Source organism: Rhizobium mulingense, from assembly GCF_029194105.1.
Classification (GTDB): Bacteria; Pseudomonadota; Alphaproteobacteria; order Rhizobiales; family Rhizobiaceae; genus Rhizobium; species Rhizobium mulingense.
Genome location: NZ_JARFVE010000014.1, coordinates 1 through 55939 on the forward strand (window position 1 = coordinate 1; position 55939 = coordinate 55939).

59 protein-coding genes, 2 pseudogenes and 1 riboswitch (1 of these 62 cut by a window edge) are annotated in these 55939 nt (G+C 61.7%); of the genes and pseudogenes, 35 read left to right on the forward strand and 26 right to left on the reverse strand.

Annotated elements, in window-relative coordinates:
* The 4 genes from PYR71_RS25615 to sugE form a co-directional block, all read left to right on the forward strand.
* On the forward strand, positions 1–726 hold a 726-nt coding region (locus tag PYR71_RS25615), incomplete at its 5' end, for a zinc-binding dehydrogenase (protein WP_275621383.1).
* Positions 726–1199: a GNAT family N-acetyltransferase gene (locus PYR71_RS25620; protein WP_183913657.1), complete on the forward strand. Its 474-nt coding sequence runs from the start codon at positions 726–728 to the stop codon at positions 1197–1199. The genes PYR71_RS25615 and PYR71_RS25620, both read left to right, overlap by 1 nt.
* Positions 1200–1209: 10 nt before the next feature.
* Complete coding sequence (locus PYR71_RS25625; RefSeq protein WP_183913655.1) at positions 1210–1677, forward strand: YaiI/YqxD family protein; 468 nt, start codon at positions 1210–1212, stop codon at positions 1675–1677.
* Positions 1678–1842: 165 nt separating this feature from the next.
* Positions 1843–2157 (forward strand): quaternary ammonium compound efflux SMR transporter SugE, encoded by a 315-nt coding sequence (gene sugE / locus PYR71_RS25630; protein ID WP_275621384.1) that lies wholly within the window; start codon positions 1843–1845, stop codon positions 2155–2157.
* Between the two features lie 48 nt (positions 2158–2205).
* Here sugE and PYR71_RS25635 read toward each other — a convergent pair whose 3' ends face one another.
* The 7 genes from PYR71_RS25635 to crcB form a co-directional block, all read right to left on the reverse strand.
* Positions 2206–2598: a DoxX family protein gene (locus PYR71_RS25635; protein ID WP_275621385.1), complete on the reverse strand. Its 393-nt coding sequence runs from the start codon at positions 2596–2598 to the stop codon at positions 2206–2208.
* 118 nt (positions 2599–2716) lie between these two features.
* On the reverse strand, positions 2717–4249 hold the full coding sequence (locus tag PYR71_RS25640; RefSeq protein ID WP_275621386.1) for an acyl-CoA carboxylase subunit beta: 1533 nt from the start codon (positions 4247–4249) through the stop codon (positions 2717–2719).
* 26 nt (positions 4250–4275) lie between these two features.
* Positions 4276–4734, reverse strand: coding sequence for a calponin homology domain-containing protein (locus PYR71_RS25645; RefSeq protein ID WP_183913647.1), 459 nt, complete (start codon positions 4732–4734; stop codon positions 4276–4278).
* Between the two features lie 75 nt (positions 4735–4809).
* Positions 4810–5586: an ATP12 family chaperone protein gene (locus tag PYR71_RS25650; protein ID WP_275621387.1), complete on the reverse strand. Its 777-nt coding sequence runs from the start codon at positions 5584–5586 to the stop codon at positions 4810–4812.
* Between the two features lie 9 nt (positions 5587–5595).
* Entirely contained in the window at positions 5596–6249 is a 654-nt protein-coding gene (locus PYR71_RS25655) for an HAD-IA family hydrolase (RefSeq protein ID WP_275621388.1), read from the reverse strand.
* Positions 6246–7238, reverse strand: coding sequence for an RluA family pseudouridine synthase (locus PYR71_RS25660; RefSeq protein ID WP_275621389.1), 993 nt, complete (start codon positions 7236–7238; stop codon positions 6246–6248). The genes PYR71_RS25655 and PYR71_RS25660 overlap by 4 nt, the downstream gene beginning before the upstream one ends.
* 94 nt (positions 7239–7332) lie before the next feature.
* A complete protein-coding gene (crcB, locus tag PYR71_RS25665) occupies positions 7333–7710 on the reverse strand; it encodes a fluoride efflux transporter CrcB (protein ID WP_064822084.1) in 378 nt (125 codons plus the stop codon).
* 120 nt (positions 7711–7830) lie between these two features.
* On the opposite strand from crcB, the gene PYR71_RS25670 reads away from it, so the two are divergent.
* Positions 7831–8097, forward strand: a complete 267-nt coding sequence (locus tag PYR71_RS25670) for a hypothetical protein (RefSeq protein ID WP_183913639.1) — start codon at positions 7831–7833, stop codon at positions 8095–8097.
* A 76-nt stretch (positions 8098–8173) separates the two neighbouring features.
* Here PYR71_RS25670 and PYR71_RS25675 read toward each other — a convergent pair whose 3' ends face one another.
* Positions 8174–9172 (reverse strand): DUF1775 domain-containing protein, encoded by a 999-nt coding sequence (locus PYR71_RS25675; RefSeq protein ID WP_275621390.1) that lies wholly within the window; start codon positions 9170–9172, stop codon positions 8174–8176.
* Positions 9173–9245: 73 nt separating this feature from the next.
* Complete coding sequence (locus PYR71_RS25680) at positions 9246–9626, reverse strand: hypothetical protein (protein WP_275621391.1); 381 nt, start codon at positions 9624–9626, stop codon at positions 9246–9248.
* Between the two features lie 159 nt (positions 9627–9785).
* Positions 9786–9878: riboswitch (glycine riboswitch) on the forward strand.
* Positions 9879–10034: 156 nt separating this feature from the next.
* On the opposite strand from PYR71_RS25680, the gene gcvT reads away from it, so the two are divergent.
* From gcvT to PYR71_RS25705, 5 genes are all read left to right on the forward strand, one after another.
* Positions 10035–11171, forward strand: coding sequence for a glycine cleavage system aminomethyltransferase GcvT (gcvT, locus tag PYR71_RS25685; protein WP_275621392.1), 1137 nt, complete (start codon positions 10035–10037; stop codon positions 11169–11171).
* A 23-nt stretch (positions 11172–11194) separates the two neighbouring features.
* Positions 11195–11557: a glycine cleavage system protein GcvH gene (gene gcvH, locus PYR71_RS25690; RefSeq protein ID WP_183913630.1), complete on the forward strand. Its 363-nt coding sequence runs from the start codon at positions 11195–11197 to the stop codon at positions 11555–11557.
* The gene (gene gcvP, locus PYR71_RS25695; RefSeq protein WP_275621393.1) at positions 11557–14421 is read left to right on the forward strand and encodes an aminomethyl-transferring glycine dehydrogenase; all 2865 of its coding nucleotides are present in this window, start codon (positions 11557–11559) and stop codon (positions 14419–14421) included. Before gcvH ends, gcvP begins: the two co-directional genes overlap by 1 nt.
* 207 nt (positions 14422–14628) lie before the next feature.
* Positions 14629–15669, forward strand: coding sequence for a GH25 family lysozyme (locus PYR71_RS25700; RefSeq protein ID WP_275621394.1), 1041 nt, complete (start codon positions 14629–14631; stop codon positions 15667–15669).
* A gap of 136 nt (positions 15670–15805) precedes the next feature.
* Positions 15806–16111 carry a flagellar basal body rod C-terminal domain-containing protein gene (locus PYR71_RS25705; RefSeq protein WP_275621395.1) on the forward strand — a complete coding sequence of 102 codons (306 nt, stop codon included), beginning with the start codon at positions 15806–15808 and terminating at the stop codon, positions 16109–16111.
* Positions 16112–16886: 775 nt separating this feature from the next.
* Here the strand turns inward: PYR71_RS25705 and sufA are convergent.
* The 8 genes from sufA to PYR71_RS25750 form a co-directional block, all read right to left on the reverse strand.
* Complete coding sequence (gene sufA, locus PYR71_RS25715; RefSeq protein WP_004675584.1) at positions 16887–17279, reverse strand: Fe-S cluster assembly scaffold SufA; 393 nt, start codon at positions 17277–17279, stop codon at positions 16887–16889.
* A 96-nt stretch (positions 17280–17375) separates the two neighbouring features.
* The gene (locus PYR71_RS25720) at positions 17376–17756 is read right to left on the reverse strand and encodes an SUF system Fe-S cluster assembly protein (RefSeq protein ID WP_275621396.1); all 381 of its coding nucleotides are present in this window, start codon (positions 17754–17756) and stop codon (positions 17376–17378) included.
* Positions 17757–17768: 12 nt separating this feature from the next.
* A complete protein-coding gene (locus PYR71_RS25725; protein ID WP_275621397.1) occupies positions 17769–19010 on the reverse strand; it encodes a cysteine desulfurase in 1242 nt (413 codons plus the stop codon).
* Between the two features lie 12 nt (positions 19011–19022).
* On the reverse strand, positions 19023–20297 hold the full coding sequence (gene sufD / locus PYR71_RS25730; protein WP_275621398.1) for a Fe-S cluster assembly protein SufD: 1275 nt from the start codon (positions 20295–20297) through the stop codon (positions 19023–19025).
* Between the two features lie 24 nt (positions 20298–20321).
* On the reverse strand, positions 20322–21077 hold the full coding sequence (sufC, locus tag PYR71_RS25735) for a Fe-S cluster assembly ATPase SufC (protein ID WP_183913618.1): 756 nt from the start codon (positions 21075–21077) through the stop codon (positions 20322–20324).
* A 124-nt stretch (positions 21078–21201) separates the two neighbouring features.
* Positions 21202–21471, reverse strand: coding sequence for a hypothetical protein (locus PYR71_RS25740; RefSeq protein ID WP_275621399.1), 270 nt, complete (start codon positions 21469–21471; stop codon positions 21202–21204).
* Position 21472: 1 nt separating this feature from the next.
* A complete protein-coding gene (sufB, locus tag PYR71_RS25745; RefSeq protein WP_064685460.1) occupies positions 21473–22942 on the reverse strand; it encodes a Fe-S cluster assembly protein SufB in 1470 nt (489 codons plus the stop codon).
* Positions 22943–23133: 191 nt separating this feature from the next.
* Positions 23134–24300: a cysteine desulfurase family protein gene (locus PYR71_RS25750; protein WP_183913613.1), complete on the reverse strand. Its 1167-nt coding sequence runs from the start codon at positions 24298–24300 to the stop codon at positions 23134–23136.
* Between the two features lie 217 nt (positions 24301–24517).
* Here PYR71_RS25750 and PYR71_RS25755 point away from each other — a divergent pair, with 217 nt between their 5' ends.
* Positions 24518–25195, forward strand: a complete 678-nt coding sequence (locus tag PYR71_RS25755; protein ID WP_004675601.1) for an alpha/beta hydrolase — start codon at positions 24518–24520, stop codon at positions 25193–25195.
* A gap of 33 nt (positions 25196–25228) precedes the next feature.
* On the opposite strand, the pseudogene PYR71_RS25760 reads toward PYR71_RS25755, so the two are convergent.
* Positions 25229–25764, reverse strand: a pseudogene (locus tag PYR71_RS25760) (GNAT family N-acetyltransferase).
* Positions 25761–26873, reverse strand: coding sequence for an anhydro-N-acetylmuramic acid kinase (locus tag PYR71_RS25765; RefSeq protein ID WP_275621400.1), 1113 nt, complete (start codon positions 26871–26873; stop codon positions 25761–25763). The pseudogene PYR71_RS25760 and the gene PYR71_RS25765 overlap by 4 nt, the downstream one beginning before the upstream one ends.
* 132 nt (positions 26874–27005) lie before the next feature.
* Between PYR71_RS25765 and tyrS the strand changes: the two genes are divergently transcribed.
* On the forward strand, positions 27006–28262 hold the full coding sequence (gene tyrS, locus PYR71_RS25770) for a tyrosine--tRNA ligase (RefSeq protein ID WP_275621401.1): 1257 nt from the start codon (positions 27006–27008) through the stop codon (positions 28260–28262).
* Positions 28263–28325: 63 nt separating this feature from the next.
* On the opposite strand, the gene PYR71_RS25775 is transcribed toward tyrS, so the two are convergent.
* The gene (locus PYR71_RS25775) at positions 28326–28607 is read right to left on the reverse strand and encodes a hypothetical protein (protein ID WP_416340296.1); all 282 of its coding nucleotides are present in this window, start codon (positions 28605–28607) and stop codon (positions 28326–28328) included.
* 192 nt (positions 28608–28799) lie between these two features.
* Here PYR71_RS25775 and PYR71_RS25780 point away from each other — a divergent pair, with 192 nt between their 5' ends.
* The gene (locus tag PYR71_RS25780) at positions 28800–30461 is read left to right on the forward strand and encodes an alpha-amylase family protein (RefSeq protein ID WP_275621403.1); all 1662 of its coding nucleotides are present in this window, start codon (positions 28800–28802) and stop codon (positions 30459–30461) included.
* 12 nt (positions 30462–30473) lie between these two features.
* On the opposite strand, the gene PYR71_RS25785 is transcribed toward PYR71_RS25780, so the two are convergent.
* A complete protein-coding gene (locus tag PYR71_RS25785) occupies positions 30474–33872 on the reverse strand; it encodes a YhdP family protein (protein WP_275621404.1) in 3399 nt (1132 codons plus the stop codon).
* A 125-nt stretch (positions 33873–33997) separates the two neighbouring features.
* Here PYR71_RS25785 and PYR71_RS25790 point away from each other — a divergent pair, with 125 nt between their 5' ends.
* The 5 genes from PYR71_RS25790 (at position 33998) to PYR71_RS25810 (ending at position 38820) form a co-directional block, all read left to right on the forward strand.
* On the forward strand, positions 33998–34471 hold the full coding sequence (locus tag PYR71_RS25790; RefSeq protein WP_183913600.1) for a peroxiredoxin: 474 nt from the start codon (positions 33998–34000) through the stop codon (positions 34469–34471).
* The gene (locus PYR71_RS25795) at positions 34468–35295 is read left to right on the forward strand and encodes a ferritin-like domain-containing protein (protein WP_275621405.1); all 828 of its coding nucleotides are present in this window, start codon (positions 34468–34470) and stop codon (positions 35293–35295) included. The genes PYR71_RS25790 and PYR71_RS25795 overlap by 4 nt, the downstream gene beginning before the upstream one ends.
* A 104-nt stretch (positions 35296–35399) precedes the next feature.
* Positions 35400–36722, forward strand: coding sequence for a peptidoglycan DD-metalloendopeptidase family protein (locus PYR71_RS25800; RefSeq protein WP_275621406.1), 1323 nt, complete (start codon positions 35400–35402; stop codon positions 36720–36722).
* A 157-nt stretch (positions 36723–36879) separates the two neighbouring features.
* Positions 36880–38397, forward strand: coding sequence for a DEAD/DEAH box helicase (locus PYR71_RS25805; protein ID WP_222140103.1), 1518 nt, complete (start codon positions 36880–36882; stop codon positions 38395–38397).
* Between the two features lie 3 nt (positions 38398–38400).
* The gene (locus tag PYR71_RS25810) at positions 38401–38820 is read left to right on the forward strand and encodes an NUDIX domain-containing protein (protein WP_275621407.1); all 420 of its coding nucleotides are present in this window, start codon (positions 38401–38403) and stop codon (positions 38818–38820) included.
* On the opposite strand, the gene PYR71_RS25815 is transcribed toward PYR71_RS25810, so the two are convergent.
* Together PYR71_RS25815 and PYR71_RS25820 are read right to left on the reverse strand one after the other, a co-directional pair.
* Entirely contained in the window at positions 38817–39137 is a 321-nt protein-coding gene (locus PYR71_RS25815; RefSeq protein ID WP_064685448.1) for a TfoX/Sxy family protein, read from the reverse strand. The genes PYR71_RS25810 and PYR71_RS25815 overlap by 4 nt on opposite strands.
* Positions 39138–39169: 32 nt before the next feature.
* Positions 39170–39664, reverse strand: coding sequence for a flavin reductase (locus tag PYR71_RS25820; RefSeq protein WP_183913590.1), 495 nt, complete (start codon positions 39662–39664; stop codon positions 39170–39172).
* Positions 39665–39947: 283 nt separating this feature from the next.
* Here PYR71_RS25820 and PYR71_RS25825 point away from each other — a divergent pair, with 283 nt between their 5' ends.
* The 7 genes and pseudogenes from PYR71_RS25825 (at position 39948) to PYR71_RS25855 (ending at position 45712) form a co-directional block, all read left to right on the forward strand.
* Positions 39948–41030 (forward strand): ABC transporter substrate-binding protein, encoded by a 1083-nt coding sequence (locus PYR71_RS25825; protein WP_275621408.1) that lies wholly within the window; start codon positions 39948–39950, stop codon positions 41028–41030.
* A gap of 61 nt (positions 41031–41091) precedes the next feature.
* Complete coding sequence (rpe, locus tag PYR71_RS25830; RefSeq protein WP_275621409.1) at positions 41092–41769, forward strand: ribulose-phosphate 3-epimerase; 678 nt, start codon at positions 41092–41094, stop codon at positions 41767–41769.
* Positions 41766–42491 (forward strand): DUF2259 domain-containing protein, encoded by a 726-nt coding sequence (locus PYR71_RS25835; protein ID WP_275621410.1) that lies wholly within the window; start codon positions 41766–41768, stop codon positions 42489–42491. The genes rpe and PYR71_RS25835 overlap by 4 nt, the downstream gene beginning before the upstream one ends.
* Before the next feature lie 14 nt (positions 42492–42505).
* Positions 42506–42991, forward strand: a complete 486-nt coding sequence (locus PYR71_RS25840) for a hypothetical protein (protein ID WP_275621411.1) — start codon at positions 42506–42508, stop codon at positions 42989–42991.
* 62 nt (positions 42992–43053) lie between these two features.
* A complete protein-coding gene (purB, locus tag PYR71_RS25845; RefSeq protein ID WP_183934441.1) occupies positions 43054–44361 on the forward strand; it encodes an adenylosuccinate lyase in 1308 nt (435 codons plus the stop codon).
* Positions 44362–44421: 60 nt separating this feature from the next.
* Positions 44422–44824: pseudogene (locus PYR71_RS25850) on the forward strand (transposase); the annotation flags it as partial.
* Between the two features lie 66 nt (positions 44825–44890).
* On the forward strand, positions 44891–45712 hold the full coding sequence (locus tag PYR71_RS25855; protein WP_275621412.1) for an RDD family protein: 822 nt from the start codon (positions 44891–44893) through the stop codon (positions 45710–45712).
* A 35-nt stretch (positions 45713–45747) separates the two neighbouring features.
* Here the strand turns inward: PYR71_RS25855 and PYR71_RS25860 are convergent, their stop codons facing one another.
* A complete protein-coding gene (locus PYR71_RS25860) occupies positions 45748–46227 on the reverse strand; it encodes a low affinity iron permease family protein (protein WP_275621511.1) in 480 nt (159 codons plus the stop codon).
* A gap of 105 nt (positions 46228–46332) precedes the next feature.
* Positions 46333–47136: a DUF2189 domain-containing protein gene (locus PYR71_RS25865; protein WP_275621413.1), complete on the reverse strand. Its 804-nt coding sequence runs from the start codon at positions 47134–47136 to the stop codon at positions 46333–46335.
* 141 nt (positions 47137–47277) lie between these two features.
* On the opposite strand from PYR71_RS25865, the gene PYR71_RS25870 reads away from it, so the two are divergent.
* From PYR71_RS25870 to PYR71_RS25900, 7 genes are all read left to right on the forward strand, one after another.
* Complete coding sequence (locus tag PYR71_RS25870) at positions 47278–47868, forward strand: alpha/beta hydrolase (RefSeq protein WP_416340299.1); 591 nt, start codon at positions 47278–47280, stop codon at positions 47866–47868.
* Between the two features lie 92 nt (positions 47869–47960).
* Entirely contained in the window at positions 47961–50255 is a 2295-nt protein-coding gene (locus PYR71_RS25875) for a putative bifunctional diguanylate cyclase/phosphodiesterase (protein ID WP_275621415.1), read from the forward strand.
* Positions 50256–50504: 249 nt separating this feature from the next.
* Entirely contained in the window at positions 50505–51269 is a 765-nt protein-coding gene (gene purC, locus PYR71_RS25880; protein WP_004676256.1) for a phosphoribosylaminoimidazolesuccinocarboxamide synthase, read from the forward strand.
* 15 nt (positions 51270–51284) lie between these two features.
* Positions 51285–51527, forward strand: a complete 243-nt coding sequence (purS, locus tag PYR71_RS25885; RefSeq protein ID WP_010017683.1) for a phosphoribosylformylglycinamidine synthase subunit PurS — start codon at positions 51285–51287, stop codon at positions 51525–51527.
* Positions 51528–51569: 42 nt separating this feature from the next.
* Positions 51570–52124, forward strand: coding sequence for an RNA 2'-phosphotransferase (locus PYR71_RS25890; protein WP_275621416.1), 555 nt, complete (start codon positions 51570–51572; stop codon positions 52122–52124).
* On the forward strand, positions 52121–52792 hold the full coding sequence (purQ, locus tag PYR71_RS25895) for a phosphoribosylformylglycinamidine synthase subunit PurQ (protein ID WP_183913580.1): 672 nt from the start codon (positions 52121–52123) through the stop codon (positions 52790–52792). The genes PYR71_RS25890 and purQ overlap by 4 nt, the downstream gene beginning before the upstream one ends.
* Positions 52793–52875: 83 nt before the next feature.
* The gene (locus tag PYR71_RS25900; RefSeq protein WP_275621417.1) at positions 52876–53274 is read left to right on the forward strand and encodes a hypothetical protein; all 399 of its coding nucleotides are present in this window, start codon (positions 52876–52878) and stop codon (positions 53272–53274) included.
* A gap of 24 nt (positions 53275–53298) precedes the next feature.
* Here the strand turns inward: PYR71_RS25900 and PYR71_RS25905 are convergent, their stop codons facing one another.
* Positions 53299–53553 (reverse strand): DUF1127 domain-containing protein, encoded by a 255-nt coding sequence (locus PYR71_RS25905; protein ID WP_275621418.1) that lies wholly within the window; start codon positions 53551–53553, stop codon positions 53299–53301.
* An 80-nt stretch (positions 53554–53633) separates the two neighbouring features.
* Here PYR71_RS25905 and PYR71_RS25910 point away from each other — a divergent pair, with 80 nt between their 5' ends.
* From PYR71_RS25910 to purL, 3 genes are all read left to right on the forward strand, one after another.
* Complete coding sequence (locus PYR71_RS25910) at positions 53634–55052, forward strand: aminotransferase-like domain-containing protein (protein ID WP_275621419.1); 1419 nt, start codon at positions 53634–53636, stop codon at positions 55050–55052.
* Between the two features lie 122 nt (positions 55053–55174).
* Positions 55175–55750: an acyloxyacyl hydrolase gene (locus PYR71_RS25915; RefSeq protein ID WP_183913572.1), complete on the forward strand. Its 576-nt coding sequence runs from the start codon at positions 55175–55177 to the stop codon at positions 55748–55750.
* Between the two features lie 121 nt (positions 55751–55871).
* Positions 55872–55939: the 5' end (the start) of a phosphoribosylformylglycinamidine synthase subunit PurL gene (gene purL / locus PYR71_RS25920; RefSeq protein ID WP_275621420.1), read on the forward strand. It continues 2164 nt past the right edge of the window; 68 of the gene's 2232 nt are visible here — the first part of the coding sequence; the start codon lies at positions 55872–55874; its stop codon lies beyond the right edge, outside the window.

Genomic DNA, 55939 nt, shown 5'->3' on the forward strand with positions numbered 1-55939 from the left:
TATATGGGCTGCTCGACCTTCGCCAATTACACCGTGCTGCCGGAGATCGCCCTTGCCAAGGTCAATCCCGACGCCCCGTTCGACAAGATCTGCTACATCGGCTGCGGGGTGACGACCGGCATCGGCGCGGTGATCAACACCGCCAAGGTCGAGATCGGATCGACGGCGATCGTCTTCGGTCTCGGCGGCATCGGCCTCAACGTGCTGCAGGGCTTGCGGCTTGCCGGCGCCGACATGATCATCGGCGTCGATATCAACCCCGACCGCAAGGCCTGGGGCGAAAAATTCGGCATGACGCATTTCGTCAATCCGAAGGAGGTCGGCGACGACATCGTGCCCTATCTCGTCAACATGACCAAGCGGGGTGGCGACCTGATCGGCGGCGCCGACTATACCTTCGACTGCACCGGCAACACCAAGGTGATGCGCCAGGCGCTTGAAGCTTCGCATCGCGGCTGGGGCAAATCGATCATCATCGGCGTGGCCGGCGCCGGCCAGGAGATCTCCACCCGACCGTTCCAGCTGGTGACCGGCCGCAACTGGATGGGCACCGCCTTCGGCGGCGCACGCGGCCGCACCGACGTGCCGAAGATCGTCGACTGGTACATGCAGGGCAAGATCCAGATCGATCCGATGATCACCCACACCATGCCGCTCGAAGACATCAACAACGGCTTCGAGATGATGCACAAGGGTGAAAGCATCCGCGGCGTGGTCGTGTACTGATGGCGGCAGCCAACTACCGGGTCGATGTCAAGCATTTCGATGAGCTCCCCGCGCGGGAGCTCTACGACCTCCTTCGAATGCGCGTCGATGTCTTCGTCGTCGAGCAGAACTGTCCCTATCCGGAACTCGACGGCAAGGACATCGATGCCCTGCATCTGCGGCTGCTGGAGGGCGGTGACCTCCTGGCGGCGGCGCGGATCCTGAAACCGCATGAGCCGCAGGACCCGTCAAAGATCGGTCGCGTCGTTGTCTCGCCTGCCCACCGCGGCAAACGGCTGGGCGATGCATTGATGCGCGAAGCGATCACCGCCTGTGAGCGGCTTTATCCGGCAAATCGGATCGCCTTGTCGGCGCAGGCCCATCTGCGCCGCTTCTACGAATCCTTCGGCTTTGTCGGGACGTCGCAGGAATATCTGGAAGACGGCATTCCCCATATCGATATGATCAGACAACCGGCCATTCAGCCGCCATGAGGACACCGCCATGATCTATGTCGACGCCGATGCCTGTCCGGTGAAACCCGAGGTCCTGAAGGTTGCCGAACGCCACGGCCTCGAAGTCACCTTCGTCGCCAATTCGGGCCTGCGCCCGTCCCGCGATCCGATGGTCCACAACGTTATCGTTTCCAACGCTTTCGATGCCGCCGACAACTGGATCGCCGAGCGCGCCGGCGCGGGCGACGTCGTCGTTACTGCCGACGTGCCGCTGGCCGTGCGATGCGTCGCGACCGGCGCTTTCGTCAGCGGTCCGACCGGACGTGTCTTCGACGAGACCAACATCGGCATGGCGAGCGCCATGCGCGATCTCGGTGCGCATTTGCGCGAAACCGGCGAAAGCAAGGGCTACAACGCCGCGTTCAGCCCGAAGGACCGCTCACGTTTTCTCGAAACCTTCGATCGCCTCTGCCGCCGCGCCAAGAGCCTTTCCGGCGAGGCCGACGGCGGGCCATGACCTCTTTCGGGAGCCGGCAAGAAACGGGTGGCATGGCAGCCATGTCGATTCCTACCTTGAAGACAGCCGTTCCCTCACTGATATAGGCACTATCGCAGACGACTGCGGCGTCCTGAGGATGCAACCGTCGCGGGGACGGCCTCGCTCTTGAACAAGGAGAGGCGTATGGCCTGGTTTCTGCTTTTTCTCGCTGGTCTGTTCGAATGTGGCTGGGCGATCGGCCTTAAATACACCGATGGTTTCACGAGGCCGTTGCCAAAAGCGCTAACCATGTTTTCAATGGTGGTGAGCGTCGTGCTGCTCGGCCTGGCGGTGAAGTACCTGCCGATCGGCACCGCCTATGCGGTCTGGACTGGCATCGGCACGGTCGGCACCGTCCTCCTCGGCATTTGGCTGCTCGGTGATGAGGCAAGTGTTTCCCGTCTTGCCTGCATCGCGCTGATCGTCGCCGGCATCGCCGGCCTCAAGCTCACCGCCTGATTCCGAAATGCTGCGGGGCGCCGAAACGCCCCGCAATCGATGTCTATTTCAAGCCATCTTCCGGTTATCGACGGCAAGAGCGCCGGGACCGGATAAGAATATGTAAAGGAAGACGAAGCAGAACAGGATTGCAGCGTCGCCCTGGTTGACGGCCGGGAAAAAGCTGTTCGGGGCATGCGCCATGAAATAGGCGACCGCCATTTCGCCCGCCAGCAGGAAGGCCACAGGCCGCGTCAGCAGGCCGACGAGAATGAGTATGCCGCCGACCAGTTCCAGCAGGGCCGCAAACAACATCAGCGGCGGTAGCGAACCTGACATTTGTGACGCCGGAAAGCCGAAAAGCTTCATCGTTCCGTGTTCGATGAACAGCAGCGCGGTGATGATTCTGAGAGCGGCCAGCCCATAGGGGCGATAGGCGGAAAGACGCTCGAAACTTGACATTAAACCTCTCCATCAAAGAAAATGCAGCCGAGCGTTAGCCCGTCCCCGGCCGCGATTGAACACACGGATCGCTGACGGCTGTTCACTTTTTCGACAGCGGGCTATACGCGGCCAAATGTCAGAGCGGGATGTTGTCGTGTTTCTTCCAGGGATTGGCGAGATCCTTGTTGCGCAACATCTTCAGGCCCCGCGCCAGCCGCCTCCGGGTCGAATGCGGCATGATCACCTCGTCAACATAACCGCGCTCGGCGGCGACGAAGGGGGACAGGAACCGGTCCTCGTACATTTTCGTATGGGCGGCGATCTTTTCCGGATCGGCGATATCCTTGCGGAAGATGATCTCGACCGCACCCTTGGCGCCCATCACGGCGATCTGCGCCGTCGGCCAGGCATAGTTCAAGTCGCCACGCAAATGCTTCGACGCCATCACATCATAGGCGCCGCCGAAAGCCTTGCGGGTGATGACGGTGAGCTTCGGCACCGTCGCCTCGGCATAGGCGAAGAGCAGCTTGGCGCCATGCTTGATGAGCCCGCCATATTCCTGTGCGGTGCCAGGCAGGAAGCCCGGCACGTCGACGAAAGTGATGATCGGAATGTTGAAGCAGTCGCAGAAGCGCACGAAGCGCGCCGCCTTGCGCGAGGCGTCGCTATCGAGCACGCCGGCCAGCACCATCGGCTGGTTGGCGACAAAACCGACCGTGGACCCTTCGACGCGGCCGAAGCCGCAGACGATGTTTTTGGCGAAGCTCGCCTGGATCTCGAAGAAATCCCCCTCGTCCGCCACCTTCCGGATCAGTTCCTTGATGTCATAGGGCTTGTTGGCGCTCGCCGGCACCAGCGTGTCGAGTGAGGCGTCGGTCTCCGTCACCGACTGGTAACATTCGATCTCGGGCACCGGCGACGTGTTGGAAAGCGGCAGGAAATCGATCAGCCGGCGCACCTGCAACAGCGTATCGACATCATTCTCATAGGCGCCGTCGGCAATCGACGAGCGCACCGTATGCACCACGGCGCCGCCGAGTTCTTCTGCCGTCACCGTCTCGTTGGTGACGGTCTTCACCACGTCTGGACCGGTCACGAACATGTAGGAGGTGTCGCGCACCATGAAGATGAAATCGGTCATCGCAGGCGAATAGACGTCACCACCGGCGCAGGGGCCCATGATCACGGAAATCTGCGGAATGACGCCCGAGGCAAGCACATTGCGCTGAAAGACTTCGGCATAACCGCCAAGCGCGGCGACCCCTTCCTGAATGCGGGCGCCGCCGGCATCATAGATGCCGATGATCGGCGCGCGGTTCTTCAGCGCCATGTCCTGCACCTTCATGATCTTCTCGGCATGCGCTTCGGAAAGCGAGCCGCCGAAGACGGTGAAGTCCTTGGCGAAGACGAAGACCGTGCGGCCATTGACCGTGCCCCAGCCGGTGACGACGCCGTCGCCGGCGATACGGCTCTTGTCTATGCCGAAATCGGTCGAGCGATGTTCGACGAACATGTCGAACTCCTCGAAGGAGCCTTCGTCGAGAAAGAGGTCAATGCGCTCGCGCGCTGTCAGCTTGCCGCGCTTATGCTGAGCCTCGATACGCGCCTTGCCGCCGCCAAGGCGGGCGATGCCGCGGCGGCGTTCCAGTTCTTCGAGAATTTCCTTCATGCAATCTCCCCTTGCCGCGGCTTGCGCTAGCGGCTACGTCCGCTGAGCGAGAAAACCGAGCGTATCCTGGCCGCTACATCCTCGGCGATGATTTCGTCGGCAAGCTTGGGATCGGCGGCCATGCTGGTCACGTCGAAGGCGCTGACGGCGATCACCGACCCATCCTCGACCGAAGCCGCGTCGACGCTGATCTTGGCGACGTTGCGGTCCTTCTGGAAGCCGAGGCCTTTCTGGATGGATATCACCCGGATCGTCAGCACAACTCGCGGTAGCGCGGTATCACGCACTGTGGCATTGATCGCGGCATTGACGCGGTCGTTGATGCCGGAGAGCAGTTCGGCCGGCATGTTCGGTCCGGAGAGAACGACTGCGCTGCGCACATCGTAGAGCGGCGCCGCAGGCTTCGGACCCAAAAGGCTGGCGCAGTCCGTGAGCGCGATACAGACGAGTACGGCCCGGCAAAAACACGACCTCAGCCAATTCATGACAAAATCCCGCACCCACCCCGTTGGAGTCGCAGTTTCGTCATAATGCCTGGGAAGGCAATATGTTTCAGGAGCTTAGGGCGAAAAAACATCCGCCGCCGCCTTGAACTCGACAAAGCGCTTCGCGCGGCGCTCCTCGGCTTCCTCGTCGCGCCCCCAATGCTCGATCGTCCAGTCCTCGTCGAGATGGGCAAGCGACCACACCTCTTCCACCGTCACCCGGCGCTCGGCAAAGGCGAGTGCCAGGATCGCCGAACCGGTCAGCGTCGTGATGGTGTGGAGAGCGGCGAGCGCCATAGGGCTCTGATGCCGCGCCAGCGTGACGGCGAAGGCTGCGGTCGCCTCGCGGGGCTGCTCGTGGTGCATCACCCCCTCGATGAGGATGAAGCGTGCGCCGAGATCATTGGCCGCCCAGTCGATGACCGGATCCCAGCGCTCCCTCTGGCGCTCGACCAACAGTTCGGGTCCGTCGGCGCGGTAGCAGAGGAGGTCGCTCGAGGAAAAGCGCAGGATGTCTTCGAAGATCGCCTGCGCATTGTTGGCTACGCCGTCGAGCGCGGTGTTGACGAGCCGCGTCACCGGCATCGTCACGGGATCGATCTCCTGGCCTTGGGCCTGCCATTCGGCGGCGACAAGCTGCGCGAGCGCCTCGGTCGGCACGGCGAGAACCTGCCGCGCCGGCGTGCGGACCATCTTGCCGTCGAGCGTGATCGCAAACCCGCCCTCGTGCTCTGCAACAGCGACCTCGGCATAGAAGCGCTTCGGCAGCGGTTTCTTCATCTGAATCTGCGCCCGGCGGATGGGATCCGGATGGCTCAGGCCTTCGGAAAGATCGTTCAGCAGATCGCGCATGGGCTCACCTCAGGAAAAATGGCGCAATATCTCGTTCGGATGATAGGCAATCGCATCGGCGCCGTTGGCGATCAGTTCATCCACGCTGGCATAGCCCCAGGCTACGCCGATCGCCTTAGCGCCGGCAGCCTTTGCCATTTGCATATCGTAAACCGCGTCCCCAATGACAATGGCGTCGCGCGCATTCATGCCGGTTTCGTCACAGCATTCCGTCACCATGGCCGGATGCGGCTTGGACGGGCAATCGTCAGCGGTGCGGGCAACGACAAAATGCTGGTCGAAGCCGTGGGTCTCCATCACGAGGTTGAGCCCACGCCGGGATTTGCCGGTCACCGCTCCGATCAGCAGGTCCTCGCGGCCGCTGATCGCGTCGATCATCTCGCGAATGCCGGGAAACAGCGGCTCTCTGAAGTCGAGATCCTGGCGCACGACGGTAAACAGCGATTTATAATGCGCCGTCATCTCGATGTCCTGCTGCTCGACATGGGGCCTGCCCTGCATGCGGGCGATCGCGATATCGAGCGACAGGCCGACAATGGCCTTAGTATCCTCAAATCGCGGCTCCAGCTTGCCGAACTTTTCGAAGGTGCGGCGCATGGTTTCGTGGATCAGGCCGGCGCTGTCGACCAGCGTGCCATCGCAATCGAAGAGCGCGAGTTTCATTCGCTGTCCCTTTCGGCGCCGGCAAGGTCGAGACCGAGAAGGTTCCAGGTCTGCACCATATGCGACGGCAGCGGCGCGCTGACGCGCAGACGGCCGCCGGATGGGTGCGGGATGTCGATGTGACGCGCGTGCAGATGCAGCTTCTTCTGGATGCCGCCCGGAAAATCCCAATTCGGATCGTCGTCGAAATATTTCGGATCGCCGATAATCGGATGGCCGATATGCAGGGCATGGACGCGCAACTGATGGGTACGGCCGGTATATGGTTCCATCTCCAGCCATGCGAGGTTCTGTGCCGCCGTCTCGACGACGCGGTAGAAGGAAATCGCATGATCGGCGCCGTCCTCGCCGTGTTTGGCGATGCGCATGCGGTCGCCATCGGCCGTCGCTTCCTTGACGAGCCAGGTCGAGATCTTGTCCTCGTGCTTGCGCGGCACGCCCTTGACCAGCGCCCAATAGGTTTTCTTCGTGTCGCGCTCGCGGAAGGCGGCGGTCAGCTTCTGTGCGGCGCCGCGGGTGCGAGCGATGACGAGAACGCCCGAGGTGTCGCGGTCGAGGCGGTGAACGAGCCGCGGCTTTTCGCCCTTCGGGCTGGTCCAGGCCTCGAGCATCTGGTCGATATGCCGGGCCACGCCGGAGCCGCCCTGCACCGCAATGCCGGGCGGCTTGTTGAGCACGATCACCTTTTCGTCCTCATGCAGCACCATGCGCGACAGCAGCTCGAAATCTGACGAATGCTTGAGATCCTTGCCGGCGATCGGTCCCGATTTCAGCTTCGCATCGACATCGAGCGGCGGCACGCGCACCGTCTGGCCGGGCTGCACACGCGCATCCGATTTGACGCGGCCGCCGTCGACGCGCACCTGGCCGGAGCGCAGCAGCTTCTGTAGCGGACCGAAGCCGAGCCCGGGAAAATGCACCTTGAACCAACGATCAAGCCGCATGCCGGCTTCGTCGGGTTCAACCTTGATATGTTCTATGCCAGCCATAGTCGATCTTTCGGAAATTGCCGCACGGGCCGAGCCGGCGTTCTTGCCGCAGCCTTTAGAGCATTTTCACACAAAACGGAAACCGGAATCGAAATCAGGCCAAAGCGCGCATGACGGCGAGCCCTGATATGACCGCCGCCATCGAAAGCCCAACACTTGCAGCGATGTAGATCCCGCCGGCGACGGCCTCACCGCGCTCGAACAAGGAGATCGCATCCAGCGAGAAGGCCGAGAAGGTGGTGAAGCCGCCGAGAAAGCCGGTGATGAGCAAAAGGCGCAACTCCATCGAGGCGTTGAACTTGCGCGCGATCAGCTCGGCGAAGACGCCGATGACGAAGCAGCCGACCACATTGACGGCGAGCGTGCCCCAGGGAAAGGCCGGCCCCATGAGTCTCAGCGCCCATTGGCCGACGTAATATCTGAGAACGGAACCGATCGCGCCGCCGAGGGCGACAAGGAAAGCCTGAATCATAAGCCGGATTTACCGCAATTCGGGATCAACTCCAATCGATTCGCACGAAATGCTGCCAGTCGGTAAAATGCCAATGATTTTCTTAGGATAGCGCCAAGATCATGCCGATACCGTGACGGCATGACGCAGCTCCTGTCCATATCGGCCAATACCGCCGCCGTTGCCTTCGAATCACTGAGGATCCCGCAGCGTGTGGCGACGAGCACGGCGGCGCGTGATGCAAAGCGCATTGCCGACCGGCAATTGAAGGCCGAAAACCCGGACCAAGCCGAAGAGCCTTCCAGCATCATTCAATCGACGGAAGTGGCGCTCGACCTGATGACCAAAGGCAACCGCCAGCCCCAGACCGGACTCAGGCAGGCGCTGCAATCCTACGAAGACGTCTGAGGCAGCCGCTTTCCGAACGAAGCCACGCCTGGGTTAAGAGCCCGCAGCCAAGGCCGCGGGCTCTTCGAGTGCGCTGTCACTTGCCCTGGGCTGACACCACCTGCAGCACAAGGTCGACCTTGCCGGCCTTCTCGAAGGTCAACGTCACGGGCACGGTATCGCCCTGCTTGAACGGCGTTTTCACCTTCTGGAACATCAGATGCAGCTTGCCGGGCTCGAGCTTGACGGTTTCGCCCGCAGCGACGGCGATGCCATCCTTCAGCTGCCGCATCCTCATGACATTGTCCTTCGTTTCCATCGCATGGATCTGAACTTCACCTGATACCGGCGAGGTTACCGACAGCAGGCGATCGTCCGTCTGGCCGCTGTTCTTCACCGTGAAGAAGCCGCCACCGACCGGCTGGCCGGGCAGCATCGCCTTGGCAAAACCGCCTGAGATCTCGAGGTCGCCGGCCTTGACCGTCTCGCCGGCCGGCGCCGCAGCCGCCATGCCGCCCATGCCCGTCATATCCATGCCGGCCATGTCGTGGTCGTGACCATGGCTATCCCCCGCGACGACCTTCAGGAGCGGCGCCGGGCTTTTTATCCCATGCGGGTCGCTGCCGTCCTTCGCCACCTGATCCCAGGCGGCGACCGCGTCGCCGCACATCTGGATCACCGGGAAGGCGAGCGAGGTGCCGGCTTCAACTCCCGACACCTTCCCCTGGATGACAAAGGTGTCGTAGAAATCGTCGGAGAGATTGCCGTTCTTCCAGCGGATCTCGACCGCGCCCGACTTCACCTTGTCGCCGTGATTGTCATAGGTCTTCTGATAGTCGCCTTTGATCACTTCGAGTTCCCAGCCGGCCTTCGGCTGCGGCTTGGCGAAGACGAAGCCTTCCGGCAGCTTGACCCGCACTTCGGTGGTCGCCTTGCCGTCGCAGCCATGCGGCAGCTGCAGCGTGGCGAGAATGGTGCTTTCCTGGCTCGCCTCCTTGTCGAGGAAGCTCACATGCGCCTCGGCGCTGGCAAAGGCGGTTGCGGAAACAAGGGCGGCAAGCGGGAATGTCTTGGCAAAAGTCTTGATGGTCTTCATCGGATATCTCCTCGCCGGCCGAAAACTTCTGTTGGGCGGACCGGCATGCTTCATCATCGGGCGCAGGGGCAGCTCAGATGAGAACCGGAGGGGCGCGGGAATTCGGCCGGCTGACGGCGCTGGCGCCGGCAAAGGCGGCGGTCTCGATCGGGGAATTGATGAACGAGGCGAACTTGCGCTCGAGCCAGGAGCCCGCATCCGGCGTCGGCAGGATCACCGAAGCAGACAGCCGGCAGGCTTCGCAATTTCGCTGGAAGGCGACGGTCTTGCCGCCGGTGTCTCTCACGGTGACGCAGAGCGAGGCAAAGCTGCCGTCGGGCAGCACATAGGCGGCGGCGTCATAACCTTCGGAAGCGACAGCCTGCGGCGCTTGGTGGGCAAATCCGAGCAAAGCCAAGCTCAAGGCACAAAACATGCGCAGAAAGAGCGTCGCTTTCAGTCCGGTCCGCCGCATGAGATCCCCTTCAACAGCATGTCGCGATAGCCGGTTTCCCCTTGGATTGCAAAAGCAGATTTGCCGCAGTTTAGGGCCGGACCTGACTATCGCGACAAAAATTTGCTCGGCGACGACATTTGCCGCTTGCCAAGCGCCGCGCCCACCGGATAATTGCGGCCTACCCTGTTGGGAGAATCCGGTGCTTTCGCCACCGGTGCCGAAGGAGCAACCGCCCCGGAAACTCTCAGGCCAAAGGACCAGCAAGGGCAGACGGAACTCTGGAGAGAAGCGTTCTCGAAACGCTCGCCGAAGGGATAACAATCTCAGGCGTCAAGGACAGAGGGGGCTCTGGAGAGAAGTGCGCAGCCGCGCCTTCAGATTTGAGCCCGCGCCTTCGCAACAAGGCGCAAACCCCGGAGGCGTCGTTTGGACGATACTGCTGCCCTGAAGAAAACCCCGCTGCATGCCCTGCATCTTTCGCTCGGCGCCCGCATGGTGCCGTTCGCAGGCTACGCCATGCCGGTGCAATATCCCGCGGGCGTGATGAAGGAACATCTTCATACCCGCACCGAGGCCGGCCTCTTCGACGTCTCCCACATGGGCCAAGTCATCGTGAAGGCCAAGTCGGGCAGCTATGAGGATGCGGCGCTGGCGCTCGAGAGCCTGGTGCCGGTCGATATCCTCGGGCTCTCGGAAGGCCGCCAGCGTTACGGCTTCTTCACCGACGACACCGGCGGCATTCTTGACGATCTGATGATCGCCCATCTCGACGACCACCTTTTCGTCGTCGTCAACGCCGCCTGCAAGGAGGCCGACCTCGCCCATCTGCAGGCCCATATCGGCGACCAGTGCGACATCACCCTCCTGAACCGCGCCTTGATCGCGCTGCAGGGGCCGCGCGCGGTCGAGGTTCTCGCCGAACTCTGGGCCGATGTCGCGGCGATGAAATTCATGGATGTTCGCCACTGCCGCCTGCATGACGTTTCCTGTCTGGTCTCGCGCTCCGGCTATAGCGGCGAGGACGGCTTCGAGATCTCCGTCCCGGTGGACAAGGCCGAGGATGTCACCATGCGGTTGCTCGAACATCCCGACGTCCAGGCGATCGGTCTCGGCGCCCGCGATTCGCTGCGCCTGGAAGCCGGCCTCTGCCTTTATGGCAACGATATCGACACGACCACCTCGCCCGTCGAGGCAGCGCTGGAATGGGCGATGCAGAAGGCGCGGCGCGCCGGCGGTGCACGCGCCGGCGGTTTTCCCGGCTCCGGCCGCATTCTCTCCGAACTCGCAAACGGCGCCGTCCGCCGCCGCGTCGGCCTGAAGCCGGAAGGCAAGGCGCCGGTGCGCGGCCATGCTAGGCTCTATGCCGATGCCGAGGGCCAGACCGAAATCGGCGAAGTCACCTCGGGCGGCTTCGGTCCCAGCGTCGATGGCCCCGTCGCCATGGGCTACCTGCCGGTCTCTCATGCTGCGGCCGGCACGCTCATCTACGCGGAAGTGCGGGGCAAGTATCTGCCCGTCACCGTCAGCGCCCTGCCCTTCATCACACCGACCTACAAACGATAAAGCTTTTCCAGAGAGGACGACCAATGCTGAAATTTACTGAAGAACACGAATGGCTGAAGATCGAAGGCGACGTCGCGACGGTCGGCATCACCAATTATGCTGTCGATCAGCTCGGCGACCTAGTTTTCGTCGAACTGCCGGAAGTCGGCGCGACCTTCTCGAAGAACGGCAATGCCGCGACCGTCGAATCGGTCAAGGCCGCTTCGGACGTCTATTGTCCGCTTGACGGTGAGATCACCGAGGTCAATCCGGCCATCGTTGCCGATCCGTCACTGGTCAATTCCGATCCTCAAGGCGCCGGCTGGTTCTTCAAGCTGAAGCTTGCCAATCCCGCGGAAGCCGATGGCCTGCTTGATGAGGTGGCCTATAAGGAGCTCACCGCGTAATGACGACGCCAACCGAATTCCAGTTCACCGATTATCAGCCCTACGATTTCGCCAATCGCCGCCATATCGGCCCCTCGCCGGCCGAGATGGCCGACATGCTGAAGGTGATCGGTTATAACAGCCTCGACGGGCTGATCGACGCGACGCTGCCGCCCGCCATCCGCCAGAAGGCGCCGCTCGTCTGGGGCGCGCCGATGACCGAGCGCGAGGCGCTCGACAAGCTGCGCGAGACCGCAAACAAGAACAAGGTGCTCGTTTCGCTGATCGGCCAGGGCTACTACGGCACGATCACGCCGCCGGTCATCCAGCGCAACATCCTGGAGAATCCCGCCTGGTACACGGCTTACACACCCTATCAGCCTGAGATAAGCCAGGGCCGTTTGGAAGCGCTCTTGAACTACCAGACGATGATCTCAGACCTGACCGGCCTCGACGTCGCCAACGCCTCGCTGCTCGACGAGGCGACCGCCGCTGCCGAAGGCATGGCAATGGCCGAGCGCGTCTCCAAGTCGAAGGCGAAGGCTTTCTTCGTCGATGCCGACTGCCATCCGCAGACTATCGCCCTGATCCGCACGCGCGCCGAACCGCTCGGCTGGAGCGTCATCGTCGGCAATCCCTTCACCGATCTCGATGCCGTCGATGTCTTCGGCGCGATCTTTCAGTATCCCGGCACGCACGGCCACGTCCATGATTTCACCGGCCTGATCGCACGCCTGCACCAGGCCGGCGCCATCGCCGTGGTCGCAGCCGACATCCTGGCGCTGACGCTGTTGAAATCACCGGGCGAGATGGGCGCCGACATCGCGGTCGGCTCCTCGCAGCGCTTCGGCGTTCCCGTCGGCTACGGCGGTCCGCATGCCGCCTATATGGCGGTCAAGGATGCCATCAAGCGCTCCATGCCCGGCCGCCTTGTCGGCGTTTCCGTCGATGCCCGCGGCAACCGCGCCTATCGCCTGTCGCTGCAGACCCGCGAACAGCATATCCGCCGTGAGAAGGCGACGTCGAACATCTGCACAGCCCAGGTGCTGCTTGCCGTCATGGCCTCGATGTATGCCGTCTTCCATGGCCCCAAGGGTATTAAGGCGATCGCCCAGCAGGTGCACCAGAAGGCCGTGCTGATGGCCAAGGGGCTGGAAAAGCTCGGCTACAAGGTCGAGCCGGAAAGTTTCTTCGACACGATCACCGTCGATGTCGGCCACATGCAGGGCCTCATCCTGCGCGCAGCCGTCGCCGAAGGCGTCAATCTGCGCAAGGTCGGTGAAACCCAGATCGGCATGAGCCTCGACGAGCGCACGCGCCCCGCCACCCTCGAAGCCGTCTGGCGCGCCTTCGGCGGCAATTTCACCATTGCCGATTTCGAGCCCTCCTACCGGCTGCCGAAGGGTCTGCTCAGGACCAGCGACTACCTCACCCATCCGATCTTCCACATGAACCGCGCCGAAAGCGAGATGACGCGTTACATCCGCCGGCTCTCCGACCGGGATCTGGCCCTCGACCGCTCGATGATCCCGCTCGGCTCCTGCACGATGAAGCTCAATGCGACCGCGGAAATGCTGCCGATCACCTGGCCGGAATTTTCCGACATCCATCCCTTCGTGCCGGCAGACCAGGCGCTCGGCTATCGCGAGATGCTCGACGACCTGACGGAAAAGCTCTGCGTCGTCACCGGCTACGATGCCTTCTCGATGCAGCCGAATTCCGGCGCTCAAGGCGAATATGCCGGCCTGCTGACCATCCGCAACTACCACATCGCCAATGGCGAGGCTCATCGCGACGTTTGCCTGATCCCGACCTCGGCGCACGGTACCAATCCGGCTTCGGCCCAGATGGTCGGCATGAAGGTGGTCGTCGTCAAGGTGCGCGAGAATGGCGACATCGACATGGAAGACTTCCGTGCGAAGGCAGAAGAGCATGCGGCAAATCTTTCCTGCTGCATGATCACCTACCCCTCGACGCACGGCGTGTTCGAGGAAACGGTCAAGGAGATCTGCGAACTGGTGCACAAACACGGCGGCCAGGTCTATCTCGACGGCGCCAACATGAACGCCATGGTCGGCCTGTCCCGCCCTGGTGACATCGGCTCCGACGTGTCCCACCTGAACCTGCACAAGACCTTCTGCATCCCGCATGGCGGCGGCGGCCCCGGCATGGGCCCGATCGGCGTCAAGGCGCATCTGGCGCCTCACCTGCCCGGCCATCCCGAGACCGACGGCCGTCCGGGCGCGGTTTCGGCCGCCGCCTTCGGCTCGGCCTCGATCCTGCCGATCTCCTGGAGCTATTGCCTGATGATGGGCGGCGAAGGCCTGACGCAGGCGACCAAGGTGGCAATCCTCAACGCCAACTACATCGCCGCCCGGCTGAAGGGCGCCTATGACGTGCTCTACAAGTCGAAGACCGGCCGTGTGGCGCATGAATGCATCATCGACACCCGGCCTCTGGTCGACAGCGCCGGCGTCACCGTCGACGACGTCGCCAAGCGGCTGATCGACTGCGGCTTCCATGCGCCGACCATGAGCTGGCCGGTGGCTGGCACGCTGATGATCGAGCCGACGGAAAGCGAGCCCAAGGCCGAGCTCGACCGTTTCTGCGAGGCGATGCTGGCGATCCGTGAGGAAGCCCGCGCCATCGAGGACGGCCGCATGGACAAGGTCAACAACCCGCTGAAGAACGCCCCGCACACGGTGGAAGACCTTGTCGGCGAATGGGATCGGCCTTACAGCCGGGAACAGGCCTGCTTCCCGCCCGGCGCCTTCCGCGTCGACAAATACTGGTCCCCGGTCAACCGCGTCGACAATGTCTACGGCGACCGCAACCTCATCTGCACCTGCCCGCCGGTGGAAAGCTACGCCGAGGCTGCGGAGTAACAGCAATTGTACAGGCCCTCCCGCGCTGTTCGGGAGGGCTAACACCTCGCCTTGCGCAGGTGGCAACCGGCGCAATGAACCCATGCACCTTTCGCGGCATTGGATTCAAATTTAACCTTTCTTAGCAAGTCTCTGTTAGCAATTCCAATGAGCGGTTTTCCTTGCCGGAAACGTCGCCGTCGATCTTGGTTTTGCGTGCAGGTTCATATGCGTTCATCGGCTGTATCAGCAATTCTCCTCGCCGCCGTGATCCTGTCGGGATGCTCCACAAGCTCTGGCGCCGAAGACGTGCTCACCCCTGTGCCGTCGAAAGAAACCACCAACGCCATCGCGAAGCCGACCGGTCCGATACCGGCCGCCACCGTTGGCGACGCCGCCCCGCAGGCAAGCCCGCGACAGGAAGCATTGAGCTGGACGGGACAGGTTCCGGAACCTCAGGCGTTGGTGCCGGCGGAGAGACCGGTCGGCATGCCGATGCCGACCGAAAGGCCGGTTGCAATGTTGATGCCTGCCAATCCGGGGATCGACCCGGATGTCAGCCCGAAACCACCGACACGCTCGCGAATCTATAGCCATCGATTCCGCGACGCCAAACCGATCAACTTCGGTTCGACTTCACCCCGAAAGCTTGCCGTGCATGGCGTCGACGTCTCGCGCTGGCAGGGCGAGATCGATTGGGACACGCTGCGGCAGCAGGGGGCGAACTTCGTCTACATCAAGGCGACCGACGGCGGCGATCACCTCGATCCGATGTTCCGGAAGAACTGGCGCCGGGCCAAGGAAGCCGGCTTGAAACACGGCGCTTACCACTTCTTTTACTGGTGCCGGACCGCAGGCGAACAGGCCGACTGGTTCATCCGCAACGTGCCGAGAGAAGCAAACGCGCTTCCGCCCGTGATCGACGTTGAATGGAACGGAGAATCGAGCTGCAAGAGGCGGATTTCCCCCGCCCGCGTCCGGGAAAAGATGCAGGTGTTCATGGACAAGCTGGAGCGTCATTACGGCCAGCGCCCGATCATCTACACGGCGCCGGATTTCTACCGCGATAATTTGAAGGGCCAGATGCTCGACTATCCCTTCTGGCTGCGCTCAGTGGCAGCCCACCCCTCCAAGGTCTATCCGGGCCGCAAGTGGGTCTTCTGGCAATATTCCGGCTCTGGCCTCTCCGACGGTGTCGACGGCAAGATCGATCTCAACGTCTTCAACGGCAGCGAAAGCGATTGGCACAATTGGGTGGCATCGCGATAGCGATGAGTTCTTGTGCCAATCCGGAACAACGGAACGGCAGACGTGCGTTCGATAGATCTTTGCTAACGCAACGCCTTCAGCATTCTCTAAGTCCTTGTCGGTAAAAGACGATTATCCAGTTCTGGGGAAACGGCTGATGAGCATATCGGGCATCACGAACATTGCTCTTTCGGGCATGCGGGCGCAGACGACGCGGATCGGCGCGATCGCCAACAATGTCGCCAACGGCAGCACATCAGATTACGCCAGGCTGAACACCAGCCTCACCACTGTCGCATCAGCCGGCGTCCAGGCGACAGTCAGCCCGACGGCGTCGGATGTGGACCCGGCCACCGAACTGACCGATCTCATCGAAGCCGAACAGGCCTATAAGGCGAACGCCGTGGTCTTCGAGACCGGCGCGGATATGTGGGAAATGCTGATGAGCATTAAGCGCGACTGAGTGGTTCTCGAAGTCGTCGCGCTGTTGTAATTCCACTTGGATCAGACCTATGTCGATCTGCCGACTGCCTCGGTCGTCGCGAAATCAGCCGCTCTGCTAGCAGAATTGCCCTGTAGGGGCTCATACATCATCTCAGGAAAGAATTCCGCTTGCGCCGTATTACCTTATCAATTCTTCTGGATTTTGCCCTGATAATCAATGCTGGCGCCAGCGACGACCTTTCCGGTGTTTGGCGTGACCTGTTCACACGCTGTCGAACTGCCGTGGAGACAGGCAAAGACTTTGATGCAACAGGATTACGCGACCTTGGGCGTGACGTCAGGACGGTGGCCCCGGTGACCGCTCCCGGGGTACCCTTTCCACTTCTGCCTGGGTACAAAATGGCTGAACAGCGCTGGGAGGTTCCCGGAGCTCGTTTCGTCGTCGTGGAAACCGAGTATCCACCCGATCATGGCAAATCGAGACGTTCGTGTAAACTCGAACTCGCTCAGGGAGCAAAGCCGATCTCGGCGGACGAGGAAAACCACTTGAGGACGGCATTTCTCGCGGAGCGAGATCAACTCCACGGCACTGGGGCTCCGAGCGCTGGAATCCGGACCCCATATTTTCCACTAACCTTGGTGTTCGGTTAGCCGAAAAAAATCCCTCAGGCTGCCGCGTCGTCTCTACTATGCAAATCGAGACGCGATCCCAATCGCTATCGTTTTTCGCGACAGGTACCGCTGAGCAAGACGCAGCGCTTAGCGGTAATTTCAGCCAGCCCATGCGAACGGCGTCAAGAATGCGCCGGCTCGCTTTGGCGCTGCGCGGCAAGGGCCGCGAGATCGGCGGGTTTCAGCTCGACTGATTCGCCGCAGCCGCAGGCCGATGTCTGGTTCGGGTTGGTGAAGGTGAAGCCGGAGCGCAGCGTCGTCTGCTCGAAGCCCATTTCGGTGCCGAGAAGATAGAGCACGGCCGATGGCTCGACCCAGACCCTCGCGCCATCGCGCTCGATCAGGTCGTCCTTGGCATTGGGCTCGGTCACCAGATCGATGGTATATTCCATCCCGGCGCAGCCGCCCTTCTTGATGCCGACGCGAACGCCTTTGGCTTCCGGGCCGGAATTTTCGACGATCGCCTTGACGCGGGCCGCGGCCCCTTCCGTCATGCTCATCACTGCAAAGCCCATCGGCTTCATCTCCTTCCGCAACCGGGGTCAAGATCCGGTGCTTCGTGATTCAAATGTAGTCGCCGCACGTAAACGGATCAATACCACGGTACGGTATCAGTACCAGCCAACTGCGACCTGCGCCTCTTCGGACATGCGATCCGGCGTCCACGGCGGATCGAAGGTCATTTCAACCTCGACACCCGACACGCCTTCAACGGCGCCCACGGCGTTTTCCACCCAGCCCGGCATTTCGCCGGCGACCGGGCAGCCGGGCGCGGTGAGCGTCATCATGATCTTCACCATCCTGTCGTCCTCGATGTCGATCTTGTAGATCAGACCGAGTTCGAAGATGTCGGCGGGAATTTCCGGGTCGTAGACCGTCTTCAGCGCGCCGATGACGTCGACGCTCAGTCTTGCCAACTCATCGGCCGGGATGCTGGAATGCACGATGCCTTCGCGCACATCGATCTTCTGTTCGCTTTCGTCCAGGCTCATCACGGACACTCCTCAAGCAAAGAACTTGCGCGCATATTCAAGCGCATCGGCCAGGGAATCGACCTCGGCGCGGGTATTGTACATGCCGAAGGATGCACGGCATGTAGCGGTGACGCCGAAGCGTTTCAAGAGCGGCATGGCGCAATGCGTGCCGGCGCGCACCGCAATGCCCTGCCGGTCGATCACCATCGACACGTCGTGGGCGTGGATGCCGGCAAGCTCGAAGGAAAAGATACTGCCCTTGTCGGGCGCCGTGCCGAACACGCGCAGCGAATTGACCGATTTCAGCCGCTCGACCGCGTAAGCGGCAAGATCGGCCTCATGGCGGGCGATCGCCTCGCGGCCGACCTTCTCCATATAGTCGAGCGCATAACCGAGCCCGATCGCCTGGACGATCGGCGGCGTGCCGGCTTCGAAGCGATGCGGCGGATCGTTGTAGGTGACCGCATCCTCGGCAACCTCGAAAATCATCTCGCCGCCGCCCTGGAAGGGGCGCATCTCGAAAAGCCGCTCCTTCTTGCCGTAGAGCACGCCGATACCCGACGGGCCGTAGAGCTTGTGGCCGGTCATGACGTACCAGTCGCAATCGATATCCTGCACGTCGACCGGGAGATGCACGGCGCCCTGGCTGCCGTCGATCAAGACCGGAATGCCGCGTTGATGCGCGATGCGGCAGACCTCTTTGACCGGAACGATCGTGCCGAGCGCATTCGACATATGGGTGATGGCGACGAGCTTGGTGCGTTCCGTCAGGCTCTTCTCGAAATCCTCGATATGAAAGGCGCCCTCGTCGTCCACCGGCACCCAGACCAGTTTGGCGCCCTGCCGCTCGCGAATGAAATGCCAGGGCACGATATTGGAGTGGTGCTCCATGATCGTCAGGACGATCTCGTCACCTTCGCCGAGCTTGGGCATGCCCCAGCCATAGGCGACGGTGTTGATCGCTTCGGTCGAATTCTTGGTGAATACTATATCGCTGACCGAAGGGGCGTTGAGGAAACGGCGGACCTTTTCGCGCGCCGCCTCATAGGCATCGGTCGCGGCATTTGAGAGATAATGCAGGCCGCGGTGCACATTGGCATATTCATGGGCGTAGGCATGCGAGATCGCGTCGATCACCGACTGCGGCTTCTGGGCCGAGGCGCCGTTGTCGAGATAGACCAGCGGCTTGCCGTGCACCTTCTCCGCCAGGATCGGAAAATCCCGGCGGATGGTTTCGACGTCGTATTGCGTGGCCGGCACGATCTTGTCCATGGCTATATCCGATCAGGCGTGCTTTTCGAGCCAGGCCGAAATCACGCCTTCCAGCGCCTCGACCAGGGCCTCGTCTTCCAGTTCCTCGACGATTTCGGCGACGAAGGCGTTGACGAGCATTGCCCGCGCCTTGTTCTCCGGAATGCCGCGCGCCATCATGTAATAGAGATGGTTGGCGTCGATATCGGTCACCGTCGCACCGTGGCCGCACTGGACGTCGTCGGCGAAGATCTCGAGCTCGGGCTTGACCGAGAACTCGGCATCGTCCGACATCAGAAGCGTGTTGCACGCCATTTTGGCGTCGGTCTTCTGCGCATCGGGCGCCACCCGGATCATGCCCTGGAAGACACCCTTGGCGCGGTCGAACACCACGTTGCGGATCACCTCGGTCGAGCCGGTATGCGGCACGTCGTGGCCGAGAACCATCGTCACGTCGGTATGGCTCTCGGCCCCGAGCAGGTTAATCCCGCGCAGCGTCAGATCGGCGCCCTCGCCGGTCACCTTGATGTGCAGTTCCTGGCGCACCAGCCTGCCGCCGGCATTGATGACGAACAGGCGAAGCTTGGCATCGGCGCCGAGATCGACGCGGATCTGGCCGAGATGCGTATCGTCAGCACCCTGCTGCTGCAGGATGATCCAGGTCAGTTCCGTGCCTTTGCCGACGGTGATGTCACTGACATGGGACACCAAGGCAGCATCGCCCGTCACCGCACGGTGACGCTCGATAACAGTTGCCTTGACGCCGGCACCGAAGGAAACGGGAAGGCGCGTATGCGTCTGCCCGCCAGCATGGATGAACTGAATCTCGAGCGGATTTTCAAGCTCGGTATCATCGGGCACGTCAACCACATAGCCGTCGCGCACGAAGCTGCCATTGATGCGGCCGACCGCATCGTCGCTGCCGAGCGCATCGAGCCCGCCTGCGGCCGAGCCGTCACGCAGACGTTCGCTATAGGCTGACACACCGAGGCCCTCTGCGACCGCCTTCTGATTGGCATGGCCCTGGATCACCGCCAGCACCCTGGAACCCGCGACGAGCGGCTCAAGCGGGTCGGAGCCGGCGTCGCCTGCCTGCGGCGGCAAGCCGCGCAGCAGGTTTTTGAAGTCGGTGTAATGCCAGGCTTCGATGCGGCGCGTCGGCAGGCCGGCCTTCTTCAAGTCATCGAGAAGCCGGTCGCGCAGCGCCGTCACCATGCCGTTGCCCGGCAACTCGCCGATCTGCTGGTTGAAGGCGTCGATCAGCGCCGTTTCGGCCGCGGTCAGGCGACTCGTCGTCTGCATGTTCATGGAGGTCGTCCTTTCCACCCGAACTCAGGCCGCCGCGCCGATGATATCGGCATAGCCGTTGGCTTCGAGCTCATGCGCCAGCGTCTTGTCGCCCGACTTGATCACCTGGCCCTTGTAGAGCACGTGAACCGTATCAGGCACGATATAGTCGAGCAGGCGCTGATAATGGGTGATGACGACGACAGCGCGATCGGGCGAACGCAGCGCATTGACGCCGTCGGCGACGATCTTCAGCGCGTCGATGTCGAGGCCGGAATCGGTTTCGTCGAGCACGCAGAGCTTCGGCTCCAGCAGCGCCATCTGCAGGATCTCGGCGCGCTTCTTCTCGCCGCCGGAGAAGCCGACGTTGAGCGGCCGCTTCAGCATCTCGGTGTTGATTTGCAGCTTGGCCGCGGCATCCTTGACGCGACGCATGAAATCCGGCGTCGTCAATTCGTCCTCGCCGCGCGCCTTGCGCTGCTCGTTCATCGCCACCTTGAGGAACTGCATGGTGGCGACACCGGGGATTTCGACCGGATACTGGAAGGCAAGGAAAATGCCCTTTGCGGCGCGCTCGGCAGGATCGAGTTCGAGGATGCTCTCGCCGTTGTAGAGAATCTCACCCTCGGTGACTTCATAGTCTTCGCGACCCGACAGCACATAAGAAAGCGTCGACTTGCCGGAGCCGTTCGGCCCCATGATGGCGGCCACTTCCCCGGCCTTCACCGTCAGGTTCAGACCACGGATGATCTCGGTGCCGTCTTCGGCGATGCGGGCATGAAGGTTTCTGATTTCAAGCATCTTTGTCTTTCCTGTTATCCGGCGGATTTCAAGGATCCGCCCAATTGACCGTTCGCACTGGTCTCGATCCGTCATCCTCGGGCTTGTCCCGAGAACTGCAACTCCTAAGGGCATGTATTCGGCGCTAACGCCAAAAACAGATGGCAGCAAAAACCACACCTGCTGCCTTGAAGACGAACCGAAGCCATTCGATGAATTCAGGGATTTGCAGAAATCTCCCGATAACTTCAATGAACTTTGCCGGTTTTTCCACTCGCTGCTGAAGAAACACGTATGGCGGCTCCGGCGGCGTTTCCGTCTCGTACCTTTGCTCGCGGGGGCGAATTTTCGCCAATATTTCCCCGCGCATATTTTCCAGACGTTCAAGAATGCGCTTCTTGTCCGTCTCGTCCATATCAGCCTACAGAGCCTTCAAGCGAAATGCTGATCAGCTTCTGCGCCTCGACGGCGAACTCCATCGGCAGCTCCTGCAGCACTTCCTTGACGAAGCCGTTGACGATCAGCGCGATCGCCGCCTCTGTAGGGATACCGCGCTGCAGGCAGTAGAACAGCTGGTCCTCGGAGATCTTCGAGGTCGTCGCTTCATGCTCGAACTGTGCCGTCGAATTCTTCGCCTCAATGTAGGGCACGGTATGGGCGCCGCACTTGTCGCCGATCAGCAGCGAATCGCACTGGGTGAAGTTGCGCGCATTCGACGCCTTGCGGTGGGCCGAGACCTGGCCGCGGTAGGTGTTGTTGGAAACGCCGGCGGCGATGCCCTTGGAGACGATGCGGCTCGACGTATTCTTGCCGAGATGGATCATCTTGGTGCCACTGTCGATCTGCTGATGACCGTTCGAGACGGCGATCGAGTAGAATTCGCCTCTGGAGTCGTCGCCGCGCAGGATGCACGACGGATATTTCCAGGTGATCGCCGAGCCGGTTTCAACCTGCGTCCAGGAGATTTTCGAGCGGTCGCCGCGGCAATCGCCGCGCTTGGTGACGAAATTGTAGATGCCGCCCTTGCCTTCCTTGTCGCCCGGATACCAGTTCTGGACTGTGGAATATTTAATCTCGGCATCGTCGAGAGCCACGAGCTCGACCACTGCGGCATGCAGCTGGTTTTCATCGCGCTGCGGCGCCGTGCAGCCTTCCAGATAGGAGACGTAGGCGCCCTCTTCCGCGATGATCAGCGTGCGCTCGAACTGGCCGGTGCCCTTCTCGTTGATGCGGAAATAGGTGGAAAGCTCCATTGGGCAGCGAACGCCTTTCGGCACGAAGACGAAGGAGCCGTCGGTAAACACAGCCGAATTCAGCGTCGCGTAATAATTGTCCGAGGTCGGAACGACCGAACCGAGATATTTCCGGACGAGATCGGGATGTTCGCGGATGGCTTCCGAGATCGACATGAAGATCACGCCGGCCTTCTTCAGCTCCGCCTTGAAGGTGGTGACGACCGAGACGCTGTCGAAGACCGCGTCGACAGCGATCTTCGGCTTCTCGACGCCGGCCAGGATCTCCTGCTCACGCAGCGGAATGCCGAGCTTCTCATAGACCTTCAACAGCTCCGGATCGACCTCGTCGAGCGACTTCGGACCCGGCGCGCTCTTCGGCGCGGCGTAGTAATGGATGTCGTTAAAATCGATCTTCGGATAATTGACGCGTGCCCAGGTCGGCTCTTCCAGCGTCAGCCAGCGCCGATAGGCCTCTAGACGCCATTCCAGCATCCATTCCGGCTCCTGCTTCTTGGCCGAAATGAAGCGGATGATATCCTCGGATAGGCCCTTCGGCGCCTTGTCCATTTCGATGACGGTCTCGAAACCGTATTTGTACTGGTCCACATCGATCAGGCGCACCTGGTCGATCGTTTCCTGCACGGCAGCCATTTCATTCTCCAATCTCGCCGGATCCAAGGTCCGGCAGCTTGTAGCATATGGGCAATCGTCTCGCCCTTCCTGTCGGGCAATCGCTTGCCCTGATGGTCGGGCAATTCCTTGCCCTGATGTAAGAGGCCAAAAGGGACTTTTCAGCCCGATTGGCAAGCGGAAATTTGCGTTTCCGCAAGTTTATGATGCGGTCAGGCCGCCTCACCCGCCGACCTGCGCCGGCAGGCGATCTTCGCAAAAGCGGCAACCGCCCTGTCTATGTCTTCTTCCGTCGTCGAGAAGCCGAGCGAGATGCGTAGTGCGCCGAGTTTGGCGTCGCGGCCCATCGCCGTCAGCACATGGCTTTCGCCAAGCCGTCCCGACGAGCAAGCCGAACCTGCCGAAAGCGCGACACCTTCGAGATCGAAGGCGATCTGTCCGGTCTCGGCCTTCAACCCCGGTAGGGTGAAGAAGATCGTATTGGCGACGCGCTCGCCGCTCTCGCCATGGATGATCACGTCGGCGGCGTGCCGTCGCATGCCTTCCTCGAGCCGCTCGCGCAACGCGCCGATTGCCGCATTGCGCGTCTCCAGCTCGCCCGCTGCCGTCTCCGCCGCCGCGCCAAAGCCAATCAGCGCCAGCGAATTCTGTGTCCCCGAACGGTGACCACGCTCCTGCCCGCCACCCTGGATCAGCGGCCGCGGCATCAGCGCCTCGCCGCGCGCAATCAGCGCGCCGGCGCCTTTCGGCCCGCCGATCTTATGCGAGGAGACGATCATGAAATCGGCGCCAATCCTATTGATATCGAGCGGGATGCGGCCGGCCGCCTGCACCGCGTCGACCACGAAAAGCCCGCCATGGGCATGCACGATTTTTGCCGCCGCCTCGACCGGCTGGACGATACCCGTCTCGTTGTTGACAAGCATGACGGCGACCATCGGCAGGCCTGCTGCCTTGTCATGCGCCCCGAGCAGAAGCCCGAGCGCGTCGAGATCGACGATTCCGGCTTCCGTCACCGGGATCTCCGTCATGTTTTCCCTGGAGAAGCGCCCGCCTTCGCGAACCGCCGGGTGCTCGACCGCTGAAAAATAGAGATGGCCAAGCCGAAGCGGCGTACGACCCATGCGAAATTCCGGCGTCAGCACCAGATTGGCGGCTTCCGTTGCGCCGCTGGTGAAGATCACATTGCCGGCTTCTGTGCCGGCAAGGGCGGCGACCTTGCGTCGCGCACATTCGATAGCAGCGCGGGCGGCCCGTCCCTCACCATGCACGCTGTTCGGATTGCCAAACACGTCAATGGCGCCCATGATCGCCTCACGCGCTGCGGGGTGCAGCGGCGCTGTGGCATTCCAGTCGAGATAAAGGCGTGGCGGCGCCATGATCTTCAGTCCTGCGCTTGACGAGCTTGCTTCAGCACCCACGGTTCATTTTTCTTGAAATTTCCGCCGGGCTTGCCGTATGACACGTTCCACGAAGCGTGGATCGCCATGCAAGTTTCGAATTGTTCTAAACTGCGTTTTAGAAAAGCTGACAACGATAGTCAAGTCATGTTGTCGCCCGACGCAGCGCGAACGCGAAATAAAACCCGGAGTACCAATGCCCGAAGTAATTTTCAACGGTCCAGCCGGCCGTCTTGAAGGCCGCTACCAGCCCTCCAAGGAAAAAAGCGCGCCCATCGCCCTGATCCTGCATCCGCATCCGCAGTTCGGCGGCACGATGAACAACCAGATTGTCTACCAGCTCTTCTACATGTTCCAGAAGCGCGGGTTCACGACTTTGCGCTTCAATTTCCGGGGCATCGGCCGCAGCCAGGGCGAATTCGACCACGGCGCCGGCGAATTGTCGGATGCCGCCTCGGCGCTCGACTGGGTGCAGAGCCTGCATCCCGATTCGAAGACCTGTTGGGTCGCCGGTTATTCCTTCGGTTCATGGATCGGCATGCAACTCCTGATGCGCCGGCCGGAGATCGAGGGCTTCATGTCGATCGCCCCGCAGCCAAATACCTACGACTTCTCGTTCCTGGCGCCCTGCCCCTCCTCCGGCCTGATCATCAACGGCGAGGCCGACAAGGTGGCGCCGGAAAAGGATGTCAACGGCCTTGTGGAGAAGCTGAAGACCCAGAAGGGGATTCTCATTACCCATCGCACCGTTGCCAATGCCAACCACTTCTTCAACGGTCAGGTGGAGACGCTGATGAGCGAATGCGAGGACTATCTCGACCGCCGCCTCAATGGCGAGCTGGTGCCCGAGCCGGCGGCCAAGCGGATCCGCTGACCGCATAACCCCGACGTCTGCCCACCACCATCATCACGACGCGCTGGGCTTTCCCGACTGCATGCCGGCAGTCAGCTCGTAAGCCGTGTCGAGGACTCCATCGATCAGGATTGGCGCGCGTTCGCGCATGCCGATCTTCCTGAGGACCCGCTGCGAAGCAACATTTTCGGGATGCGTGAAAGCGATAAAGCTCGACGCGAACGCCCTCGCGAGAACCAGCCGGCGAGCGCGCTCGCCGCCTCCGTCGCCAGGCCCTTGCCCCACGCCTCCTCGCGCAGGGAATAGCCGAGTTCGAATTGGTCACTCCCGAATCGCGAAATGCCGGCGCGACCCATAAAGCTGCCATCCGCGGCGAGAAGCTTGTATTTGGTTGTACCGTCGCGCGCCTGCTCCGCGAACCAGTCGCGCAACCGTTGCTCGGCCTTATCAAGGCTCCAGGGAGTATTGCCGGGAAGATATCGCGTCGTCGCCATGCTTGAGTGCAGTTGCTGCAGCAGGGCGGCGTCGCCTTCGTCCCACATGACAAAACGCAGCCTCGGCGTTTCCAATATCAGCCTTTGGCTTGTCATGGTCTTGCCAGCACGCCGCCGCTGACGGGAGCCGCAACTCCCGTCGTGCCGGGAAAGGTCAGCGGCAGCCCGTCCAGCGAGCGTACGGCGAGGTAGGCCCAGGCCTCGGCCTCCATCGCATCGCCGTCGAAGCCCGCGGCCTCGGCGCTCAACACTCTCGATCCCTCGGTCATCGCCGAGAGCTCGCCCATCAAGGTGCCGTTCAGCCGACCGCCGCCGCAGACGATATAGGCCGATGGACGTTCGGGCAGGAATCCGGCGGATTTGATGATCGATGCGGCAGCGACATGCGCAAGCGTCCGGGCGCCGTCTTCGAGGCTCGCCTCATCAGGCCGAAGCGGCGCGAAATCGCCGCGATCGAGCGAACGGCGGACATTGCCGCGGAAGAACGGGCTGTTCAGATACCGCTCCGCCAGGGCGGGGACGACCTTCCCGCGCCCGCCGATCTCGCCGCCGGGATCATAGGTTCTGCCGGTCTGCATCTCTACCCATTGATCGATCAGCGTATTGCCAGGGCCGCTGTCGAAGGCGGCGATCCGGCCGTCAGCGCCGATATAGGTGAGGTTGGAGATGCCGCCGATATTGACGAAGCACACCGCCTCTCCCGCCTGCTGGAATTTTCCCGCCAGTGCTGCATGATAGGCCGGCACCAGCGGCGCACCCTGCCCGCCATGCACCATATCGTTGGCACGCATGTCGTAGACCACGGATAAGCCCGTCCGGCACGCCAATTCCCGGCCGTCGCCGATCTGGATCGTCAGTCCCTCGTCCGGCCGGTGAAGCACCGTCTGGCCATGGAAACCGAGAATGTCGACGCCATTGGCAGCGAGCCCGAAATGCTCGAGAAATGCCGTAACGGCAGTTGCATGCCGTAAGGTCAGCTCGAGCTCGATCTCGCGAAGTTCTCCCGGCCGTTCGTTCCTGTCCCGGAGCGGCCGCGCCAGTTCCAGCGCCCGTTTGAGCCGTCCGCGAAACTCTGCATCATACGGCATCCCCAGAAACGGCCCGCGCTCGATGAAGCCGCGGCCGTCGGTCCTGATCAGCGCGACATCGATACCGTCCATCGACGTGCCGCTCATCAGGCCGATTGCGGTTCTGACCACATCCATGAGGCTTGCCTCCCATGCGATTCCCGGATGCACTTTTGTAAAAACAGTGCTAAACGCGCCGCGACAGATCAACAACAACGAAGTTGCGCAAGGCCACACGGGACCGAGCGCAGACACCAAGAGACGAAAGCCATGTCCGAGTTCAAGTCCGATTTCCTCCGCACGCTGAAAGAGCGCGGCTTCATCCATCAGGTTTCCGATGAAAGCGGCCTCGACGATCTGTTCGTGAAGGAGGTCGTGACGGCCTACGTCGGTTACGACGCAACCGCGACCAGCCTGCATATCGGCAATTTGATCTCGGCCACTATGCTCTACTGGCTGCAAGAGACCGGCCACCGGCCGATCGCGCTGATGGGCGGCGGCACGTCGATGGTCGGCGATCCCTCCTTCCGCGACGAGCAACGCAAGCTTCTGACGCCGGAGGCGATCAACACCAACATCGAGGGCATCAAGAAGATATTCTCGCGTATCCTACGCTTCGGCGACGGTCCGACCGATGCCTTCATGGTCAACAATGCCGACTGGCTGATGAAGCTCAACTATGTCGAATTCCTGCGTGACGTCGGCCGGCATTTCTCGGTCAACCGCATGCTCTCCTTCGACAGCGTCAAGCTGCGCCTCGATCGTGAGCAGTCGCTCTCCTTCCTCGAATTCAACTACATGATCATGCAGGGCTACGACTTTGTCGAGCTCAGCCGCCGCTACGGCTGCCGCCTGCAAATGGGTGGTTCGGATCAGTGGGGCAACATTATCAACGGCGTCGATCTGGGGCACCGCATGGGCACGCCGCAGCTCTACGCGCTGACCACGCCGCTTTTGACGACGAGTTCCGGCGCCAAGATGGGCAAGACGGCCTCCGGCGCCGTCTGGCTGAACGAGGACGTCTTCAGCCCCTATGATTTCTGGCAGTACTGGCGCAACACCGAGGATGCCGATGTTGGCCGGTTCCTGAAGATCTTCACCCGCCTGCCGCTCGCCGAAATCGCCAGGCTCGAGGCCCTCGGCGGCGCCGAAATCAACGAGGCGAAGAAGATTCTCGCCACCGAAGCGACCGCGATCGTCCACGGTCGCGAGGCGGCCGAAGCATCCGCTGAAACGGCCCGCACCACCTTCGAGGAAGGCCGCGTCGCCGAAAACCTTCCTTCTGTTGAAATCTCGGCCACCGAGCTTGACGGCGGCATCGGCCTGCTCTCGCTGATGGTCCGCGCCGGCCTTGCCGGCTCCAACGGCGAGGCTCGTCGCCACGTCCAGGGCGGCGCAGTGCGCATCAATGACGAGGCCGTCAGCGACGAACGCCGCCTGATCGGCAGCGGCGAAATCACCGCCGACGGCGTCATCAAGCTCTCGCTCGGCAAGAAGAAGCACATCCTGATCCGCCGCGCGGCATAGGTCGCTTCAAATGGACGGATCTTGAAGCCGGCGCCCCGCGCCGGCTTTTCCTTTGGCACGGGATCAGTCGGCCCGCCACCGATATTCCGCATCGTCTTGTTTCATCTCTCGAAGGAGCGGTCCGGGCGGATTAACTTCCGAAGCGGGTCGTACGCGCGACCACCAGCCAATCGAGAAGATCGGCGGCGTCATCTTTGCGTCGAGCGGAACCAGGAGGACATGCTCGACGGGGATGCTCTTCACCAGCTTCAGCCGTCCGCCCTTTTCTGCAGAATTCGAAGCCTCGCCAACTGTCACGGCCATCATGGTGGCCGATAGGAAGGAGACTGTCCGGGCGCACTGCATGGCATCCTCCGACATTGCACCAATCGCTGTTGCAGCTGGCACCCACATTACATCAGAGTTATCTAAAATAAGCAAAGCATCAATGACCAGCCTATAGGTCGCAATTATCCAACTGGCCGCGCCACGATATCGCCTTCCCGGAACCTTTTCCGCCCGACGGGATTTGCGACCAGATACATTTGGAGTGCCGGCATGATCAACGACCTCTGGTATAAGAACGCGGTCATCTACTGCCTGTCCGTCGAGAGCTTCATGGATGCGAACGGCGACGGTGTGGGCGATTTCCAAGGCCTGATGCGCCGTCTCGACTATCTTTCAGGCCTCGGCGTGACGGCGATCTGGCTCATGCCGTTCCAGACGTCGCCCGGTCGGGACGACGGCTACGACGTCTCCGATTACTATAATGTCGACCCACGCTATGGCTCGCTCGGCGATTTCGTCGAGTTCACCCATGGTGCCAAACAGCGGGGTATCCGGGTGTTGATCGATCTGGTGATCAATCACACCTCGAAGGATCATCCCTGGTTCGAAGACGCTAGGAGCGACCCGCATTCACGCTATCGCGAGTGGTACGTCTGGTCAGACAAAAAGCCCGCCAACGCGGATCAGGGCATGGTTTTCCCGGGCGTCCAGAAAACCACCTGGACCTATGACGAAAAAGCCAAATGCTATTATTTTCACCGCTTCTACGATCACCAGCCCGATCTCAACACGTCCAATCCCGAGGTGCAGGCGGAGATCCTCAAGATTATGGGATTCTGGGTCCAGCTCGGCGTCTCGGGCTTCCGCATGGACGCCGCCCCCTTCATCATCGCCACCAAGGGCGCCGAAGTCACCAAGCCGGTCGAACAGTTCGACATGCTAAGGAAATTTCGCGAATTCCTGCAATGGCGCCTGGGAGATTCCATCGTGCTGGCGGAGGCCAATATCCTGCCGAAGGACAATTTCGAATATTTCGGCGACGATGGCGACCGCATGCAGATGATGTTCAATTTCCAGGTCAATCAGACGCTGTTTTATGCTCTCGCCACGGCCGACACGCGTCCTCTGAAGAAGGCGATGGATGCCACGAAGCCGCGCCCGGCAACTGCGCAATGGGGGCTGTTCCTTCGCAACCACGATGAACTGGATCTCGGTCGCCTGACGGATAAGCAGCGCGACGCGGTATTCGCGGCATTTGGACCCGAGAAGGGCATGCAACTTTATGACAGGGGCATTCGCCGTCGCCTGGCGCCCATGCTCGGCGGCGACCGCCGCAGGATCGAGCTGGCCTACAGCCTGCTGTTCTCGCTGCCCGGGACGCCGGTCATCCGCTACGGCGATGAAATTGGCATGGGCGATGATCTGTGCCTGCCGGAGCGCAATTGCGCGCGCACCCCGATGCAATGGTCGAGGGAACCGGAAGGCGGTTTCACCAAAAGCGCGAAGCCCGTTTCACCTGTTATCAAGGACGGCCCCTACGGCTTCGAGCACATCAATGTCGCCGTCCAACGGCGCGACCCTAATTCGCTTTTGAACTGGACCGAGCGGATGATCCGGATGCGCAAGGAGGCTCCCGAGATCGGCTGGGGCGATTTCTCAGCGGTCGACACAGGTGACGACGGCGTACTGGCGCTGCGTTATGACTGGCGCGGCAATTCGGTGCTGATCCTGCACAACCTGCGTCCGCACCCGATGGAAGTGACCTTCGATCCTGATGTTGGTGAACTCGGGCGATTGCTGATCGATATTGCCGATGGGGCAAGTAGCGAAGCCGACGAAAAAGGCCGCCATACGGTCATGCTCGATGCCTATGGCTACCGCTGGTATCGCGTCGGCGGCCTCGACTATCTCCTCAGGCGGAAAGATATTTAGTCTCGCTTTCCCTCACTGGAATTCGAAAATCTGCCGGAAGACGCCCGGGGCGATGATCGACAGCGGATTGATCTGTAGGTTCGGCTGGTCGAACTTGCCGGTGAGCTTAAAGGTGATGCCGATCAGGCCGCGGTCGCTGCCATTGCCGAGGATGACGCCGATCAGAGGCAGTTCGGCAAAGAGGCGATTGAGGCCATATGCCGGCATGAAGGTGCCGGTCATATCCATATTGCCCTTGCGGTCGCGCACCACGCCCTGGAACGTCGCGCCGATCTGGTCGCCACGCAGCACCCCGTTCTCGATACCGATCATGCCGCCCCGCGAAACGATGCGGGCAAAGCCGCGCTGGAAGCGTTGCGACGAAGTGTCGATGTCGCGTTTGACGGCCTCGTTAAGGCTGCGCTGCTCGTTTCCGACGGGTGTCGAGACGATCGAACGCAGGCGCTGTTCGTTGACGATCGAGAAGCGGCGCACGTCGAGCGAGCCGTCCCAACCGCCCTCCGCACCCAAGCGGATCGCCAGATTGAGCAGGCCGCCCTGCATGTGCTGGTAGAGATCGGCGAAACGGAAAACCGCGCCGGCATCGCCGCTGGTGATGTTGATGACGCCGCCATCCTTCATCTGGCTGACCACGGCCTCACCGCTGTCGGTGATGCCGGAAAAATTCAGGGTCTGTAGCTTGTCGCCGCGCAGTGACAGCTGAGCCTGAAAGTTGCCGACCTTCTCGTCATTGAAGCCGATTACGTTTTTCAGCCTGGCGCGCACCGACACGCCGGTATTGTCGCTATCGCCGCCCTCGCCGCTGTCCGAGCCCGATTTCAATCGCGCGATGACCGGCCGCGCATCGGCGCTGGTTCCTGAAACGGAGACGTCGAAATTGCCCTTGCTGCGCTTCACCGACAAGGCGAAATCGTCGAGCGAGGAGAGCCTGACGCTGTCGAAATCCGCGGAGATTAGGCCCGTCTTGCCGACGTTCAGCGAACCACTGGCACCGAAGCCGTCACCCTTCAGCCGGAAATTCTTGATCTCAGTATTTTCGGGCGGCCCGGACATCTCGAACTCCGCGGATGCGGCAATGCCGCTGCCTTTCGACCAGCCGATCCAAGGAAGGTCGAGCATCGATTTGGTGAGGTCGAGCTGAACGTCTTGCCGGTCGTCGTCTATCCGCGTCAGCACCATCTTCAGGTTACCCCTGACGATATCGGAAAGCCCGGGCATCACCTTGCTGCGCTGATCATCCGAGAGCGTCGCCGTGATTACGCGCTGCCGCTCCACGCCAGACGACGCTTCGACCGGCTCGGTCAGATCGATCTCGGCCGGAATGCCGTCGATCTCGCCCTTGGCGTCGAGCGTGATCTGCTTCGGATCGCCATTCAGCATGCCGCTGACATTGCTGATCGTGCGGCCGGAGAACGGCTTGGCCAGATCGACGTCGGTGAGCTTCATGGCGGCCTTCCACTCGGCCGGCGGCGGGTTTTGCGACGACAGCAGTCCGAAATGCGCCTTCACATTCGCGTCGATGTGTCCCTTGAAATCGTCGGCCGTAAAGCCGGCGCGCTGCAGCACCCGGATCGGTTTGTAGGTCAGGAGCTCGCCGACGGCGTCCGCCGCACCGGAGACCGCAAGATCGATATCGGCCATCAGCGGTTTGTCGTAGGCGGAAGGTATGACGAACGTTCCCTGCCCGAGACCGACGGACCGGCCGGAGGGGAAATAGGAAGTGCCGCTCTTGATCGAAATCGTCGCAACCGGGCCGGTCAGATCGAAATGCGCCGCCGTATCGCGCACCGGCGGAATGTCGCCGGCAACGTTCATCCGCGCACCGGCAATGTCGAAGCCGATGCGGATCTGGTTGGCGTCGAGCTTCAATCCCTTGCCGCCGGCTGCTTCGTCAAGCCGTCCGAACGGGATGAAAACGGATATGGCGGCGTCGGTGACGGTGCCGCCGAAGAGATTGCCATGCACCCATGTGCGCACCTTGGGCGCCATCCAGAACGGCCAGAGCTGCTTGATCGCCGTCGTCTGCAGCTCTCTGGACTGCCCGGCAAAGCTGATTTCCGGCGACTTATCGCCGAGCTTGACGTGCAACGCCCCGTAAAGCGCGCCGAGGGCGCTGGAAACGGTCATGTTGGGAAACAGGAATTCTCGGCCGGCGACCATATAACGCCCGGTCGCCTGGATATCGAAGGAGAGCGGCTGTTCGCCGGAGGCGCCAGGCGCGGCGGTGCCGCCGCTGACCAGCAGGTCGATGCCGAAGCCCTTGCCGGCCTGCGGGTCGAGCTTGTCGAGATCAATCAGCGCGCCGTTGATCGGAACCGTGGTCGCGCCGAACCGGGCGTTCGACTTGGCGATCTCCAGCGTCTGCTTGGCGAAATCATAGGCGAGGTTGATCTGCCCGCCCGACAGCTCCTGCGGATCGCCATCTGCATAAATCACGCCGGGATCGATATCGACCGTTGCGGCAAGCGCCGGCTGCACGCCGTCGCGCTCCCTGGTCGCCGACACTGTCAGGTCGACGAAGGCACTGAGCCCCTGCCGTATCACGCCCTGATCGTTGCGTTTCAACGCAAAGGGCGTGAGGTCGGCGTGCCTGAGCGTCGCCACCACCTTCGACACCTGGCCGCCTTCCTTCTCGGCCAGCACATCGAGCTCCGCCACTTCGCCGTTAAGCGCAACCTCACCTCTCAATTGCAGTGAGGATGGCCCGGCATGCGCAAAGATCAGATTATCGACGACGAGCGACAACGGGCCGTTTGCGGTGTCGGCGAATTTGACGTCGATGCCGGAGATGCGCACCGAATTGGTCGAGCCGCGTGTCACGATGTTGTCGAACATGTCGAGCTGCGAGAAGATCGTCTCCATCGCCGCCGGCATGGCGTCGATGCGCAGATCGTCGAGCTTGACGGGGTTGCCGGAGGGCAAAAGCGCGGTGTCGAGCGCGATATCCTCCGCTTCGATATCGGCGACGGCGATGCGGCCGCGGAAGAGCTGTAGCGGATCGAGCCCCAGCCGCACCGAACCCGTCGTCGACAGGTGCTGGCCGCTCTGCTGGTCGATCATATTGACGTTGCGCGCTTCCAGCGCCAGCCGGAAGTCAGAGGTGAAACGGATGACGGTGGACCCGACTTCGGCGCGGTAGCGCGGTCCGGCCACGCCGTTCAGCGCCGCCTGCGCCTGCTCAGACAGCGGCTTGTCGAACATGCCGCTCTCGACGGTGAAGACGATGGCACCGAGGATCAGGAGAATCAGTCCCAGAAATCCCAAGGTCAGCTTCGCCGTGCGCCGCACCGGCGAACGCGGCGGCGGGCAATGAACAATGATCGGATCCTCGGCCTGGGCGGACGGCAAGCGGTCCAGCGCAACGATATCCTTCTTGCGAAACGTGACCTTTTCGCCGCGGATGGCTGACATGCGCCCTCGGGCTCTCCCTTAAATCGAAGAATTGAACCCGGCCATGCTGGACGGGTTTCCATCCACTATATAATTCGGGGAGAGAGAGTGTCATCCACAAACCCGGCAAAAGAAAGGTTTTCCCAATGGCGGTTCCCGGCATCGGTGCCCTGGCCCCCGATTTCAATCTCCCCCGCGACGGCGGCGGTCGTGTCTCCCTGTCCGATTTTCACGGCAGGCCGCTAGTGCTGTTCTTCTATCCCAAAGATGACACCACGGGCTGCACCGCCGAATCGCTGGCTTTCACGGCGCTGGCGCCGGAGTTCGAAGCAGCCGGTGCCGCCGTGATCGGCATGTCGCCCGATTCGGCTGCCTGCCATGACAAGTTCATCAGGAAACACCGTCTTTCGGTGGCGCTCGCCTCGGACGAAGACAAGACGACGCTGCAGGCCTATGGCGTCTGGAAGGAAAAGAGCATGTACGGCCGAAACTTCATGGGCGTCGAGCGCACCACGTTCCTCATCCGCCAGGACGGCACGATCGCCACCATCTGGCAGAAGGTGAAGGTGCAAGGCCATGCCGAAACCGTGCTCGAGGCCGTCAGGAATCTGGCCGCGTGACCGGTGATTTCACAATAAGCTCGTTGCGCGGCGGCGCCATCGACGCCATCCGCTCGGCCGATCTCGACCGCAAGACCGCCCTTGCGCAGGAAAGCGCCACCCGCTGGTTCGCCCGCCGGGTGTCGCTGCGCTCGCCGCTCGACGCTGCCCTGCCGGAAAGGCCCGGCCGTCCCGACAAACCGGTGCTGACGCCGCCGACCCTTGTGAAGAAACGCTCGCTGCACACGCTGAAAGGCCGTATCGCACTGCTGCATGCCATCGCCCATATCGAGCTCAATGCGGTCGACCTGGCGCTCGATATCGTTGCGCGATTCGCGACCGAACAGGTGCCAAACTCCTTCTTCGACGGCTGGATGCAGGTCGCTTTCGAGGAGGCGAAACATTTTCGCATGGTGCGCGCCCGCCTCAACGATCTCGGCGCCGATTACGGCGATCTTCCCGCCCATGACGGGTTGTGGCAGGCGGCCCATTCGACGCGCAACGACCTGACGGCAAGGCTTGCCGTCGTGCCGCTAATTCTCGAAGCCCGCGGCCTCGACGTCACACCGTCGCTGCAGGCCAAGATGCGCGAGACCGGCGATCTCGAAAGCGCTGCCGTCCTCGACGTCATCTATAACGATGAAAAAGGCCATGTCGCCGTCGGCGCCAAATGGTTCCGCTTCCTCTGCGCCCGCGAAAGGCGCGATCCGGCAAAGGCCTTCCAGGAGCTGGTGCGCGCCAATTTCCGCGGGCCGCTGAAGCCGCCCTTCAACGATCTCGCCCGGGCCGAAGCCGGGCTGACGCCGTCTTTCTACCGCACTCTTGCATCGATCAGCCACGCCTGAGGTGATTGGTTTTCTGACGCAAATGACGACCGCGAAAGTATTCGTTAACCATAACGGTGTCTAATTTCCGAAAGAGGCGTAGAGCATCAATCGGGAGAGCCTGCGTGAACAGCGGACATCAGCACCGGGTATTCGGCAAGCGGGCGCAGGACCACATCCTCATCCTGGCAAGCGGCGACAAGGTGCGCCACATGACGGTCCGGCCGTGGATGGCGGCGCTTGCCTTCTGCTTCGTCGGCGTCTTCTCGATCGGCTATCTCCTGGCGACCTCCTACCTCGTGCTGCGCGACGACCTGATCGGCGCCACCATGGCGCGCCAGGCCCGCATGCAGCATGACTACGAGGACCGCATCGCCGCCCTTCGTGCCCAGGTCGACCGCATCACCTCCCGCCAGCTTCTTGACCAGCAGGTGGTCGAGGACAAGGTCGACAAGCTGATGGAGCAGCAGTTGGCGCTCACCTCGCGCCACGGCAAGCTCGACAATCTGCTCGACCGCGCCGAAAGTTCCGGCCTGACGGAAAAGGACGGCGCCCAGCCCGCGCCGTCATCGCCCGTCCAGTCCCTTGTCCCCGATATCAAGGATAAGCGCGCTTCGCTCAACGGCGGCATCGAGGCCATTGAGAAGCAACTGGCGAGCGGCGCGCCTGCCGACGCGACGCCCGACAATTCGACGCTTGCTTATGTGCCGTCCGCCGAGACGGTTGGCGACCGCGCCGACCGGATCTTCTCCAAGGTGACGCTGTCGCTGAAGGATGTCGAGCAGGATCAGCGCAACCGCGTCGAGCAGCTGACGAGTGACGCCGGCCACGCCGCCAGCGCCATCGAGACCGTGCTGACCCGATTCAAGATTCCTGTGCCTGAGGAGACGGCCGCCGCCAGGCAGGAGGAGGAGAGCGCCGTCGGCGGTCCCTATCTCGAACCCGAGAGCAACGACGACTTCAACAATTCGCTGGCCGCCCTCGACGGCGCGCTGACCCGGTTGGAGGCCGTGCGCAGCACCGCCGAATCCCTGCCCTTCCGCAACCCCGCCATCGGCAAGGACGTCACCAGCCCCTTCGGCAACCGCCGCGACCCGTTCCTCGGCCGTCTGGCACTCCATTCCGGCATCGACTTCCGCTTTTCACCGGGTGAGAGAATCCGTCCGACGGCGCCCGGCAAGGTCATCGCCGCCGGTTGGACCGGCGGCTACGGCAATATGGTCGAGGTCGACCACGGCAACGGCATCTCGACGCGCTACGGCCACATGTCACAGGTTCTCGTCAAGGTCGGCGACACGGTTGGCCGCAACGATGTCATCGGCCTTGCCGGCAGTACCGGCCGCTCGACCGGCACCCATCTGCACTATGAAGTGCGCCAGAACGGCCAGGCGGTCGATCCAGTATATTTCATGAATGCTGGACTTAAACTCGCCACCTACATCAAGTAATAGCCGTCAGGTAACCATCGCTTCACTCTGCACGGGGTGCGCCCTCTCTATTTCTTGACTTGCCGGCCATTCGGGGCTATGTCGCGCTGCATTGCGGCATGCAATCCCGCCGACTCGTTCAGAGATCGGCCGAACCGGAACGGAAACAGTTTTCCCTTTGACGACATTCGCTGACCTTGGCTTGAGCCAAAAAGTGTTATCCGCTGTTACCGACGCGGGCTATACGATCCCCACGCCTATTCAGGCGGGGGCCATTCCCTTTGCGCTCGAACGCCGCGACATTTGCGGCATCGCGCAGACCGGAACCGGCAAGACCGCATCTTTCGTTCTTCCGATGCTGTCGCTTCTGGAAAAGGGCCGCGCCCGGGCGCGCATGCCCCGCACGCTGATCCTCGAGCCGACCCGCGAACTCGCTGCCCAGGTCGCCGAGAATTTCGAGAAGTACGGCAAGAACCACCGTCTGAACGTTGCCCTGCTGATCGGCGGCGTGTCCTTCGAAGACCAGGACCGCAAACTTGAGCGCGGCGCCGATGTGCTGATCTGCACGCCCGGCCGCCTGCTCGACCATTTCGAACGCGGCAAGCTCCTGATGAGCGGCGTCGAGATCCTCGTCATCGACGAGGCCGACCGCATGCTCGACATGGGCTTCATCCCCGATATCGAGCGCATCGCCAAGCTCATCCCCTTCACCCGCCAGACGCTATTCTTCTCGGCAACCATGCCGCCAGAGATCCAGAAGCTCGCCGACCGCTTCCTGCAGAATCCCGAGCGCATCGAAGTGGCAAAGCCGGCTTCGGCCGCAAAGACGGTGACACAGCGCTTCGTCGCCTCCCACAGCAAGGATTATGAGAAGCGCGCGGTTCTGCGCGAGCTCGTCCGTGCGCAGACCGAACTGAAGAACGCCATCATCTTCTGCAACCGCAAGAAGGACGTCGCCGATCTCTTCCGTTCACTGGAGCGCCACGGCTTCTCCGTTGGTGCGCTGCATGGCGACATGGATCAGCGCTCCCGCACGATGATGCTGCAGAGCTTCCGTGACGGCAATCTCCAGCTGCTGGTCGCCTCCGACGTCGCCGCCCGCGGCCTCGACATTCCCGATGTCAGCCACGTATTCAATTTCGATGTGCCGATCCACTCGGAGGACTATGTCCACCGCATCGGCCGCACCGGCCGTGCCGGCCGCTCGGGCGCCGCCTTTACGCTCGTGACCAAGCGTGACACCAAATTCGTCGATGCAATCGAGAAGCTGATCGGCGAAAAGGTCGAATGGCTGAGCGGCGATGTGAATTCGCTGCCACCGGCGGAAGAAAGCGCCGACAACGAGCGCCCGCGGCGCAACAGCCGCGACCGGGGCGCAAAGGGTGAGCGGGGCGAGAGGGATCGTGGGCGCGGACGCGGCAATCGCGGTGCCGCGAGTCATAAATCTGATAACGACATACAGGATAATGACGTCCAAGTGATCGAAGCAGCACCAGCAAGGGCCGAAGTCTTGAAGAACGAGCGCAAAGCAGAGCAGAAGCCGCAAAACAACGCGCGCAACAATCGGCCTTACCCGGCAAACGACGACAGCCGCGACCGCCGCCGTCATCGCGATCACGACGATGGCCCGACCCCGGTCGGTTTCGGCGACGACATCCCAGCCTTCATGCTGATCGCCGGCAGCGCCAAGGTCTGAACAATGGGCAGGCCCGGCCATGATTTTCCGGGCCTCGGCGTTGGTCTGGTGATCCTGCGCGACGACAGGATCCTCCTCTACAAACGCGTGAATCCGCCTGAAGCCGGCTACTGGAACATTGTCGGCGGCAAGGTCGATCACATGGAGCCGGCCGAAGAAGCCGCGCGCCGCGAGGCCGAAGAAGAAACCGGCCTGAAGATCGGCCGGATCGAACGGATCGGCGTGACCGAACAGATCATCGATGCCGACCGCCAGCACTGGATGTCCATCCTTTATCTCGCCCGCGACGTCGAAGGCGAGCCGCAACTGACCGAACCCGACAAGCTTTCTGATTTCGGCTGGTTTGCCCTGACTGATCTGCCCATGCCGCTGTCGGCCTTCACCAGGGCGGCAATAGCAGTTTTGCCGGCTGCCGAGCGCTAACTCTCGGTGCGAAGCGCCGCCTCATAGGCCAGCCTCACCCATTTCGCCATAAGATCGGGATCGTCGTAGGCCTCTTCTGGGATCGACCAGTAGGGCATTTTCACCGGCTTGCCCTTCTTGCCCTCATAGGCCCATTGCGTGGCGCCGGCGGCGGCAAATTCCGGGGCGCTTGTCTCATCAGCCTTCAGCAGCATCTCGTCGCGCACTTCAACTGCAACGATGCGCCCGAGGTGATAAATGCCTTTGCCGCCGAACATGCGCTTGATCGTGACTGGGCCGAGCCCCTGAAACATTTCCTCGATCCCGGCATTGTCCATTCTCTATTCCCTCAAAATCTCCGCTGCGCCGATCACAGCGTGTGATAATCCCGGTTCACATAGATGAGCGCCGGATGCTTCTCACTGAAGCGGACGGCGGCGACTTCGCCGAAGATGACATTATGGGTCGGCATTTCCTTGATGTCGGTCACCCGGCAATCGAAGGCGGCAAGCGCATCGGCAAGGACCGGCGCGCCGGTGACAAGCGTGTCGAAACGGGCGCTGGCGAAGCGTTCGTCATCGGCAAGCGCCGTGCGTCCGGAGAAAGCGTCGGCAACGCCCTGGTGGTGAGCGCCGAGCGTGTTCAGCACGAAGATGCCGCTGCGGAAAAAAATCTCGTTCTTCGGATTGGTGTTGTTGAGGCAGATCAGCACCGAGGCCGGATTATCCGAGACCGAGCAGGCGGCTGTGATGGTGACGCCCCGGCGCATGCCTTCCATCACCGTCGTCACGAGTTGCACATGGCCGGCATAACGGCTCATGGCATCGCGATAAAGGCCGGGGTCGATATGCTGCCTGTTCAACAACTGCTTCTCCGTACGCTCTTCTGCCGACTGCATACATCCATAAATCGGAACCGATTTGGGGACAAAATTACGCGGCAATTCAAAGTGCTGCAGCGTCCTTTGCGTCACCGAAAGGACGTCCTGCGCTGCAGTTCGACTTTCCATCGCGCCAATATGGCGAGCATGGGTTACCTTTTCTACAATAGGACCGGTGAAAAGCATCGGGTTACGCTTGTTTTTCTTTGACGATCGCGGCCTTGCGGATAAAAGGGCATGGAACGATGGCTAGGGATCTCCGCCTTTCATGATCAACCTGCGTGGCATAGCAGCCGTTCTGATGCTGCTGGGAGCGGCGGCGCAAGGCCATGCGGCCGGCGTGACGATCGGCGTCGTCGCGCCCCAGAACGGCCCGCTCGCCCTGCTCGGCGCACAGGTTGCCGCCGGCGCCGGTTTCGAGATCCGGCAGTCGGGCAATACGCTTGTCGCCGTCAACGAGATCTGCGAGGACAATAGCGGCGCAGCAGTCGGCGATGCCCTTGTCGCGGCCAAGGTGCAGATCGCCGTCGGCTTTCTCTGCAGCGAGACGCTGGAAGGCGCCCTTCCGAAGCTGAAGGATGCCGGCATTCCGGCGATCACCGTCTCCGTGCGCTCGCGCATCCTGATGGAGGACGCGCTGAAAAACGGCTGGCCGCTCTTCCGCATGGCGCCCGCCGATGGCGCCGAGGCGGCAAAGATCAACGAAGTGATCCTGAAGAACTGGGCTGCCGATCCGATCGCCCTGATCGAGGACGGCACCATTCACGGCCGCGAACTCACGGAAGCAGTGCGCAACGCGCTGGAACAGAACGGCCTGAAGCCGGTCTTCACCGATACCTATCGTCCGGGGCAGGAGCAACAGATCGCTCTTGTCCGCCGCCTGAAACGGGCCGGCGCCACCAGGGTCTTCGTCGGCGGTGATCGTAGCGACATCGCCGTCATCGCCCGCGACGCGGAAGCCGAGAACATCCCGCTCTCAATCCTCGGCGGCGACGCCATGCGCGCCGCCGATCAGCCGCTGCCGCTCGGGTCTGGCGTGCGCGCCGTCGCCCTGCCCGAATATGCCGTTCTGCCGGAAGCGGCGGCGGCGGCCGAAACGTTGCGCGCCAAAGGGGTCGAGCCGGAAGGTTATGTCCTGCCGTCGCTGGCCGCGGCATTCATTGCCGGCCAGGCGGCCGAAGCCGCTGCTGCGGCCGGCAAGCCCCTCCAGGAGCCGCTGCTCGGCACGACATTCCAGACCCCGGTCGGCGCCGTCGCCTTCACCGGCGCGCATGAACTTTCGCAAAACCCGTATCGCCTGCTCGAATGGCGCGGCAACGGCTTTTTTCCACCGGCTGCGCCGACGCAATGAGCGGCGGCCAGCCTTGAATTCCGGCGCCGTGCTCGGCTGGCGCCCATACGGAGTAGACTTGATGACGCTGCCCATTCGCATTGCCCCCTCGATCCTCGCGGCTGATTTCGCCAGGCTCGGCGAGGAGGTGCGCAATGTCACCGCGGCCGGGGCCGACTGGATCCACCTCGACGTCATGGACGGGCATTTCGTGCCGAACATTTCCTTCGGCCCTGATGTCATCAAGTCGCTGCGCGCCTATACGGCCGCCACCTTCGACTGCCACTTGATGATCTCGCCGGTCGACGCCTATCTCGAAGCTTTCGCCAAGGCCGGCTGTGACCGCATCACCGTCCATGCCGAATCCGGGCCGCATCTGCATCGATCGCTGCAGACCGTCCGCAATCTCGGCAAGAAGGTCGGGGTGACGCTCAATCCGGCAACCCCGCTCAGCGCCATCGAGAACGTGCTCGACGATGTCGATCTTATCCTCATCATGTCGGTCAATCCCGGCTTCGGCGGACAGAAGTTCATTCCGGCGATGGCAGCCAAGATCGCGGCGGCAAAGTCGCTGATCGGTGACAGGCCGATCGAGATTGAGGTCGACGGTGGCGTCACGGTGGAAACGGCGCCGACAATCGCCCGCGCCGGCGGCAACGTCCTCGTCGCCGGCTCGGCGATTTTCAAGGGCGATACGGTCGAGGATTATCGCCGGACCGTCGCCGATCTGCGTCAAGCAGCCGAAGAGGCACGAGCATGAAGAAGCAGCTTTTCTTAGGCGGCCTGCTCTCAGCCGCACTTGCCGGCCTGCCCGGCGTGTCACTTGCCGGCGACATTGCCAGCATCCAGCCGATCGGCTTTTCCGCCGACGGCAAGGTCTTCGCCTTCCAGGAGTTCGGTCTCAAGGAGGGCAGCAATGTCCCCTATTCCAACACCTATTTCATCGATACCGATAAGGGCCAGTATCTCGAGGGCACGCCCTTCCGCACCGAGCTGACCGACAAGGACGCCAATCTTTCCAAGGCGCGGCGCCAGAACCTCACGGCGGCGCGCGGCCAGATGGACAAATACGATCTCCTGACCAACCCCGGCCTGATCGCCGCCTTCAATCCGCCGACCGAACTCGGCTCACCCGCAAAGACGCTGCGTTATACCACGCTTGCGACCGACGGCCCGCCGAAATCGCCCTATACGCTTTCGCTCGGCGAGTTGCCTATCGCGGTGCCGAAGGACTGCGCGGCCATCGCCAAGCGGGTCCTCGGCTTCAGCCTGCAGATGATCGAGAAGGAAGGCGCTCCGAACCGGCAGGCAGCGCGCCAGGTGCAAACGGTTCCGGCCGAGCGCGCATGTTCAGTCGAATACAGGATTGGCGGCGCCGTCGTCTATCAGCCGGAAGCCGCAAACCAGGTACATATCGCTCTGATCCTGGCCTTCGATGCGCAAAGGAACGGGCGCTGGATCGCCGTTCCGGTTCATCCCTGAGCTGGTTGCCCGACATGGAGCGGCTCAGGGCGGCATGGCCGCCCTACTCCCATCTGATCCTCGGCGCCTTGCTTTGGGCCCTGCAAATGCTCGTCTCCGCCATGCTCGGCCTTTATCTCCGTAACGGCCTGGAGACAAGCCGGCTTGCCGAAGTCGCCGCGCTCTATTTCCTCGGCGGCCTGCTCGCCTGGCCATTCGCTTTGCCCACCGGCCGCTTCCTCGCCTATGGCAAGCCGCCGGAGGCGCGTTTCGCCGCCTTTTTCGTGACGCTGATCGCGGCCACGATCGCGATGACGGCCTTCCTCTTCGCGATGGAATATCGGATCTTCTATTCGCGCTGGCACGCGCCCTTCGGAAGCGGCATCTGGGTCTTCCAGTTCATCTTCACCAGCATCAGCGCCGTCTATCAGTTCCTGGTGATCGGTATGCGCCTTTTCCTGCCGCTCGGTCTCGGCTGCCTTGTCGTCAGCAGCTATTATCTTGCGAAACGCTTGCGTTGAGATTGCCGCCCGTCTTTGCTACAGGGGCGTCAACAAACCTCTTGAAGTAAAGGCAGCCGCCCATGATCCCGCGTTACTCCCGGCCCGAAATGGTCGCCATCTGGTCTCCCGAAACCAAGTTCCGCATCTGGTTCGAGATCGAGGCGCATGCCTGCGACGCGCTGGCCGAACTCGGCGTCATCCCGAAATCGGCGGCAAGGACGATCTGGGAAAAAGGCGGCGCCGCCACCTTCGACGTTGCCCGCATCGATGAGATCGAGGCCGTCACCAAGCATGACGTCATCGCCTTCCTAACCCACCTCGCCGAAATCGTCGGCCCGGATGCACGCTTCGTCCACCAGGGCATGACGTCGTCCGACGTGCTCGACACCTGCTTCAACGTCCAGCTGGTGCGCGCCACCGATATTCTGATTGCCGATCTCGACCGGCTGTTGGCGGCGCTGAAAACCCGCGCCTTCGAACACAAGGACACCGTCACCATCGGCCGCTCGCACGGCATCCACGCCGAGCCCACCACCTTCGGCGTCAAGCTGGCGCTCGCCTATGCCGAATTCGAGCGCTGCCGCCAGCGCCTCGTCGCCGCCCGCGAAGAAGTCGCGACCTGCGCCATCTCGGGCGCCGTCGGCACTTTCGCCAATATCGATCCGCGCGTCGAGGAACATGTCGCCGAGGCCCTCGGCCTTAAGGCCGAACCGGTCTCGACCCAGGTCATCCCGCGCGACCGCCACGCCATGTACTTCGCCACCCTCGGCGTCGTCGCCTCGTCGATCGAGCGGCTGGCGACCGAGATCCGCCACCTGCAGCGCACCGAGGTTCTGGAAGCCGAGGAATATTTCTCGCCCGGCCAGAAGGGCTCCTCGGCCATGCCGCACAAGCGCAACCCGGTTCTCACCGAAAACCTGACCGGCCTCGCCCGCATGGTCCGCTCTTACGCCCTGCCGGCCATGGAAAACGTCGCCCTCTGGCACGAGCGCGATATCTCCCACTCCTCGGTCGAACGCATGATCGGCCCCGACGCCACGGTCACCCTCGACTTCGCCCTCTCCCGCCTCGCCGGCGTCATTGAAAAGCTGCTGGTCTACCCGGAGAACATGGAAAAGAACCTCAATAAGTTCCGCGGCCTCGTCCACTCCCAGCGCGTGCTCCTAGCGCTGACGCAGGCCGGCACCTCCCGCGAAGACGCCTACCGCCTGGTCCAGCGCAACGCCATGAAGGTCTGGGAACAGGGCAAGGACTTTTTGGAAGAGCTGCTGGCGGATGCGGAGGTCCGGGCTGCACTGTCCGAGGAGGATATTCGGGAGAAGTTCGATCTTGGCTATCATACCAAGCATGTCGATACGATCTTCCAGCGGGTGTTTGGGGCGGCGTGATCCCGATGATGGTAGCTCGATGCGGAGATCCAACGGTAGACGCGTGCGTAAGGTTTTCCGATGAGCGGGACTGCTATCGCTCGTCGCGAGCCTAATCGAGACGTCTTGCGTTTCCAAGCGATTGACGAACGGGGAATCGTCGGTGACCACGCGGTTGCTGCCGAAGGCGAGGCACGGGGGCCCGCCGCGCACGACAGACATGCGTAGCCTCGTGAGGGCGATCCTCCATGTCTGCTCGCGCGGTTGCTAATGGCGCACACTGCCAAGTGATTTCCGCCGGCTTCGACCGTGCATAGTTATTTCTATACTTGGCGTGAGGTCGGACTTTGGGAGAGCATCACCCAGCTTCTGGGTGATGGCAGTGCGGGAAATGGAGGGACGGAGGCGTCCCCCGGCAGGGATCATCGACACCCAAAGCGTCAAAGGCCGCAAGCTTCACATCACCGATACGCTTGGATTTCTGAAGTAATCCATCGCGAGCACGAGTAGTTTTTCCATCATGTAGCATCGTTTTGGCGTAGGGGGTAACGTGGACGTCAATATCACACAGGCATCTCAGAGAACTTTGCAGCCTCGGCTCTTTTGGAGGCGGGTCTTTGCCTATCTGATCGACATGACATTTTTAGAGTTCTTGCTTGCGCTGGTCGCGCTCATCATTCCATTGAACTTCGGCATCCCCCTCTTTGAGAGCACGCAATGCGGGGAAGCAGCCTCTGGCCCATTGGTCGAAAAAGTCGAGCGTGAATGGCCCCTGAAACTGGGAGAGACGAGGGTCAATCAAATCTGCCGAAGTACGCAATTTTGGGGCCAAGAGAGCACGTTCTTTCAAACGACGGTCATCACTGGCAATTCCGGAGGCCAATCGGTTTCTTGGCGCGTTTTGTCGGTGGCGCTAGACGAAAACGGTGAATTAGCCCATGGGACCGCGGACCTGATCGGCCCGTTGGTCGGCGTCTTCCTTGTATTGCTTGCATTCGCATTTTTAACTGCGAACGGTCGCAGAACACCGGGCAAATGGATTTCGTCGATACGGGTGGTTACGACTGAGGGTGCGTCGCCGCATTTGAGCGAGGCGTTAAAAAGGGAACTGCTGAAGTTTTCGCCCTGGATCGCCTTTGTGGCGAGCGACTCAATCGTTGCGGCGATAGCATCCAACCAAAGTCTTGATGACATGATCCACGCGGCGCGCGATGGTACCGCGGCCGCCATTACTCCGATACTGATAGGTGCCAGCCTTTTCATTCTTGCGCTGCTGTGGTGGCTCCTGCCGCTCATCCGGTGGCGAGGCCAGATGTTCTATGACCGGTTCGCTGGCTGCGAAGTTCGCCGTACGCGAAGCAATAGTGGGTAAAAAAAGCGCAAGTCCCCGCACCGCCATAAAGAAATTCAGCTCTTTTCAAGCGGCCGTTGTTTTACCTTTGAGGTTTTGGCGCTCCCCGGGCGTTTGCGCGCCTCGGCCTTTTTCGGCGTAACGGCTTCCACGACCTCGGCTGTCATGCAAGCCTCCGTCTCGCCCCTGCCCTTGGCAGCCTTGGCGACCAATTCATCGAGGCGCTTCAGCTCGTCTTCGTCGAGATTTTCGATGCCGATGAAGCGGTTTTCAGCGTGGCTCGTCAGGATGATTTCGTTGAGCTTGGCCTGAATTGCCCGAGTGTCGCGCGTCTGGGCGTTCTGCAGCACGAAGACCATCAGGAAAGTGATGATCGTCGTGCCGGTGTTGATGATCAGCTGCCAGGTTTCCGAATAGTCGAAGAAAGGGCCAAGTACGGCCCAGACGATAACAATGCTCAGCGCCAGGATGAAGATGACGGGTTTGCCCGCCCATTCTGAAGTCTTGGTTGCGAAACGGGCAAACAGATTCTTCATCGTCACCTCTGAAATCCTCCCTCGGAGCCATATCAAAACTCCGAGGCAGGTTCGAGGTTCCCCTGGGGAATCGGAATCCGAAATCCCCGCCGGGAACAGCCGTGGCTACGCGGTCTCCCCCGCAACCAGCTTGCGGTAGAGATGCCAGGTTGCATGGCCGAGGATCGGGATGACGAGCGCAAGCCCGGCAAAGACCGGGATCGTTCCGATGACGAGGAGTGCAGCAACGATCAGACCCCAGAGCAGCACCGGCACCGGATTGGCGACCGTGGCCCGGATCGAGGTCACGACGGCGGCGACGGCCCCGACATCGCGGTCGAGCAGCAGCGGAAAGGTGATGACGGAGATCGCCAGCACTACCAGCGCGAAGACGAAGCCGATGAGATTGCCCCAGATGATCAGCTGCAGGCCTTGAGCCGTGCCGAAAACCTGGCGGGTGAAATCGGTCATCGTGCGCGGAAACACTTCTCCGAGAAGATTGGTGTAAAGCGTCTGCGCCGTGACCAGCCAGACGACGAAAAGGGCAAAAAGCATCAGCCCGACCGCGACGATCGACGGCAGTGCCGGCGAATGGCGCACTTCGAGTGCATGCGTCCATGACGTATCGAGGCCTTCCTCGCGCCGGCGGCTGATCTCATAAAGGCCGATCGCTGCGATCGGGCCGATCAGCACGAAACCGGACATCAGCGGGAAGACCATCGGCAGAAGATTGGCGCCGGAGGTCCATAGCGTCAGGAAGATACCGGCGATCGGGTACATCAAACACAGGAACACATAATGCGAAGGTTTTTCCTTAAAATCGTCGAGCCCGCGCTTCAGCGCGTCGAAGACGTCAGCAATGCCAATGCGATTGACGACGGGGCGCGCTAAGCTTTCGCTGGCACCCGTCATGACATGAAATGCCGCCATGGGTTTCTCCTCCTCAGCCGAGATTTGGTCGGCGGCGGCACGCATCGGCGGGTAAGCCGATACGAAATCCGCAACCGGCACTGGAGCAATATAACAAATATCAAGGCGCGTGTCGCTCTCTCCCTTGATGCCCCTCTTGACATCTTCGACCGGCTTTCTCACATCGGCGGCACTATGAAAGCCTCAGACGCAGATATCCTCATCATCCCCGGCTATACCAATTCCGGACCCGGCCATTGGCAGAGCCGCTGGGAAGCGAAGCTCAGCACGGCGCGGCGCGTCGAACAGGCCGAATGGACGAAACCGGTCCGCGAGGATTGGATCGCCCGCATCGCCGAGGAGGTGAACGCCTCGACCCGGCCCGTCGTGCTCGTCGCCCATTCGCTCGGCGTACCCACGGCGATCCACGCCATCCCGCTCTTCCGCAATCGGGTGGTGGGCGCCTTCTTCGTCGCCCCGCCCGATGTCACCAATCCCGACATCCGCCCGAAGCACCTGATGACCTTCGGCCCCTACCCGCGCGAGCCGCTGCCCTTTCCGTCGATCACCGTCGCCAGCCGCAACGACCCGTTCGGCAGCTACGAGCATGCCGACGATATTGCCAGCAGCTGGGGCTCCTTTCTCGTCGATGCCGGCGAGGCCGGGCATATCAATGCCGATTCCGGTCACGGTCCCTGGCCAGAGGGCACGATGGTCTTTGCCCAGTTCCTCAGCCGTCTCTCCGCTGATTGAGGAAAACCGCCTTCTCGTTAATTCAGAAATTGCTTTCTAAGTCTTTGTTAATGGAAAGACAGCAGACTGCGCCCGGAGATGAATAAGCGAGAATGCCCGTGAAGAAAGCCCATCCAGAGGCCGAGAACGCGCATGGCGATGCCATAGCGGCTGTGGCAGGCGTCGGCGGTGCAGTCGGCGATTCCGAACTGGCGGAACGGGAGAGCCGATGGAACCATGCGCTGGTCGGCTCGGGCCTCGGCGTATGGGATCACAACTACCGTCTCGACCGGAAATATTACTCGCCCACGTGGAAAACCATCCGCGGAATGGCGCCCGACGAGGAGGTCGCCGGCGATTACGATGCCTGGCTTCAGCTCGTCCATCCCGACGACCGCGAATTCGTCGCGCATGCCATCGAGCGCCAGAACGCCGGCGATCCGGATTATCAGATCTTCCAATATCGCGAGCGCCACAGGGACGGCCACTGGGTCTGGATCGACTGCCGCGGCGCCTGCGTGGAGTGGGACGAGAATGGCGTGCCGACTCGCATCGTCGGCACGGATATCGATATCACAGCCCGCAAGGAAGCCGAGGAGACGCTGTCGCGCCTGTCGCGCCGGCTCGACCTGGCGCTGGAGATTTCCCACATAGGCGTCTTCGAGGCCGACATCGAGAATGATACGGTCGAATGGGACGATCGCCTCATCGCCATTTACGGCCTGCAGGGCGCCTCGCATCAGATCGCGAGCGATGCCTGGGCGAAAAGCCTGCATCCCGACGACCGCGAACGCGTGCTCGGCCTGGCCGGCCGCAGCGTCGAAAGCGGCAGCGATTTCCAGCAGGAATATCGTATCATTCGTGGTGACGGCGCCGAACGCATCATCCGCGCCCGCTCGGCCTTTTTCGTCGATGGCAACGGCCACCGCAAGCTGATCGGCGCCAACTGGGACGTCACCGAGGACGTCGCGCTGCGCAACGAATTGCAGCGCGCCAAGGATCTGGCTGAGGCACGCAACCGCGAGCTCGAAGCCGCCAAGGAAAGCATCGAGCATCTGGCCCTGCACGATTATCTCACCGGCCTTCCGAACCGCCGCTATCTCGACAAGATGCTCGACGAGCGTTCCATGGAATGCCGCGCCAAGGGCCTTGCGCTTGCGATCCTCCACATCGATCTCGACCGCTTCAAGCAGATCAACGACACGCTCGGCCACCGGGCCGGCGACGCCATGCTGCAGCATGCGGCAAGCGTGCTGAGGAATTCCGTCCGCGCCGCCGATTTCGTCGCCCGCATCGGCGGCGACGAATTCGTCATCCTCTGCTCCATGGATGCTGCGTCGAAGAAGATCGGCGGTCTCGCCCAACGGATCATTCGCGAATTGCGCAAGCCCGTCAGATTTGAGGGGCACGACTGCCGGTTCGGCGCCAGCATCGGCATCGCCGTCGGCCGCGGGTCGAATCTCGACGCCAAGCAGATATTGCTCGATGCCGATATCGCGCTCTATCGCGCCAAGGGCCGCGGCCGCAACCGCTTTGAATTCTTCTCTGCCTCCGACCGCCGCGACATCGTCTCTGCCAAGCATCTCGCCGACGAAATCCTGATCGGCCTCGAGCGCAACGAATTCGTGCCATTCTATCAATTGCAGTTCGATACCCGCACGCTCGATGTCACCGGCGTTGAGACACTCGCCCGCTGGCAACATCCCCGGCACGGGCTGCTGACACCCGACCGCTTTCTCGATATCGCCGAGGATCTCGACGTCGTCTCGACGATCGATGCGCTGATCCTGGAGCGCGCCCTGGCCGACCGCCGCGCCTGGATCAAGGATGGTTTGTCGATTCCGAAAATATCGGTCAACGTTTCCGCCCGCCGGCTTGCCGATCCCGATCTCGGCAAGAAGCTCCGCGCCCTGAAGATCGAACCCGGCGCCATCGCCTTCGAACTGCTGGAATCGATCTCGCTCGACGATTGCGACGCGCTGGTGTCGGCCAACCTCAAGAAGCTGCGCAAGCTCGGCATCGACATCCAGATCGACGATTTCGGCACCGGCCACGCCTCGATCGTCAGCCTGCTGCGCCTGAGCCCGAAGGCACTGAAGATCGACCGCGAGCTGATCCGCCTGCTGCCGCAATCGGCCGAGCAGCGCAAGCTGGTCGGCTCGATCATCGACATAGGCCGCTCGCTCAATATCCGCGTCATTGCCGAGGGCGTCGAGACGGCGGATCACATCCGTATCCTCGAAGAACTCGATTGCGATATGCTGCAGGGCTATGCGCTCGCCCGGCCGATGCCGGCCATACAGATCCCTTCCTTCGTCCGCGCCAGCAGCTGGCCTCACGGGCAAACTGCCGCTCGCGCCCTGCAGGCGCAGCTTGGCCGCGCGCTGCCAAGCAGAGCTGCCAAATAAAGCCTGGATAAGCGGCCCGCCATTTCGCCTTCATTCCACGCTACAGGAAAACGCGCTAAACTCGTCTTGGGAATCCATTCGATTCTCTTGGCGGTATTCCGTAACCTCCAGGAATCGGGGCCAGAAATCCCGAAAAGAGGGAAGGAGCGACAGGCGGATTGTGAAACCTACTCTTTTCCTTTAAGGGGACGCCACGAGATCGATCCACTCGCGCTATCCCAAGAGCGCCAACAACAGAGAATGACCACGATGAACCGTCGCCGCCGTATCTACGAGGGCAAGGCAAAGATTCTGTATGAGGGTCCGGAACCGGGCACCTTGATCCAGTTTTTCAAGGACGATGCCACCGCCTTCAACAAGAAGAAACATGAAGTCATCGACGGCAAGGGCGTCCTCAACAACCGCATCTCCGAATATATCTTCAGCCACCTGAACAAGATCGGCATCCCCACTCATTTCATCCGCCGGCTCAACATGCGCGAGCAGTTGATCAAGGAAGTGGAAATGATCCCGCTGGAGATCGTCGTGCGCAATGTCGCTGCCGGTTCGCTCGCCAAGCGCCTCGGCATCGAGGAAGGCGTCGTCCTGCCGCGCTCGATCATTGAGTTCTATTACAAGTCGGATGCGCTCGACGATCCGATGGTCTCCGAAGAGCACATCACCGCTTTCGGCTGGGCCAATCCGGCCGAGCTCGACGACATCATGGCGCTTGCCATCCGCGTCAACGATTTCATGACCGGTCTGTTCCTCGGCGTCGGCATCCAGCTCGTCGATTTCAAGATCGAATGCGGCCGCCTCTTCGAAGGCGATATGATGCGCATCATCCTCGCCGACGAAATCTCGCCGGACAGCTGCCGGCTCTGGGATATCGAAACCCGCGAGAAGATGGACAAGGACCGCTTCCGCCGCGATCTCGGCGGCTTGCTCGAAGCCTATTCCGAAGTCGCGCGCCGTCTCGGCATCATCAATGAAAATGAGCCTGTGCGCGGCACCGGCCCGGTTCTCGTCAAGTAAGGCAGGATAGACAAAGTGATCAAGGCTCGTGTCACCGTCACGCTGAAAAACGGCGTTCTCGATCCGCAGGGCAAGGCCATCGAAGGCGCCCTCGGCGCCCTCGGCTTCTCGGGCGTCGGCCATATTAGACAGGGCAAGGTCTTCGACCTGGAGCTCGATGGCGCCGATAAGGCGAAGGCCGAGGCCGACCTTAAGGCGATGTGCGAAAAACTGCTCGCCAACACAGTGATCGAGAACTACGCGATCGCAATCGACTGACGATCGCAAACCGTCGGCCGGCGGACTTCGAGGATTGGCGTCATGACGAAAACAAAGCTGGAGACGGAAGTCTCGAAATATATGAGCTATGTTTTGCGTCATGCGCCGGAGGCCGCGGGTTTGACCCTCGATGCTGAGGGCTGGGTGTCGTTCGACGCGCTCGAACGAGCGGTCGCGCGGAAATATGACGTTTCCCGCGCCGATATCATCGAGATTGTCGAAAACAATCCAAAGAAGCGCTTCACGCTCGTCGATAACAGAATTCGCGCGAACCAGGGTCATAGCGTAGAGGTTGATCTCGCGCTGACCGCGGTCCAGCCGCCTGCAGATCTTTTCCACGGTACATCCGCGACCGCCTGGCACTCGATCGAGCGCGAGGGCTTGAAGAAGATGCAGCGGCACCACGTGCATCTGTCTGCGGATGTCGAAACGGCGAAAATCGTCTCGATGCGCCGCAAGGGCGAGCATGTCATCCTTCGCGTCGACGCTGCCCGCATGTTTTCAGAGGGTCATTCTTTCTTTGTCTCCGACAATGGAGTATGGCTCACCGAAAGCGTTCCAGTTCAATATCTTTCGCCAGACGCAGGGACCCCATGAAATCAGCTGTTGTTCAACTTCCGGGCCTCAACCGCGACCGCGACATGATCGCAGCTCTGACTAAGATCTCCGGGCGCGAGCCGGTGACGATCTGGCAGACGGAAGCCGAAATCCCGGATGTCGACCTGATCGTTATTCCCGGCGGCTTCTCCTATGGCGACTACCTGCGCTGCGGCGCGATTGCCGCCCGCATGCCGGTCATGCAGGCGATCAGCGACAAGGCTGCAAAGGGCGTGAAGGTGCTCGGCGTCTGCAACGGCTTCCAGATCCTTGTCGAAGCCGGGCTGCTGCCCGGCGCGCTGATGCGCAATGCCTCGCTGAAATTCGTCTGCCGCGAGATCAAGCTCGAAGTGATCAATGCCGAGACGGACTTCACCCGCGCCTACGCGCAAGGTCAGGTCATCCGCTGCCCCGTTGCCCATCATGACGGCAATTATTTCGCCGACGAAGCCACGCTGGCGAAGATCGAAGGTAATGGCCAGGTGGTCTTCCGTTATGCCGAAGGCACCAATCCCAACGGCTCGCTGAACGATATCGCCGCGGTCATGAACGAAAAGGGCAACGTGCTCGGCATGATGCCGCATCCGGAAAACCTGATCGAAGCCGCCCACGGCGGTTCGGACGGCCGCGGCCTCTTCGCCTCGGCGCTCGACGTCATCGCCGCCTGAGCCCGTCCTCGATGCATGCCGCCCGCAGGCCTCTGCAGGCAATGGCATGCGAAAGACCTTCATCCGGATCACTGGAGCCGATCATGCGCCTTCGCCTCTCCGTCGCAAACGCCGCCTTGCTGACCGCTCTTGCAGCTGCTGTCGCCGGCTGCCAATCGCCGGCTCCGGCAGCGGGTCCGAATCGCGCTGCGCTGCCGACCATGGAGCGCGTGGCGCTCGGCGCCAATGCGTGCTGGTTCAAATCGGCCGATCCGGCCTTCGCAGCCTATAAGCTCGCCCCGGAACTCAATTCCTTCTCCGGCCGGCCGCGCATCCTGCTCGTCCACAAGGGGAGCCCTGAAAGCCGGCCGCTGCTCGTCGTGCAGGCCGAGGGCAGCCCAGCACGTCTGCAGGCTTTCGGTCCGATGATGCAGGAACCGGTTGCCGGCCGCATCGCGGCCGACGTCAATCGCTGGTCCGGCGGCAACAAGGCCTGCAGCTGACCGCGGCGATCCATTTCCGCGGAATCAATCCCAGAAAAACGACTTGCTGACTTCGCGCGCTGCATCGGACTGCGACAGCCCGATATCCTTGAGTTCGCTCGCCGTCAGCCCTCGCAACGCGCGCCGGCCTTCCCGCTTCTGATGCCACAGAAGAATTGCGACCCAGATCCGCTTTAAACGCGTCGCCTCGGCGGGCGCGTCGGGGACAATGATCTGCCTCCTGTCCTCATAAGAGACAATCGGCACAATTGGCATTTTGATCTCAGGCAATGCAGACATTCCAGGAATCCTCTCGGTTGTCCGTTGGAATTGACTCTTAATCTTGACAGGGACAATGTGACAATCTACGAATTGTCACCATGACAAATTGGCTTCCCGATCTCTCCCGCGGCTCAGGACCGGTGTATCTCCGTCTTGCCGATAGTATTGAATCCGCAATATCCAGCGGCGCCCTGCCCGCTGGCAGCAAATTGCCGCCGCAGCGCAACCTTGCTTATGATATCGGCGTGACGATCGGCACGATCGGCCGGGCCTATGCACTGGTGCATGAACGCGGTCTCGTTGCAGGCGAAGTCGGGCGCGGCACCTATGTGCTGAACCGCTCCGAATCGCCGCCCGGCGAACAGACCGATCCGCTGACGATCTCGCTCGGCGGCACCCGCCTCCAGGATGCGCCCGCCGACAAGATCCGTTTCGACACAACAGCTGCCCCCGATCTCGGCCAGGGCAAGATCATAGCCGGCATTCTCGCGGAAATCGGCGAGCAGCATCTCTCCGAAATCTCCTCCTACTCCCGAAGCTTCCCGAAGAACTGGTTCGAGTCCGGCCGCCGCTGGCTAGCCCGCAGCGGGTGGACGCCGGAGGCCGAAAACATCGTACCGACGCTCGGAGCCCATGCGGCGGCGATATCGGTCATCGCCGCCGTCTCGGCGCCCGGCGATAAGATCGTCTTCGAAAATCTCAGCTACACCCAGATCAGCCGCAGCGCCCGCCTTCTCGGCCGCCGCACGGTCACCGTCGATTTTGACGAACAAGGCGTGATTCCCGACGATTTCGAACGGCTCTGCCAGCAGCAGCATCCGAAGCTCGCCTTCCTGATGCCGACCGTTCACAATCCGACTGTGACGATCATGCCCTATGAGCGTCGCGCGGCAATTGCGGCAATCGCCAGAAAACACGGGGTGTGGCTGATCGAGGACGATCTCTATGGCGGCATGGCCGACGATGATACGCCGCTGATCGCCTCGCTTGCACCCGATCGCACCTTTCTCGTCAGCGGCCTGTCGAAATCTGTCGCCGCCGGCGTGCGTGGCGGCTGGGTCGCATGCCCGCCGCATTTCGCCCAGCGTATCAGGGTAACGCACCGGATGATCACCGGTGGTCTGCCCTTCATCCTGGCGGAGACATGCGCGCGCCTCGTCGAAAGCGGCGTGGCGCACGAAATTCGCAAACAGAGCGTCGAGGAACTCTCGCGGCGTGTCCGGATCGCCCGCGAGCAATTGCAAGGATTCGAGTTCGCATCGCACATGCATGCGCCCTTCCTCTGGCTGAAATTGCCGGAGCCATGGATGTCGGGCACCTTCAAGAACGCCGCCTTCCGGGACGGCGTGCTCGTCGATGACGAGGACGAGTTCAAGGCGGCGCGCGGCGACAAATCCTATCATCGCGTTCGCGTCGGCTTGTCCTCGCCGAAGACGGGGCAGGAACTGATCTCCGGATTGATGATTCTGCGCCGGCTCCTGGAAAATGGCGGCTCTGCCTACGACGGCGAAATATGACCTGTTGCAAATACACGCCATAATTCGGAAAAAACACACACGTCTGACGAGAGCGCTTTACCCCGCCCGCCCCCATGCTACCTCTTTGTTATCCATGCTTGGTGCGAATCAAAGGACAGCAGATGAGGGTCGAGTTCGGACGGATCGCGCAGCGATTCCTGGCGCTTGCATCAGTGGCTGTAATAGCCGGCGCCTCGATGGCAGGTTCGGCAAATGCCGGCGAGCAAATATTTGATGAGTTGCGTTTCGGGGTTTCTGCCTCGGTACAATCGGGCCGTTCCGGGGAAGACGGCGTCTTCCCGGAGATTACCGCTCTCTTCGACCCCTTCGGATACGAAGAGGCCGTTGGCTGGCAACAGTTGCTGCGTCCACGTGTCCATCTCGGCACCTCGATCGGCACCGCGGGTGAAGCCACCCAATTCTTCACCGGCTTCACCTGGACGGTCGATTTCAACGAGAAGCTCTTTGCCGAAGCCGGCTTTGGCGGCGTCATCCATACCGGCGACCTGGACGACAATGATGACGGCCCGGAACTCGGCTGCCGCGTCCTCTTCCACGAATATGCCGGTGCCGGCTACCGTTTCACCCCGCATTGGAACGTAATGGCCCAGATTGCCCACTCCTCGCATGCCAATCTCTGCGACGGCCCGAACGATGGCATGACGCGCGCCGGCATCCAGATCGGCTACAAGTTCTGAGCAATTGCTGCCTTTACGAAAAAAGCCTGCCCGCCCTCTGTTGACGGCGGGCTTTTTTCTGTCGCGCGCCGCCGCTACATAAGCTAAAGACAGCGCAAAACGCGCCAGGGACTTTCCGCTCATGACCATTTCAAACACCATGCCGATCACGCCGGAACTCATCGCGGGCCATGGCCTGAAGCCGGACGA

Excerpts from the sequence above, each read along its gene's own strand:
- PYR71_RS25620 (WP_183913657.1), top strand. The coding sequence starts at position 726 with ATGGCGGCAGCCAACTACCGGGTCGATGTCAAGCATTTCGATGAGCTC.
- PYR71_RS25625 (WP_183913655.1), top strand. The coding sequence starts at position 1,210 with ATGATCTATGTCGACGCCGATGCCTGTCCGGTGAAACCCGAGGTCCTG.
- sugE (WP_275621384.1), top strand. The coding sequence starts at position 1,843 with ATGGCCTGGTTTCTGCTTTTTCTCGCTGGTCTGTTCGAATGTGGCTGG.
- PYR71_RS25635 (WP_275621385.1), bottom strand. The coding sequence starts at position 2,598 with ATGTCAAGTTTCGAGCGTCTTTCCGCCTATCGCCCCTATGGGCTGGCC.
- PYR71_RS25640 (WP_275621386.1), bottom strand. The coding sequence starts at position 4,249 with ATGAAGGAAATTCTCGAAGAACTGGAACGCCGCCGCGGCATCGCCCGC.
- PYR71_RS25645 (WP_183913647.1), bottom strand. The coding sequence starts at position 4,734 with ATGAATTGGCTGAGGTCGTGTTTTTGCCGGGCCGTACTCGTCTGTATC.
- PYR71_RS25650 (WP_275621387.1), bottom strand. The coding sequence starts at position 5,586 with ATGCGCGATCTGCTGAACGATCTTTCCGAAGGCCTGAGCCATCCGGAT.
- PYR71_RS25655 (WP_275621388.1), bottom strand. The coding sequence starts at position 6,249 with ATGAAACTCGCGCTCTTCGATTGCGATGGCACGCTGGTCGACAGCGCC.
- PYR71_RS25660 (WP_275621389.1), bottom strand. The coding sequence starts at position 7,238 with ATGGCTGGCATAGAACATATCAAGGTTGAACCCGACGAAGCCGGCATG.
- crcB (WP_064822084.1), bottom strand. The coding sequence starts at position 7,710 with ATGATTCAGGCTTTCCTTGTCGCCCTCGGCGGCGCGATCGGTTCCGTT.
- PYR71_RS25670 (WP_183913639.1), top strand. The coding sequence starts at position 7,831 with ATGACGCAGCTCCTGTCCATATCGGCCAATACCGCCGCCGTTGCCTTC.
- PYR71_RS25675 (WP_275621390.1), bottom strand. The coding sequence starts at position 9,172 with ATGAAGACCATCAAGACTTTTGCCAAGACATTCCCGCTTGCCGCCCTT.
- PYR71_RS25680 (WP_275621391.1), bottom strand. The coding sequence starts at position 9,626 with ATGCGGCGGACCGGACTGAAAGCGACGCTCTTTCTGCGCATGTTTTGT.
- gcvH (WP_183913630.1), top strand. The coding sequence starts at position 11,195 with ATGCTGAAATTTACTGAAGAACACGAATGGCTGAAGATCGAAGGCGAC.
- gcvP (WP_275621393.1), top strand. The coding sequence starts at position 11,557 with ATGACGACGCCAACCGAATTCCAGTTCACCGATTATCAGCCCTACGAT.
- PYR71_RS25700 (WP_275621394.1), top strand. The coding sequence starts at position 14,629 with ATGCGTTCATCGGCTGTATCAGCAATTCTCCTCGCCGCCGTGATCCTG.
- PYR71_RS25705 (WP_275621395.1), top strand. The coding sequence starts at position 15,806 with ATGAGCATATCGGGCATCACGAACATTGCTCTTTCGGGCATGCGGGCG.
- sufA (WP_004675584.1), bottom strand. The coding sequence starts at position 17,279 with ATGGGCTTTGCAGTGATGAGCATGACGGAAGGGGCCGCGGCCCGCGTC.
- PYR71_RS25720 (WP_275621396.1), bottom strand. The coding sequence starts at position 17,756 with ATGAGCCTGGACGAAAGCGAACAGAAGATCGATGTGCGCGAAGGCATC.
- PYR71_RS25725 (WP_275621397.1), bottom strand. The coding sequence starts at position 19,010 with ATGGACAAGATCGTGCCGGCCACGCAATACGACGTCGAAACCATCCGC.
- sufD (WP_275621398.1), bottom strand. The coding sequence starts at position 20,297 with ATGAACATGCAGACGACGAGTCGCCTGACCGCGGCCGAAACGGCGCTG.
- sufC (WP_183913618.1), bottom strand. The coding sequence starts at position 21,077 with ATGCTTGAAATCAGAAACCTTCATGCCCGCATCGCCGAAGACGGCACC.
- PYR71_RS25740 (WP_275621399.1), bottom strand. The coding sequence starts at position 21,471 with ATGGACGAGACGGACAAGAAGCGCATTCTTGAACGTCTGGAAAATATG.
- sufB (WP_064685460.1), bottom strand. The coding sequence starts at position 22,942 with ATGGCTGCCGTGCAGGAAACGATCGACCAGGTGCGCCTGATCGATGTG.
- PYR71_RS25750 (WP_183913613.1), bottom strand. The coding sequence starts at position 24,300 with ATGGCGCCGCCACGCCTTTATCTCGACTGGAATGCCACAGCGCCGCTG.
- PYR71_RS25755 (WP_004675601.1), top strand. The coding sequence starts at position 24,518 with ATGCCCGAAGTAATTTTCAACGGTCCAGCCGGCCGTCTTGAAGGCCGC.
- PYR71_RS25765 (WP_275621400.1), bottom strand. The coding sequence starts at position 26,873 with ATGGATGTGGTCAGAACCGCAATCGGCCTGATGAGCGGCACGTCGATG.
- tyrS (WP_275621401.1), top strand. The coding sequence starts at position 27,006 with ATGTCCGAGTTCAAGTCCGATTTCCTCCGCACGCTGAAAGAGCGCGGC.
- PYR71_RS25775 (WP_416340296.1), bottom strand. The coding sequence starts at position 28,607 with ATGCAGTGCGCCCGGACAGTCTCCTTCCTATCGGCCACCATGATGGCC.
- PYR71_RS25780 (WP_275621403.1), top strand. The coding sequence starts at position 28,800 with ATGATCAACGACCTCTGGTATAAGAACGCGGTCATCTACTGCCTGTCC.
- PYR71_RS25785 (WP_275621404.1), bottom strand. The coding sequence starts at position 33,872 with ATGTCAGCCATCCGCGGCGAAAAGGTCACGTTTCGCAAGAAGGATATC.
- PYR71_RS25790 (WP_183913600.1), top strand. The coding sequence starts at position 33,998 with ATGGCGGTTCCCGGCATCGGTGCCCTGGCCCCCGATTTCAATCTCCCC.
- PYR71_RS25810 (WP_275621407.1), top strand. The coding sequence starts at position 38,401 with ATGGGCAGGCCCGGCCATGATTTTCCGGGCCTCGGCGTTGGTCTGGTG.
- PYR71_RS25815 (WP_064685448.1), bottom strand. The coding sequence starts at position 39,137 with ATGGACAATGCCGGGATCGAGGAAATGTTTCAGGGGCTCGGCCCAGTC.
- PYR71_RS25825 (WP_275621408.1), top strand. The coding sequence starts at position 39,948 with ATGATCAACCTGCGTGGCATAGCAGCCGTTCTGATGCTGCTGGGAGCG.
- rpe (WP_275621409.1), top strand. The coding sequence starts at position 41,092 with ATGACGCTGCCCATTCGCATTGCCCCCTCGATCCTCGCGGCTGATTTC.
- PYR71_RS25835 (WP_275621410.1), top strand. The coding sequence starts at position 41,766 with ATGAAGAAGCAGCTTTTCTTAGGCGGCCTGCTCTCAGCCGCACTTGCC.
- PYR71_RS25840 (WP_275621411.1), top strand. The coding sequence starts at position 42,506 with ATGGAGCGGCTCAGGGCGGCATGGCCGCCCTACTCCCATCTGATCCTC.
- purB (WP_183934441.1), top strand. The coding sequence starts at position 43,054 with ATGATCCCGCGTTACTCCCGGCCCGAAATGGTCGCCATCTGGTCTCCC.
- PYR71_RS25860 (WP_275621511.1), bottom strand. The coding sequence starts at position 46,227 with ATGAAGAATCTGTTTGCCCGTTTCGCAACCAAGACTTCAGAATGGGCG.
- PYR71_RS25865 (WP_275621413.1), bottom strand. The coding sequence starts at position 47,136 with ATGGCGGCATTTCATGTCATGACGGGTGCCAGCGAAAGCTTAGCGCGC.
- PYR71_RS25875 (WP_275621415.1), top strand. The coding sequence starts at position 47,961 with ATGCCCGTGAAGAAAGCCCATCCAGAGGCCGAGAACGCGCATGGCGAT.
- purC (WP_004676256.1), top strand. The coding sequence starts at position 50,505 with ATGAACCGTCGCCGCCGTATCTACGAGGGCAAGGCAAAGATTCTGTAT.
- PYR71_RS25890 (WP_275621416.1), top strand. The coding sequence starts at position 51,570 with ATGACGAAAACAAAGCTGGAGACGGAAGTCTCGAAATATATGAGCTAT.
- purQ (WP_183913580.1), top strand. The coding sequence starts at position 52,121 with ATGAAATCAGCTGTTGTTCAACTTCCGGGCCTCAACCGCGACCGCGAC.
- PYR71_RS25900 (WP_275621417.1), top strand. The coding sequence starts at position 52,876 with ATGCGCCTTCGCCTCTCCGTCGCAAACGCCGCCTTGCTGACCGCTCTT.
- PYR71_RS25905 (WP_275621418.1), bottom strand. The coding sequence starts at position 53,553 with ATGTCTGCATTGCCTGAGATCAAAATGCCAATTGTGCCGATTGTCTCT.
- PYR71_RS25910 (WP_275621419.1), top strand. The coding sequence starts at position 53,634 with ATGACAAATTGGCTTCCCGATCTCTCCCGCGGCTCAGGACCGGTGTAT.
- PYR71_RS25915 (WP_183913572.1), top strand. The coding sequence starts at position 55,175 with ATGAGGGTCGAGTTCGGACGGATCGCGCAGCGATTCCTGGCGCTTGCA.